This is a genomic window from Fructilactobacillus sp. X7R4C1 (genome assembly GCF_059901115.1).
This window is the reverse complement of the sequence record NZ_JBWXVD010000002.1, coordinates 115,344-173,014: the sequence shown is the minus strand read 5'-3', so window position 1 is coordinate 173,014 and position 57,671 is coordinate 115,344. Positions and strand designations below refer to the sequence as shown.

General features: G+C 36.4%; 53 protein-coding genes, 1 other RNA gene and 1 pseudogene (2 of these 55 cut by a window edge). 26 read left to right on the top strand and 29 right to left on the bottom strand.

The window, feature by feature from the left end; genetic code table 11:
• The 6 genes from dprA to AC6UC9_RS02875 all read left to right on the top strand — a co-directional run.
• Positions 1–105, top strand: the 3' portion of a protein-coding gene (gene dprA, locus AC6UC9_RS02900) for a DNA-processing protein DprA (RefSeq protein ID WP_500701085.1). 768 nt of this gene lie to the left of the window's left edge; the window shows 105 of its 873 coding nt (coding positions 769–873); the start codon falls outside the window, past its left edge; its stop codon occupies positions 103–105.
• A gap of 89 nt (positions 106–194) precedes the next feature.
• Entirely contained in the window at positions 195–2,324 is a 2,130-nt protein-coding gene (topA, locus tag AC6UC9_RS02895) for a type I DNA topoisomerase (RefSeq protein ID WP_500695636.1), read from the top strand.
• Between the two features lie 76 nt (positions 2,325–2,400).
• Complete coding sequence (gene xerC, locus AC6UC9_RS02890) at positions 2,401–3,327, top strand: tyrosine recombinase XerC (RefSeq protein ID WP_500693767.1); 927 nt, start codon at positions 2,401–2,403, stop codon at positions 3,325–3,327.
• A gap of 20 nt (positions 3,328–3,347) precedes the next feature.
• Positions 3,348–3,890, top strand: coding sequence for an HslVU peptidase proteolytic subunit (hslV, locus tag AC6UC9_RS02885; protein ID WP_500695638.1), 543 nt, complete (start codon positions 3,348–3,350; stop codon positions 3,888–3,890).
• Between the two features lie 16 nt (positions 3,891–3,906).
• Positions 3,907–5,361 (top strand): ATP-dependent protease ATPase subunit HslU, encoded by a 1,455-nt coding sequence (gene hslU, locus AC6UC9_RS02880; protein ID WP_500701084.1) that lies wholly within the window; start codon positions 3,907–3,909, stop codon positions 5,359–5,361.
• A 46-nt stretch (positions 5,362–5,407) separates the two neighbouring features.
• Entirely contained in the window at positions 5,408–6,292 is an 885-nt protein-coding gene (locus AC6UC9_RS02875; protein WP_500696681.1) for an aldose 1-epimerase family protein, read from the top strand.
• A gap of 41 nt (positions 6,293–6,333) precedes the next feature.
• Here AC6UC9_RS02875 and plsY read toward each other — a convergent pair whose 3' ends face one another.
• Entirely contained in the window at positions 6,334–6,981 is a 648-nt protein-coding gene (gene plsY, locus AC6UC9_RS02870; RefSeq protein ID WP_500693763.1) for a glycerol-3-phosphate 1-O-acyltransferase PlsY, read from the bottom strand.
• 172 nt (positions 6,982–7,153) lie between these two features.
• Here plsY and parE point away from each other — a divergent pair, with 172 nt between their 5' ends.
• The 10 genes and pseudogenes from parE to AC6UC9_RS02820 all read left to right on the top strand — a co-directional run.
• Positions 7,154–9,115, top strand: a complete 1,962-nt coding sequence (gene parE / locus AC6UC9_RS02865) for a DNA topoisomerase IV subunit B (RefSeq protein ID WP_500693762.1) — start codon at positions 7,154–7,156, stop codon at positions 9,113–9,115.
• Between the two features lie 15 nt (positions 9,116–9,130).
• Entirely contained in the window at positions 9,131–11,593 is a 2,463-nt protein-coding gene (gene parC / locus AC6UC9_RS02860) for a DNA topoisomerase IV subunit A (RefSeq protein ID WP_500701083.1), read from the top strand.
• Between the two features lie 65 nt (positions 11,594–11,658).
• The gene (locus tag AC6UC9_RS02855; protein ID WP_500701082.1) at positions 11,659–12,690 is read left to right on the top strand and encodes a LysR family transcriptional regulator; all 1,032 of its coding nucleotides are present in this window, start codon (positions 11,659–11,661) and stop codon (positions 12,688–12,690) included.
• The gene (locus tag AC6UC9_RS02850; RefSeq protein WP_500695643.1) at positions 12,683–13,621 is read left to right on the top strand and encodes a manganese-dependent inorganic pyrophosphatase; all 939 of its coding nucleotides are present in this window, start codon (positions 12,683–12,685) and stop codon (positions 13,619–13,621) included. The genes AC6UC9_RS02855 and AC6UC9_RS02850 overlap by 8 nt, the downstream gene beginning before the upstream one ends.
• A gap of 108 nt (positions 13,622–13,729) precedes the next feature.
• Positions 13,730–14,167 (top strand): peptide-methionine (R)-S-oxide reductase MsrB, encoded by a 438-nt coding sequence (msrB, locus tag AC6UC9_RS02845; RefSeq protein WP_500693758.1) that lies wholly within the window; start codon positions 13,730–13,732, stop codon positions 14,165–14,167.
• A 30-nt stretch (positions 14,168–14,197) separates the two neighbouring features.
• The gene (gene msrA / locus AC6UC9_RS02840; protein ID WP_500695645.1) at positions 14,198–14,725 is read left to right on the top strand and encodes a peptide-methionine (S)-S-oxide reductase MsrA; all 528 of its coding nucleotides are present in this window, start codon (positions 14,198–14,200) and stop codon (positions 14,723–14,725) included.
• Between the two features lie 140 nt (positions 14,726–14,865).
• Positions 14,866–15,819, top strand: a complete 954-nt coding sequence (locus AC6UC9_RS02835) for a Dyp-type peroxidase (RefSeq protein ID WP_500695646.1) — start codon at positions 14,866–14,868, stop codon at positions 15,817–15,819.
• A 403-nt stretch (positions 15,820–16,222) separates the two neighbouring features.
• Positions 16,223–16,354, top strand: a complete 132-nt coding sequence (locus AC6UC9_RS02830) for a hypothetical protein (protein WP_500701081.1) — start codon at positions 16,223–16,225, stop codon at positions 16,352–16,354.
• A complete protein-coding gene (gene solA / locus AC6UC9_RS02825; RefSeq protein ID WP_500701080.1) occupies positions 16,329–17,336 on the top strand; it encodes an N-methyl-L-tryptophan oxidase in 1,008 nt (335 codons plus the stop codon). Before AC6UC9_RS02830 ends, solA begins: the two co-directional genes overlap by 26 nt.
• 148 nt (positions 17,337–17,484) lie before the next feature.
• Positions 17,485–17,829, top strand: a pseudogene (locus tag AC6UC9_RS02820) (hypothetical protein); the annotation flags it as partial.
• A gap of 507 nt (positions 17,830–18,336) precedes the next feature.
• Here the strand turns inward: AC6UC9_RS02820 and AC6UC9_RS02815 are convergent.
• Together AC6UC9_RS02815 and AC6UC9_RS02810 are read right to left on the bottom strand one after the other, a co-directional pair.
• On the bottom strand, positions 18,337–19,200 hold the full coding sequence (locus AC6UC9_RS02815) for a DegV family protein (protein WP_500695648.1): 864 nt from the start codon (positions 19,198–19,200) through the stop codon (positions 18,337–18,339).
• A 14-nt stretch (positions 19,201–19,214) separates the two neighbouring features.
• A complete protein-coding gene (locus AC6UC9_RS02810; RefSeq protein ID WP_500693752.1) occupies positions 19,215–19,634 on the bottom strand; it encodes a MarR family winged helix-turn-helix transcriptional regulator in 420 nt (139 codons plus the stop codon).
• 125 nt (positions 19,635–19,759) lie between these two features.
• Here AC6UC9_RS02810 and AC6UC9_RS02805 point away from each other — a divergent pair, with 125 nt between their 5' ends.
• Positions 19,760–21,496 (top strand): Rqc2 family fibronectin-binding protein, encoded by a 1,737-nt coding sequence (locus tag AC6UC9_RS02805; protein ID WP_500701079.1) that lies wholly within the window; start codon positions 19,760–19,762, stop codon positions 21,494–21,496.
• An 11-nt stretch (positions 21,497–21,507) separates the two neighbouring features.
• On the opposite strand, the gene AC6UC9_RS02800 is transcribed toward AC6UC9_RS02805, so the two are convergent.
• Genes AC6UC9_RS02800 through AC6UC9_RS02770 form a run of 7 tightly spaced genes read right to left on the bottom strand, consistent with a single transcriptional unit; the run spans position 21,508 to position 29,117 of the window.
• Positions 21,508–24,027 carry a carbamoyl phosphate synthase preATP-grasp domain-containing protein gene (locus AC6UC9_RS02800; protein ID WP_500695651.1) on the bottom strand — a complete coding sequence of 840 codons (2,520 nt, stop codon included), beginning with the start codon at positions 24,025–24,027 and terminating at the stop codon, positions 21,508–21,510.
• Between the two features lie 4 nt (positions 24,028–24,031).
• The gene (locus AC6UC9_RS02795) at positions 24,032–25,105 is read right to left on the bottom strand and encodes a carbamoyl phosphate synthase small subunit (protein WP_500701078.1); all 1,074 of its coding nucleotides are present in this window, start codon (positions 25,103–25,105) and stop codon (positions 24,032–24,034) included.
• Positions 25,106–25,117: 12 nt separating this feature from the next.
• A complete protein-coding gene (pyrR, locus tag AC6UC9_RS02790; RefSeq protein ID WP_500693748.1) occupies positions 25,118–25,654 on the bottom strand; it encodes a bifunctional pyr operon transcriptional regulator/uracil phosphoribosyltransferase PyrR in 537 nt (178 codons plus the stop codon).
• 12 nt (positions 25,655–25,666) lie between these two features.
• The gene (locus AC6UC9_RS02785) at positions 25,667–26,584 is read right to left on the bottom strand and encodes an RluA family pseudouridine synthase (RefSeq protein WP_500701077.1); all 918 of its coding nucleotides are present in this window, start codon (positions 26,582–26,584) and stop codon (positions 25,667–25,669) included.
• On the bottom strand, positions 26,574–27,077 hold the full coding sequence (gene lspA, locus AC6UC9_RS02780) for a signal peptidase II (RefSeq protein ID WP_500701076.1): 504 nt from the start codon (positions 27,075–27,077) through the stop codon (positions 26,574–26,576). The genes AC6UC9_RS02785 and lspA overlap by 11 nt, the downstream gene beginning before the upstream one ends.
• Positions 27,052–28,710, bottom strand: coding sequence for a formate--tetrahydrofolate ligase (locus tag AC6UC9_RS02775; RefSeq protein WP_500701075.1), 1,659 nt, complete (start codon positions 28,708–28,710; stop codon positions 27,052–27,054). The genes lspA and AC6UC9_RS02775 overlap by 26 nt, the downstream gene beginning before the upstream one ends.
• Positions 28,711–28,721: 11 nt before the next feature.
• Entirely contained in the window at positions 28,722–29,117 is a 396-nt protein-coding gene (locus AC6UC9_RS02770; RefSeq protein ID WP_500695656.1) for an EbsA family protein, read from the bottom strand.
• A 40-nt stretch (positions 29,118–29,157) separates the two neighbouring features.
• On the opposite strand from AC6UC9_RS02770, the gene AC6UC9_RS02765 reads away from it, so the two are divergent.
• A complete protein-coding gene (locus AC6UC9_RS02765; protein ID WP_500695657.1) occupies positions 29,158–29,562 on the top strand; it encodes a reverse transcriptase-like protein in 405 nt (134 codons plus the stop codon).
• On the opposite strand, the gene AC6UC9_RS02760 is transcribed toward AC6UC9_RS02765, so the two are convergent.
• From AC6UC9_RS02760 to AC6UC9_RS02740, 5 genes are all read right to left on the bottom strand, one after another.
• On the bottom strand, positions 29,559–30,671 hold the full coding sequence (locus tag AC6UC9_RS02760) for an NAD(P)/FAD-dependent oxidoreductase (RefSeq protein ID WP_500701074.1): 1,113 nt from the start codon (positions 30,669–30,671) through the stop codon (positions 29,559–29,561). The genes AC6UC9_RS02765 and AC6UC9_RS02760 overlap by 4 nt on opposite strands.
• Positions 30,672–31,820: a THUMP domain-containing class I SAM-dependent RNA methyltransferase gene (locus tag AC6UC9_RS02755; protein ID WP_500701073.1), complete on the bottom strand. Its 1,149-nt coding sequence runs from the start codon at positions 31,818–31,820 to the stop codon at positions 30,672–30,674. It lies immediately after the preceding gene.
• A gap of 69 nt (positions 31,821–31,889) precedes the next feature.
• An RNA gene (gene rnpB, locus AC6UC9_RS02750) (RNase P RNA component class B) lies at positions 31,890–32,266 on the bottom strand.
• Positions 32,267–32,278: 12 nt separating this feature from the next.
• Positions 32,279–32,719: a cell division regulator GpsB gene (gene gpsB, locus AC6UC9_RS02745; RefSeq protein ID WP_500701072.1), complete on the bottom strand. Its 441-nt coding sequence runs from the start codon at positions 32,717–32,719 to the stop codon at positions 32,279–32,281.
• Positions 32,720–32,773: 54 nt separating this feature from the next.
• Positions 32,774–33,337 carry an SLOG family protein gene (locus AC6UC9_RS02740; RefSeq protein WP_500701071.1) on the bottom strand — a complete coding sequence of 188 codons (564 nt, stop codon included), beginning with the start codon at positions 33,335–33,337 and terminating at the stop codon, positions 32,774–32,776.
• A 107-nt stretch (positions 33,338–33,444) separates the two neighbouring features.
• On the opposite strand from AC6UC9_RS02740, the gene recU reads away from it, so the two are divergent.
• A complete protein-coding gene (gene recU / locus AC6UC9_RS02735; protein WP_500695661.1) occupies positions 33,445–34,071 on the top strand; it encodes a Holliday junction resolvase RecU in 627 nt (208 codons plus the stop codon).
• Between the two features lie 12 nt (positions 34,072–34,083).
• Complete coding sequence (locus AC6UC9_RS02730; RefSeq protein ID WP_500701070.1) at positions 34,084–36,390, top strand: PBP1A family penicillin-binding protein; 2,307 nt, start codon at positions 34,084–34,086, stop codon at positions 36,388–36,390.
• A gap of 164 nt (positions 36,391–36,554) precedes the next feature.
• On the opposite strand, the gene AC6UC9_RS02725 is transcribed toward AC6UC9_RS02730, so the two are convergent.
• The 3 genes from AC6UC9_RS02725 to AC6UC9_RS02715 form a co-directional block, all read right to left on the bottom strand.
• Positions 36,555–37,259: a DnaD domain-containing protein gene (locus AC6UC9_RS02725; RefSeq protein WP_500701069.1), complete on the bottom strand. Its 705-nt coding sequence runs from the start codon at positions 37,257–37,259 to the stop codon at positions 36,555–36,557.
• Between the two features lie 26 nt (positions 37,260–37,285).
• Positions 37,286–37,789 carry a cell wall elongation regulator TseB-like domain-containing protein gene (locus AC6UC9_RS02720; protein WP_500701068.1) on the bottom strand — a complete coding sequence of 168 codons (504 nt, stop codon included), beginning with the start codon at positions 37,787–37,789 and terminating at the stop codon, positions 37,286–37,288.
• A gap of 67 nt (positions 37,790–37,856) precedes the next feature.
• Entirely contained in the window at positions 37,857–40,670 is a 2,814-nt protein-coding gene (locus tag AC6UC9_RS02715) for a helicase C-terminal domain-containing protein (protein WP_500701067.1), read from the bottom strand.
• Positions 40,671–40,833: 163 nt separating this feature from the next.
• Here AC6UC9_RS02715 and mvk point away from each other — a divergent pair, with 163 nt between their 5' ends.
• From mvk to fni, 4 genes are read left to right on the top strand one after another with little or no spacing between them, the layout of a single operon-like run.
• Entirely contained in the window at positions 40,834–41,766 is a 933-nt protein-coding gene (gene mvk, locus AC6UC9_RS02710) for a mevalonate kinase (protein WP_500701066.1), read from the top strand.
• 11 nt (positions 41,767–41,777) lie between these two features.
• On the top strand, positions 41,778–42,773 hold the full coding sequence (gene mvaD / locus AC6UC9_RS02705; RefSeq protein WP_500699487.1) for a diphosphomevalonate decarboxylase: 996 nt from the start codon (positions 41,778–41,780) through the stop codon (positions 42,771–42,773).
• A gap of 16 nt (positions 42,774–42,789) precedes the next feature.
• Positions 42,790–43,857, top strand: a complete 1,068-nt coding sequence (locus AC6UC9_RS02700) for a phosphomevalonate kinase (RefSeq protein WP_500701065.1) — start codon at positions 42,790–42,792, stop codon at positions 43,855–43,857.
• A 9-nt stretch (positions 43,858–43,866) separates the two neighbouring features.
• Positions 43,867–44,892: a type 2 isopentenyl-diphosphate Delta-isomerase gene (gene fni / locus AC6UC9_RS02695; protein ID WP_500701064.1), complete on the top strand. Its 1,026-nt coding sequence runs from the start codon at positions 43,867–43,869 to the stop codon at positions 44,890–44,892.
• 39 nt (positions 44,893–44,931) lie between these two features.
• Here the strand turns inward: fni and AC6UC9_RS02690 are convergent, their stop codons facing one another.
• A complete protein-coding gene (locus tag AC6UC9_RS02690; RefSeq protein ID WP_500701063.1) occupies positions 44,932–46,275 on the bottom strand; it encodes an RsmF rRNA methyltransferase first C-terminal domain-containing protein in 1,344 nt (447 codons plus the stop codon).
• 15 nt (positions 46,276–46,290) lie between these two features.
• On the bottom strand, positions 46,291–47,787 hold the full coding sequence (glpK, locus tag AC6UC9_RS02685; RefSeq protein ID WP_500701062.1) for a glycerol kinase GlpK: 1,497 nt from the start codon (positions 47,785–47,787) through the stop codon (positions 46,291–46,293).
• A 137-nt stretch (positions 47,788–47,924) separates the two neighbouring features.
• Here glpK and AC6UC9_RS02680 point away from each other — a divergent pair, with 137 nt between their 5' ends.
• Entirely contained in the window at positions 47,925–49,355 is a 1,431-nt protein-coding gene (locus AC6UC9_RS02680) for a C69 family dipeptidase (protein WP_500701061.1), read from the top strand.
• Between the two features lie 58 nt (positions 49,356–49,413).
• Positions 49,414–50,937 (top strand): glutamate/gamma-aminobutyrate family transporter YjeM, encoded by a 1,524-nt coding sequence (gene yjeM, locus AC6UC9_RS02675; protein WP_500693726.1) that lies wholly within the window; start codon positions 49,414–49,416, stop codon positions 50,935–50,937.
• Between the two features lie 41 nt (positions 50,938–50,978).
• On the opposite strand, the gene rplS is transcribed toward yjeM, so the two are convergent.
• The 9 genes from rplS to smc form a co-directional block, all read right to left on the bottom strand.
• Positions 50,979–51,338, bottom strand: coding sequence for a 50S ribosomal protein L19 (gene rplS, locus AC6UC9_RS02670; RefSeq protein ID WP_500695672.1), 360 nt, complete (start codon positions 51,336–51,338; stop codon positions 50,979–50,981).
• A gap of 109 nt (positions 51,339–51,447) precedes the next feature.
• Positions 51,448–52,200 carry a tRNA (guanosine(37)-N1)-methyltransferase TrmD gene (gene trmD, locus AC6UC9_RS02665; RefSeq protein WP_500701060.1) on the bottom strand — a complete coding sequence of 251 codons (753 nt, stop codon included), beginning with the start codon at positions 52,198–52,200 and terminating at the stop codon, positions 51,448–51,450.
• Positions 52,201–52,202: 2 nt separating this feature from the next.
• The gene (rimM, locus tag AC6UC9_RS02660; RefSeq protein ID WP_500701059.1) at positions 52,203–52,718 is read right to left on the bottom strand and encodes a ribosome maturation factor RimM; all 516 of its coding nucleotides are present in this window, start codon (positions 52,716–52,718) and stop codon (positions 52,203–52,205) included.
• 55 nt (positions 52,719–52,773) lie between these two features.
• On the bottom strand, positions 52,774–53,022 hold the full coding sequence (locus AC6UC9_RS02655; RefSeq protein WP_500696715.1) for a KH domain-containing protein: 249 nt from the start codon (positions 53,020–53,022) through the stop codon (positions 52,774–52,776).
• A 10-nt stretch (positions 53,023–53,032) separates the two neighbouring features.
• A complete protein-coding gene (gene rpsP, locus AC6UC9_RS02650) occupies positions 53,033–53,311 on the bottom strand; it encodes a 30S ribosomal protein S16 (RefSeq protein ID WP_500693721.1) in 279 nt (92 codons plus the stop codon).
• Positions 53,312–53,400: 89 nt separating this feature from the next.
• Positions 53,401–54,846, bottom strand: a complete 1,446-nt coding sequence (ffh, locus tag AC6UC9_RS02645) for a signal recognition particle protein (protein WP_500701058.1) — start codon at positions 54,844–54,846, stop codon at positions 53,401–53,403.
• A 10-nt stretch (positions 54,847–54,856) separates the two neighbouring features.
• Positions 54,857–55,198 carry a putative DNA-binding protein gene (locus AC6UC9_RS02640; protein ID WP_500701057.1) on the bottom strand — a complete coding sequence of 114 codons (342 nt, stop codon included), beginning with the start codon at positions 55,196–55,198 and terminating at the stop codon, positions 54,857–54,859.
• 12 nt (positions 55,199–55,210) lie between these two features.
• Positions 55,211–56,521, bottom strand: a complete 1,311-nt coding sequence (ftsY, locus tag AC6UC9_RS02635) for a signal recognition particle-docking protein FtsY (RefSeq protein ID WP_500701056.1) — start codon at positions 56,519–56,521, stop codon at positions 55,211–55,213.
• Between the two features lie 2 nt (positions 56,522–56,523).
• A protein-coding gene (smc, locus tag AC6UC9_RS02630) for a chromosome segregation protein SMC (protein WP_500701055.1) crosses the window boundary here: on the bottom strand, positions 56,524–57,671 show its 3' portion. The gene runs 2,386 nt beyond the window's last position; only the last 1,148 of its 3,534 coding nucleotides appear in the window; its start codon lies off the right edge, out of view; the stop codon is at positions 56,524–56,526.

Genomic DNA, 57,671 nt, shown 5'->3' with positions numbered 1-57,671 from the left:
GGTAATATTACTTCTCCACTTTCTAAGGGTTGTAATCAACTAATTGCTTCTGGAGCACGTCCTTGTTTGAGTGATAATGATGTTTTGGAAGATTCTTTAGTTTGACAGGTCTTTAAAACTGCAATATGATATGGAAGAAATTTAAACGGAAATTATCATGTATTAATGAAGAAAAAATAACGAGGATAATTTTAATGGCCACAACTTCTGTAGCAAAGACAAAGAAAACAACTAAAACAAAAAAACGTAAAGCAAGTTCAAGAAAGAAAAAATTAGTGATTGTCGAATCGCCAGCTAAGGCAAAGACGATTCAAAAGTATCTAGGAAGTACCTATAAGGTCGTAGCAAGTAAAGGACACGTTCGTGATCTCCCTAAGAGTAGGATGGGCGTGGACATTGAAGACGATTTTAAACCTGATTACATTTCAATTAGGGGGAAGGGTGACGTAATTAAAATGCTAAAGTCTGAGGCTAAGAAGTCGAAGATGATTTATTTAGCATCTGACCCTGACCGTGAGGGTGAGGCAATTGCCTGGCATGTTTCTCACGTATTGAATCTTGACGTTAATGATCAAAATCGGGTGGTCTTTAACGAAATTACCAAAGATACCGTTAAGGATGCTTTCAAACATCCAAGAACGATTGATATGAATCTCGTGGATGCTCAACAAGCACGTCGGGTTTTGGATCGATTAGTGGGATATTCAATTTCTCCACTGCTTTGGAAAAAAGTAAAAAAAGGATTAAGTGCCGGACGGGTGCAGTCAGTGGCATTGTGGTTAGTGATTGATCGGGAACGTCAAATTAGAAAATTTGAGCCAGAAGAATACTGGACAATTGATTCTGAATTTAAGTCTGGGCGTTCAAAGTTTAAAGCTAGTTTCTACGGTCTTAATGGCAAGAAAGCGAAACTTGCGAATAATGATGATGTGCAAAAAGTTTTAAAACAAATTGATCCAAAAGCTGATTTTGATATTACAAAAGTCACTAAAAAAGAACGACGGAGACAACCAAACGCACCATTCACAACCAGTACTCTTCAACAAGACGCCAACCGGAAATTAAATTTTAAGACTGGACGAACAATGATGGCTGCCCAGCAACTTTATGAGGGAATTAATATTGGCAAAGAAGGAAGCCAGGGTCTCATTACTTATATGAGAACTGATTCAACAAGAATCTCATCAATTGCTAAGCATGAGGCAGCTACCTTTCTTCATGAAAAGTATGGGGCAGAATACTCTGCTAATAAACCAATTAAGGGGAAAATGCCAGAAGGCGCTCAGGATGCGCACGAAGCAGTCCGACCTACATCTGTTTATCGGACTCCTGCAAACATTAAACAATATCTTACTAAGGATCAATATAAACTTTACAATTTAATTTGGTCACGATTTGTAGCTAGTCAAATGACTCCAGCAATTATGGATACTGAAACAGTAACCATTGAACAAAATGGTGTAACGTATCGTGCTAACGGCTCAAAGATGAAATTTGAAGGTTTTTTGAAAGTCTATTCAAATGGGAAAGAGAAAGATAATATCTTGCCTGATTTAAATAGTGGTGACACCGTTAAATTATCTAAAAATAATCCAGACCAACACTTTACTCAACCACCAGCTCGATACACTGAAGCCAATCTGATTAAAACTTTAGAAGAGAATGGAGTGGGACGTCCATCTACCTATTCGCCAACATTAGGTACAATTCAAAAACGTTATTACGTTAAACTAGTTGGAAAACGGTTTGAACCAACCGAACTCGGCGAGATTGTGAATAAAATTATTGAAGAGTACTTTCCTGACATTGTCAACGTTGATTTTACGGCTGATGTCGAAGGAAAATTGGATGAGATCGAAGAAGCTAAAGAAAAATGGGTTGAAGTTGTAGATCACTTCTATCAACCATTTTCAAAAGAAGTGGACCATGCGGAACAACTTATGGAAGATGTTCAAATTAAGGATGAATTAGCCGGGTTTAACTGTGAGATATGTGGTGCACCGATGGTTGTAAAGATGGGGAAGTATGGTAAATTTTACGCTTGTTCACGCTTTCCAGATTGTCGCAATACTCAAGCAATTGTCAAAGAAATTGGGGTAACTTGTCCGAAGTGTAAGAAGGGCCAAGTTATTGAACGTAAAACAAAAAAGAATCGGTTGTTTTATGGGTGTTCACGTTATCCTGAATGTGACTTTGTTTCATGGGATAAGCCAATTGGACGAGATTGTCCAAAGTGTGGTCATTTCTTGGTTGAAAAAAAGGTTCGTGGTGGCATGCAAGTTATTTGTCCAAACGGCGATTATAAAGAAGATATTCAGAAATAATTAAAATAGCTGTTCCTCGGAACGGTTTTATTTATAAGGTAAAATGTAAAAAGTTACTTTAACTTAGGAAAAACAAATGCAAAACAAAAAACTAATCGAACTATTCGTAAAATATATTGTAAACGAACGTCAATATTCAAAAGACACGGCTAAAGCTTACGAAGACGATCTTGAGGAATTTAATGTATTTCTACAGACGTCAGGAAATGCTAAAAGCTTTAAAAATATCGACAATTTTGACGTTGAAGTTTTCTTAGGTACTTTGCACGATAGAGGAGATGAGAATAGCACCATCGCTCGTAAAATTTCTTCATTAAGATCTTTTTTTAATTTTTTGCTAAACAATGAACTAATTTCGGACAATCCGTTTGAATATGTTCACATAAAAAAGCATAATAAGCATTTACCAAGATTCTTTTATCAAAAAGAATTAGACATTCTTTTTAAAACAGCCGCAAGTAATCAAGACAAACGAATTGCTACTCGTGACAGTGCCATTCTCGAGGTTCTATACGGGACGGGAATGAGAGTCAGTGAGTGCTCCAATCTTGATATTAACGACATTGATTTTGATAATCGAATCATGCTTGTTTTAGGTAAGGGAAACAAGGAACGTTATCTGCCATTTGGAAGGTATGCTAAAAGTGCTATTTTACGATATATGGAGAAATGCCGAACGCCAATTATGCGTAAATATCATAAAGACCATCTTTACTTATTTATCAATCAGCATGGTGATAAACTGTCAAGCCGCGGTATTGAATACATTTTAGATGGAATTATGAAAAGAAGTGGTCTTAATAGTTCAATTCATCCTCACATGCTTCGTCATACATTTGCCACTCAAATGTTGAATAATGGAGCTGATCTTAGAACTGTTCAGGAATTGCTTGGTCATTCTGATTTATCTACAACCCAAATTTATACTCATGTTACTAAAGAAGGACTACTTAAGAACTACCAGAAGTTCTTTAAGCGTCCTGATGAAGATAATCCAAACTAACTTTTGAAGGGAATTTAATTATGACAGTAAAATTTGAAGCTACCACAATTTGCGCCATCAGACATAATGGTCACGTTGCACTAGCTGGTGACGGTCAAGTTACTATGGGAGAAAAAGTTATCATGAAGGGAACCGCACATAAAATCCGTCGGATCTTTGATGGGAAAGTTGGAGTCGGTTTTGCTGGAAGTGTTTCTGATGCATTTAACCTAGAAGAAAAGTTTGAAAAAAAGTTGAAAGAATATAGCGGCAACTTAAAAAGAGCTTCAGTAAAATTAGCTCAAGAATGGCGCGGCGATCAACAGTTACAAAAACTTGAGGCCATGCTAATTGTTGCCGATCATGATAATTTGCTTTTAGTATCTGGTTCAGGAGAAGTAATTGAGCCAGACGATGATATTTTAGCAATTGGATCTGGTGGTAATTTTGCATTAGCAGCAGCCACTGCAATGAAACATAAGGCGCCTGAAATGTCAGCTGAAGAAATTGCCAAAGCTGCTATTAACATTGCTGCTGACATTGATATTTTTACTAATCACAATGTAATTTCTGAAGAACTATAAACCGAGGTATTAATTAATGACAAAAGAAGAACAAATGACACCAAAAGAAATTGTTTCCCAATTAGATAATTATATTGTTGGACAGGACGATGCTAAGAAGTCTGTAGCAATCGCGTTGCGTAATCGTTACCGTCGTCTTCAATTAAGCCCACAGATGCAAGAGGACATTACTCCTAAAAACTTATTGATGATCGGTCCCACTGGAGTTGGTAAGACAGAAATTGCACGTCGTTTGGCTAAGATTGTAGACGCTCCATTTGTCAAAGTAGAAGCAACCAAATTCACTGAAGTTGGATACGTTGGTGGAGATGTTAATTCAATGGTTCGTGATTTAGTTGAGAGCTCAGTTCAAATGGAAAAGAAAATTGAGTTTAAAAACGTTAGACGTGAAGCTGAAAAGAAGGCGAATAAGGACTTGGCTGAGATCATTTCACGCGAAGAAAACCACGTAGATGATCCAGAAGCAATCGCAAATAATGATAAAAAATTAGAAGATACGGTTAAAGAACTTAATAAAGCATTTAAGAAGGGGAAACCAATAGATCTATCTTGGTTAACTCAAAAAGATCCCTTCATGGATAATGACGAAAAGAATAAAATTAAAAATGATGCCGATCAAATTTTAAATCAAATTGAAAATGGCGAGTTAGAGGACCATGAAGTTAAAATCTCCATTGATGACCCAGCGACTGCACTAAACGCGGACAACAGCAAAATGGAACAAATGGGAATTAACTTGCAGGGATTAGAGAGTATGCTGCCGAAGAAGCAAGTTGAAAGAGTCCTTCCGTTAAAAGAAGCTCGTGAAGCATTAATCAATCAAGAATCAGAAACACTAATTGACGATGCCAAAGTGAATGGCTCAGCAATTAAACGTGCCGAAAATACCGGGATTATTTTTATAGATGAAATTGATAAATTGACTGGTGGAAACAAACAAACTCGTGGAGAAGTGTCAAGAGAAGGTGTTCAACGAGACATTTTACCAATCGTTGAAGGTGTAAATGTAAATACTAAGTATGGAGTCATAAATACCAATCACATCTTGTTTATCGGTTCCGGTGCTTTTGCTGATAGTAAGCCTTCAGATTTAATTCCTGAACTGCAAGGTCGATTCCCAATTCGAGTAGAATTAAATGATCTAAGTAAGAATGACTTTGTTAAAATTTTAACTGAACCGAGTGATGCATTAATTAAGCAATATGTAGCATTAATTGGGACGGATAATATTAAAGTAACTTTTACTAAGGAAGCAATTGAAAAAATTGCTGATATTGCATATTCTGTTAACCATGATACTGATAATATCGGGGCTAGACGGCTTCACACAATTCTAGAAAAATTACTTGAAGATATTTTGTATGAAGGACCAGATATGCATATGGGTGATATTACGATTAACCAACAATACGTTGAAGACAAAGTTGGTAATCTTGCGGCTGATGAAAATATAGCACGATATATTTTATAGTTTCTACATTTTGTGAAATAATATATAAAGAAAGGGAGGGATTAAATTGCCAGTTACACTAAAAAATGATTACTTAACGGTTCGAATTAATCAAAAAGGTGCTGAGATTGTTTCGGTTAAGGATCAAAGCGGTACTGAATATATTTGGGGTGCTAATAAAAAGTACTGGAAGCGTCATGCACCGATCTTGTTTCCAATCGTTGGTCGACTTCAAGATGATGATTATATTTACGATGGAAACAGTTATCATATGTATCAGCATGGTTTTGCTAGAGATAGTGAGTTTGAGATCGAATCTCACAACCAAACCGAAGTCAATTTTATGTTGCATTCGAGTGCGGCTACTAGAAAGATTTATCCCTTTAACTTTAATTTATCCATTCACTATGAGCTAGATGAACACACCATTGCGGTTGAAATGGTAGTAGAAAATATCAATCCAGATCCAATGTATTTCTCATTAGGAGCTCATCCAGGATTCAACGTCCCATTGTTTCCTAAGAAAGAAACATTTGATGATTATTCGGTCTCGATTGCTCCAAAGCATGACTATAAAACTGTTAGAATTGATCAGAATGGATACAGTAATATTAAACATCCAATTGAAAAAACGCTGAACAATCCACTACAGTTAAATCGTGACCTATTTATTCATGATGCAAAGGTGCTTGATGTATCTGATAATGAGCAAACTACCGTTATGCTCCAATCAGATGTCACCGAGCATGGAGTCGCTTTGACTGCTTACGACTGTAAGTACATTGGTATCTGGTCAACTTATCCTAAAAATGCTCCCTTTGTGTGTTTAGAACCATGGTGGGGAATTGCTGATGAGGAAGGCAGTACTGGATTTTTAAAAGATAAGGCCGATATAAGTAAACTTGACCCGAACGAAAGCTTAAATGCTAATTTTGATATTACTTTCTTCTAAATAAGATTAAATTAAATAAGGGACACTCGTTGAGTGCCCCCTTATTTATGCTGTTTTTTTGAAGGAATGGATTTCTTTACGTATTTTAAGTACCAGTAATAAAGACCAAACGGAACGAGATTTTCATCTCCATGAATAATCTTAATGATGTTGTTACGGTGGCGATAGAAAGTAAAGATTGTTAAACAAATTGCTAGAATTGTCAGTGCTGGATCGTTTTCAAATAATGATGCAATAACAATAATGGTAAAGCCTAGCATACTAGCAAGACTTACCATACTAGTAACAAAGATACAGATAATCCAAGTTCCGGCCGCAATGCAGAAAAAGACGAAGTTATATGCCCAAAGCATCCCGGCACTAGTTGCAACTGCCTTACCACCACGAAAATGATCAAAAATTGAATAAGTATGGCCTAAGATCGCTGCCAGTCCAAAAATGAGTGGGTACCATGAATGGATTCCAAACTGCATTGGTAACCAAGTAGCAATGGCGCCCTTAGCAATATCAAGAATCATCACAATGGTTCCTGCAAACCATCCTAGTACCCGATAAGTGTTGGTAGCGCCAATATTTTTGGAGCCATGTCGTCTAATGTCGATATGAAAAAATACTTTGCCAATCCAAATTCCGTTGGGAATTGATCCCAATAAATAAGCAAAGATTAGGAGAATAATAAATTTAACCATATCTTCCTCCGTATTATTAATGTAATATATAAGTCCCAAAAGTTTATTTTATCATTAAAAAGATGATTTTAAAATTTAGTTTGGAAAAATGAGCTAACTTTAAAACGTCTTTGCAATCAAGTTTAAATAGGTTATTATTAAAAACGATGACTAAAAGAAGGAGTCTTTCCTAATGACACAGGCAAAAAAGCAAGAGTATGATGACTCTTCAATTCAAGTTTTACATGGTTTAGAAGCAGTTCGAAAACGACCTGGTATGTACATAGGTTCTACTGATTCAAAGGGATTGCACCATTTAGTTTACGAAATTGTTGACAATGCAGTCGATGAAGCGTTAGCTGGCTATGGTGATGAAATCAACGTTACCATTCACGAAGATGATAGTATCACAGTGGTTGATCATGGGCGTGGTATGCCAACTGGAATGCATTCTTCTGGAAAACCAACTCCTGAAGTAATTTTAACGGTTCTTCATGCTGGTGGGAAATTTGGCCAAGGAGGATATAAAACTTCGGGGGGATTGCACGGAGTTGGGTCAAGTGTTGTTAATGCACTTTCAACTCATTTAACGGTTCAAATTGTCCGTAATGGTACTCTTTATCAAGAAGATTTTAAAAACGGTGGGCATCCTGTTGGAACCCTAAAAAAAATTGGAAAAACCAATAAACATACCGGAACGACTGTCACATTCAAACCTGATCCGGACATCTTTACTACTACAACTTATAATTATGATATCTTGGCAGAACGGCTTCGTGAGTCTGCCTTTTTGTTGAAGGGCGTTAAAATAACGCTTAAAGATGAAAGACCCGGAAAGATTCGTGAAGATGAATTTCAGTTCAAAGATGGGATTAAGGAATTTGTTGACTATCTGAACGAAGGCAAAAGTACACTTGGAAAAGTTATGTATTTCGATGGGAAAAAAGATGGCATTGAAGTTGAAGTTGCTGCTCAATACAATGACGGCTATACCGAAAATATGCTTTCATTTGTTAATAATGTTAGAACTAAAGATGGTGGAAGTCATGAAGCCGGCTTTAGAAGTGCATGGACAAAGTCTTTTAATGAGTATGCCCGTAAAGTCGATTTATTAAAGGACAAGGACAAAAATCTGGAGGGAAACGATGTTCGTGAGGGGTTAACTGCTGTCGTAGCGTTAAAAGTACCTGAAGAACTGCTCCAATTTGAGGGTCAAACTAAAGAAAAATTGGGAACCCCGATTGCAAGGTCAGTTGTTGATAGTGTTGTTTCAGAACAATTACTCTACTACCTCATGGAAAACAGTGATTTTGCTAAAACTTTAATTAAAAAGGCCACTAATGCGCGCACAGCGCGTGAGGCAGCTAAAAAGGCTCGGGAAGAGAGTCGACATGGTAAAAAGAAAAAGAAACGCGAACGACTCCTTTCTGGGAAACTGACTCCTGCTCAGTCAAAAGATACGAGTGAAAACGAATTATTTCTAGTTGAAGGAGATTCGGCCGGAGGCTCTGCTAAGCAAGGACGAGATCGAAAACATCAAGCAATTTTACCGTTACGTGGTAAGGTTCTAAACACTGAACGTGCTAAACTTCCCGATATTATGAAAAATGAGGAAATTAGTACGATTATCTACACAGTAGGAGCGGGTGTAGGAACTGATTTTAAGATCGAGGAATCAAATTATGACAAAATTATTATCATGACAGATGCGGACGATGATGGTGCCCACATTCAGATCCTCCTTTTAACTTTCTTCTATAAATATATGCGGCCAATGATTGAAGCAGGTAAGGTATATATTGCGTTACCGCCACTTTATAAATTGCAACATGGTAAAGGGAAGAGATCCAAAGTAGAATATGCTTGGACCAATGAAGAACGTGATCAAGACATTAAAGATTTTAAATCAGGATATTCGTTACAGCGTTTCAAAGGTTTGGGCGAGATGAACGCGGATCAATTATGGGAAACTACGATGGATCCTGCCAAAAGGACTTTAATTCGAGTTCGAATCGATGATGCAGCTGATGCAGAACGACAAGTATCAACTTTAATGGGTAATAAAGTAGAACCACGTCGAAAATGGATTGAAAATAACGTTCAATTTAATCTCGAAGAAGACGGAAGTATTTTAGATAATACTGAGAAAAATTAGCTTGGAGGTGATGAAATGGCACATAGATCTAAAATTAAAGATTTAACTCTTTCAGAAGTTATGGACGAACGGTTTAGTCGTTATTCTAAATCAATTATTCAAGAGCGAGCATTACCAGACGTCCGTGATGGGCTTAAACCCGTTCAAAGACGGATTTTGTATGCCATGAATAAGGATGGCAATACTTCTTCTAAGGGATTTAGAAAAGCAGCTAAATCAGTTGGTAACGTCATGGGTAATTTTCATCCTCATGGCGATAGTTCAATCTATGAAGCTATGGTTCGTATGAGTCAAGACTGGAAACTACGGGAACCGTTGATTGAGATGCACGGAAACAATGGTTCAATGGATGGTGACCCTCCAGCAGCCATGCGTTACACAGAAGCTCGCTTAAGTAAAATATCAGATGAAATGTTGCGGGATATCGATAAGGATACCGTTGATTGGGTTTTAAACTTTGATGATACGGAGTATGAACCTGTCGTTCTTCCTTCTAGATTTCCTAACTTACTAGTAAATGGTGCTACTGGAATTTCAGCGGGATATGCCACCGAAATTCCACCACACAATCTCGGTGAAGTAATTGATGCGTTAATTTATCTACAAAAGCATCCAAATGCCACACTTGATAGTCTAATGAAGTACGTTAAAGGACCAGACTTTCCAACCGGCGGAATCATTCAGGGACTTGACGGAATTAAACAGGCCTACGAAACTGGTAAGGGACGCATCATGATCCGTTCTAAAACTTCAATCGAAGCATTACGTGGAAATAAACAGATGATCAAGATAACCGAAATTCCTTATGAAGTTAACAAAGCCCAGTTAGTTAAACAAATTGATGAGGTTAGAATTAACAAAAAAATCGATGGAATTGCCGAAGTAAGAGACGAATCAGATCGTGAAGGATTAACGATTGCAATTGAATTGAAACGGGACGTTGATAGTACTAGTATCTTAAATTACTTGTTCAAAAATACTGACCTGCAAATTTCGTATAACTTTAATGTCGTTGCTATTAGCAATATGGCACCAAAAAGGCTTTCTCTAAAAGAAATCTTAGTTGCTTACTTGGATTATCAACGCGATGTTATATCTAAAAGAACTAAATTTAATTTAGATAAAGCCAACGCACGACAACACATTGTCTTGGGTTTGATTAAGGCATTATCAATCCTAGACCAGGTGATTAAAACCATTCGTGCTAGTAAAGATAAACAAGATGCGCGAAATAATTTAATTTCTGAATACGACTTTTCCGAAAAACAAGCGGATGCGATTGTTGCCTTACAATTGTATCGTTTAACTAATACAGATGTTACTGAATTAAAAAAAGAAAACGCTGATTTGGCAGCTAAAATTGCTGAATATGAGACTATTTTAGCAAGTCCAGATGAACTTGACTCTGTTTTAAGAAGCGAACTTAGAGATATTGCAAAACGTTACCGTAATCCACGTCGTACTAAAATTGAAGACAAAATTCAAAATCTGGAAGTTAGTGAGGAAGTTACGCTTCCGGACGAAAATGTAATGGTAATGGTAAGTAATGATGGTTATCTAAAACGCAGTAGCCTTCGCTCATTTAATGCGTCTGAGATCACTGATAACGGCTTAAAAGACGATGACCATGCCGTTTACCTAAATGAATTAAACACTCGTGATTCGCTGTTTATGTTCACTGACAAGGGTAATATGATTTATCGCCGTGTTTATGAAGTCGAAGACGTCAAGTGGAAAGACACGGGAGAACATATCTCAAGAATGAATGGGCTTGATGCCAATGAGAAAATCATTGCGGTATATGACTTCTCTGATCTAAGTAAACAAGATGGTGAATTTGTAATTACAACTAGTGCTGGCCATATTAAGCGCACTGAATTTAGTAAACTACTTCCCAGTCGTACCTATAAAAGTCGCGCTGCAATGTATGAAAAATTGAAGGGACCGCTATCAAAAGTAGTCAATGTCTCATACAATCGGGTTGAAGATCCTGGTAGTGTCTTATTGATGACAGAAAAAGGAATGGCACTTAGATACGACTTACAGGAAGTTTCATTGAATGGTCCGAGGACTACAGGAGTGAAGGCAATTGGTTTGGCTGATGATGATCACGTCATTAACATGCAATTTGTAAATGATGAGTCTGAAATTGGAGTTGTTTTCCAAAATGGGAACTTTAAAAAGATGAGAGTAAGCGACATTCCAGTGACTAGCCGCGCACGAAAGGGAATTAAAGTCTTAAAGGAATTTAAAACCAAAAGTAATCTGTTAGCTGATTTTATCAAAATTGATTCTAGTGATGAAACGCTTAAAATTTATACTGATCACGCGACTTCACACGAAGTGGTCTTGGGTGACTACGGAACATCTGGTCGTTTGTCAAACGGATCGTCCGTAATGAATACGAAGATGATTGGAACTCCAATTTTGATTGCTCATGACACTTTAAAACAATCTCAAGTTGATAATTTGCTATAGTAAATATAGTGATTTCGTGATAATATACACAATATAATAATAAATGTTAGTGCGAGGTATTAGTTTTGAGAGAATCTAAGAGGGAATCATTATTTTCATCCAAGGCTTTGGTATATTTCTTACAATTATCTGAATCGCTGAACTATACAAAAGCTGCTGGTATTTTAGGAATTACACAGCCTGCACTATCCCAACAAATTAAAAAATTAGAAAATAAGCTCCATGCTAACTTATTTTATTCTGTTGGTAAACAAATTCATTTAACCGATGCGGGTTATACTTTAAAAAATGCTACCGAGGAAGTATATGGAATCCTTGATAATGCTACTGATGAAATTGAATCATATTCAAGCTCAATCCGTGGAACAATTAAGGTTGGAATTCTTTCTGCAATTGAAGATGAAATATTTGAAAATTTTGCCCTATATTTCTATGAAAAGAATCCAGATTTGCGAATTGAAATGTACATGTTGACTCAACAAACATTAATCTCTGATCTTGAAAGTGGAAGAATTGATTTAGCCATTATGTACCTACCAAACGAGAAATTGCATAATTGGAAGGGAATGGCCATTAAACCGATTACTCACGATACTTTGTGCTATGTTCATCATGATAAAGGTAAAATTGGAAGTAAAATCAATCTTAAAAAAGTTGTTGGGCCAATGGTAGGTTTCCCCAATGGTTATTACTTTAATCAATTTTTAAAGAATATTTACAGCGCCAAGCGCTATGAAATGCCAAAAATGGAAGCATGTTTTACAAGACCAGTGCAAATCATAGAATTTGCTTTATCATCTGGGTTAAATACCATTCTACCGAAGACCTTTATGATGACACGTGATCGAACTAAAATGGCTCGAAAGAATACTTATTATACTGATATTATTCCTGATTTTTCTCTTCAAGCCGTTGCCGTCTATCGTGATACTAAAGATGGTATTCCGCGGTTAAATAAATTATTTGACGAATTTAGTGGTTTTGTAGGAGAATATGAGCAGGCTAAAGATGTATACTTAAGTAGTATTAATATAGAAGTTAGAGATCGTCAGAGACTCTTGGAAATATGGAAAAAGAGGAGAGAGAATCATGAGTAAAGAACTAGTTTTTGGACATAAAGTACCGGATACGGATGCAATTGTGGCTGCAATGGCACTCGCATATTTGAAGAAACAAGACGGGTATGATGTAGAAGCAGTCGCTTTAGGTAATCCCAATGCTGAAACTAAGTATGTGCTTGATTACTTTGATACTAAAGCACCACGTGTGATTGAACGTGCAAAACCTGAAGTTGATAAAGTAATGCTAGTAGACCACAACGAACCTCAACAAAGTGTAAGCGATATTGATCAATTAACTGTAACTGATGTTGTTGATCATCACCGAATTAATGGTTTTAACACTGCTGCACCTTTGTATTATCGTGCTGCACCTTATGGATGCTGCAGTACAATTATTACTAAGATGTTTTCAGAAGAGGGTATTAAAATTCCCAAGAAATTAGCCGGTTTAATGTTGTCAGCTATTATCTCTGACACTTTATTGTTAAAATCACCGACTACTACTGATTTTGATCGCGATGCACTCAAAGCTTTAGCGGACATTGCCGGAATCGATGATTATGAAGATTATGGCGTTAAAATGCTTAAGGCCGGGACTAACGTTGACGCAAAAACTGATCAACAGCTTATTGACGGAGATGCTAAGTCATTTACATTAGGTGGTAAAAATGTCAGGATCGACCAAATTAACGTTGTTGATTTAGACGATATTACCAAACGTGCTGATGATATTAAGAAAGCTATGAAGGCCGAATCTAAGGATAAGGGCTATGATTTATTCTTAGTGCTTGTAACCAATATTCTTGATAGTAATTCAGAACTAATTGTTGTTGGGGAACCAAAGAGCGTGGTCGAACAAGCTTTTGATAACAAATTCAATGATGATGACATTATGAATTTGCCTGGAGTCGTTTCTAGAAAAAAGCAAGTTGTTCCCCCATTAACTGATGCATTAGAAAAAGAATAGTTATAAAAAATCCACTTAATTGTGGATTTTTTGGTTTAAAACAAATTGTTTGCTATTTAATTGGATAAGATATAAATTAAATATAGAAACAAATAGGAGGTTTATATTATGGCTGAAAATAATAAAGATGATTTGAGAAACCGCTTAACACCTGAGCAGTACAACGTAACTCAAAATGCTGGAACTGAACCTGCATTTACTGGCAAATATGATGATTTTTATAAAAAGGGAATCTATGTTGATGTTGTAAATGGTAAGCCATTATTTAGTTCTGCTGATAAGTATGACGCTGGTTGTGGCTGGCCATCATTTACTAAACCAATTAGTGAAGACGAATTAAAGAATGATACTGATACTTCTTTTGGTATGATTAGACAAGAAGTTCGTGGCGCAGACTCTAAGTCCCATCTAGGACATGTTTTTCCAGATGGACCGCAAGATAAGGGTGGTTTACGTTACTGTATTAATTCTGCCGCTCTTAAGTTCATCCCTTATGATAAGATGGACGAAGAAGGGTATGGCAAATACAAAAAGTTTGTTGAATAATACAAATAACTGAAATAGAGGTCTTTATTAATGAATGATAAAAAAGAAACAGCAATTTTTGCCGGTGGTTGTTTCTGGTGCATGGTCCAACCATTTGATCAGATGCCAGGAATTATTTCCGTTGTATCTGGATACACAGGTGGTCATGTCCCAAATCCAACTTATGAGCAAGTTGCTTCAGGTACTACTGGTCACACCGAAGCAGTTAAAATTACTTTTGATCCGAGCATCATTTCATATAAAAAATTAGTTGAAATCTATTGGCATCAAACTGACCCAACCGACGCAATGGGGCAATTCCAAGATCGTGGTGATTCTTATCGTCCCGTAATTTACGTGAATAGTCCCGAACAACGTAAAATTGCTGAAGAATCTAAGAAAGAGTTAGAAAATAGTGGCGAGTTTGATGAACCAATTGTAACGAAAATTGAAGACGCTCAACCGTTTTATCCGGCTGAAGACTATCATCAAGACTTCTACAAGAAGAATCCACTTCGATACGCCATCGAAGAAAGTGGCGGACGGAAAAAATTCATTGATGATCATTGGAAGAAGTAAATAAGTTAACAAAAAGAATGTCAATTTGACATTCTTTTTTAATGACTAGTTATATGTAGTAAAATAAAAGTGGTATGAGATTAGTAATAAAGTGATTCTAATCTCATACTAATACTGAGTATATTCTGGGAGGTATTATAATGACTGAAGAAAAGATAAGACCAAATAAATCGCAAGACGTTTGGAAAGATACTGGTGAAAACGTTGAATTTGCCACTTTAGAGCTAACTAGAAAAGATCAAAAGGCGGCTCAAGAAGGAATCCAAGATTTTGCTGATCGTTCACAATCTATTATTAGATCAATGAGAATTAGAGAACCTAAAGCAAACCTTAGAGTTGCCATTGGCTTTAGTAGCAAAGCTTGGGGCTACTTGTTTCCGAAGGCTAATAAACCTAAAGAATTAGAAGATTTTACTGGTGTTAAAGGTCCAAACTATTCGATGCCATCGTCTGAAGGAGACATCTTTCTTCATATTCGTGCTAATACTGAAGCCGTTGTATACGAAGTTACTACTCAATTCATGCTCTTTTTAAGAGATTTTACTAAAGTAGTGAACGAAACTCATGGTTTTAGATATTTAGAGGGAAGAGCTATCATCGGTTTCATTGATGGGACTGAAGTTCCACAAGTTGAAGATGTTGCTCCATACGCGCTTATTGGTGATGAAGATCCTGAATTTATCAATGGTTCATATGCTTTTGCACAAAAATGGCACCATAACATGGATTATTGGAATCACCTAGATACTACTACTCAAGATAAAGCCATTGGGAGAGAAAAATTTTCTGACTTAGAATTACCAGATGAAGAAAAATTTAAAAATGCCCATAATGTAACTTCAAACACATCCGTTGACGGAGTTGAACAAAAAATTGTCAGGATGAATGTTCCTTATTCTGATCCTGCTAACAATGATACAGGAACTTACTTTATTGCGTATTCACGATACTGGCACGTCATTAAGGGCATGCTTCAACAGATGGTTGATGAAGATGATTTCTTGTTAACGTTCTCAACCTTATTGACTGGTCAAACGTTTTTCATTCCTTCAAGACCAATGCTTGAAAAGATTGCTGATGGGGATTTGAATTAGTCATCAGTAAATTTTTAAAAATTATTTATTAATTATTATTGACAAAAACGTTGGTTAAGCATAATGTACTGTCTAAAGAAAATGCTAAGAAAAGATGAGTACTGAATCAACCATGATACAGAAAGCAAGCGACGCTGAGATGCTTGCATATTGGCATTTAGGAAAATGGTCTTGGAGCATATATAGACAAGTTATTTACAAGTCATATTTGGATGGCGTCCATTAGAGCGCTATACACTGCTTAATTTATTCTAGATATAATTAGCAATGTTACTGAGGATTGGCAGAAAACTGACAATCAAGGCTCGGTGGTACCGCGTTTATTCGTCCAAGCTCTTGAAACTTTTGTTTCAAGAGCTTTTTTGTATTTTCTTTTAATATAATAAAACAACGGAGGCATAATATGTCTGATAATATTTTTGATTTAGCAATCATTGGAACAGGATCAGTTGGTTCGGCGGCAGGATATTACGCCAGTCAAAATAATAGCAATATTTTAGAGCTGGATATTGCTAAACCCCCACATACACACTAGAATTATCCGGCATGCCTATGGTGAGGGAGAGAAGTATATCCCGCTACTACTAGAAGCTCAAAGATTATGGGATAAACTCCAGAAACAGACGGGCAAATGTCTTTTCCATAAAACTGGCGTTCTGACCGTTGGGCCAAAAGATTCAGCATTTTTAAATAATATCAAAGCGTCTGCCAATGACTACGATATTGATATTGTTCCTTATACTTCAACTGAAATTCACGATCAATGGCATAACTGGAATTTTAACGATCAATACGAAGGGATTTTAGAGCCAGGTGCAGGGTATTTAGAATCAGAGGAAATTATTAAAACATATATCGAAGGTGCTAAAAATAATGGCGTTACCCAAAGCTTTGATAGTTTTGTTAGAAAGATTGATCAGCAAGACAACGGAATTGTTAAGATTAAAACACAAGATTATACTTTTTATGCCAAAAATGTCATTTTATCAGTAGGAACCTGGGTCAAACAACTATTGCCAAATTTATCAATCACGCCAACAAGAAAAGTATTTGCATGGTTTAACGTCTCCGATAACGGTTTAAATGAAAATGAAGGGTTCCCAGCTTTTACGGTAGAACTTGCAGAGGCTATTCAGTATTACGGTTTCCCAGGAAGTAATGGCACCATTAAAATTGGACGTCACCAGGGTGGTCAAAAGATTAAAAATAGAAAAGAAAGGGGCAATTTTGGCGATTATTCTGAATATTTAGATGAAATCGATCCATTACTAAAGCATCATTTGACAGGGACTGATGGTATTGACCATGGTGGTACATGTTCGTATGATCTTTCTCCTGACGGTGATTTTATTATTGATCGGATTCCATCCATGAATAAGATTCAAATTGTAACTGGATTAAGTGGACACGGATTCAAATTTTCCAGTGTACTTGGTAAACTATTAAGTGATCAAGCTCTTGGAAAATCAAATTCTTATAACTTAGAACCATTTAGATTAGACCGGTTTAACCACTGAAAATAATCAAAAATTTAATCGATGAAATAACAACAAATGCTGTTGTTATTTTTTTGAAAGCAAGCCAATAATGAAGGTTATTTAAAAGCACTCATTATTAGCGTATCATTGAGTATAGAAACTATTTAAATAAGACTTTGATGTTGACCGAACGTTGAGCTTTAATGGTGTTGAAATAAATTCAGAAATTGTAAATGCAATTAAACAACTAGCAAAACGTAATGAAATTATCTTTGATTCAACCAGGCCAATCAGATATCTAATTTCAAGCGTACCAACATTTAAAAATAAGACATTAATAGGTGCAAACGGGGCGCTTGTATCAAGAAATGGTCATACTTATTCAATAAAACCCATTAGTAATTGTGATATACAATTGACTAAAAATATCATTAAAAAATACGATTTAAATTACATAATTGATAGCAATTGGAATTACAGTGATAATGTAAGCGCTTCAAATCCAATATTTAAGCAACTAGATCCAAATTAATTAGCTGAAAATGTAGCTATCTCATCAATCAAAAAAGCCGTTAAAATCACTTTATTGGACATAAATAACAACTTAATTGATAAAATATCAGTATTTATTAAACAAAATACGTCATTTTGGCGAAAAGAATATTGATCTGACAGCTCAAAATATTAACAAACTCAGTACATTAAGAATTATAACCGATAGCAACTATTAGAAACTAGATTGCGTTTGGAAACGATAGTAACGATCAAGAATTACTCGCGAAAGCTTTTAAAAGTAGATGAATCTGCAGTCAGATCAAATTATTTTGAATTCAAATGATGAAGTTGCAAAATCAATTTAAAGTTATGCAAATGATGATAATTTAAAATAAGTATGAATTGGTCTTTTCTTAATATTAAGTCTACTTCGTATAATATATATTATGTAAACTAGAAAAAGAATAAATAATTAAGTGTTTCCCTCTATAAATATATATTAAAAAGAACACCATTTTTGGTGTTCTTTAATTTCCAACTTATTTTATCTATTAATATCTTTGATCCATCCTAATGCAAGAGCTCCGCTACCTAAATGGGTTCCAATTGCTGGTCCGAATGATCCGCGGGTAACTTTCATATTTGGATATTTTTCTTGAATGGATTTCTGCCAAACATCAGCTTCTTTGGGGTTATTGGCATCAATTACAGCAACTTCAATTGGATAATTGGCTTTTGATACTGCTTGAGAAAATAAATCTTCAACACGTTTAAGTGCCTTTTTCTTAGAACGAACTTTATCAAATGCTACGATCTCATCAGTTTGGTTATCAAAAGTTAAAATGGGCTTTATGTTTAATAGTCCACCTACAAACGCTGTTGCATTTGATAAACGCCCGCCCTTCACTAGGTTATCTAAATCATCGACAACAATTAACTCATCAATGGTTGACCGAAGAAGTTTAAGTTTTTGAATAATTTCTTCTGGAGGAACATTATTTTGTGCTAAATTAGCTGCATATTTCACTAAAGCAGCCATTGGATCAACAGTAATTCCAGAATTAAAAGGATAAATTTTGATGTTATCCATCATTTTGGCTACATTACAAACTGCTTGATACATGCCAGAAATGGTTGAAGCTAAATGAATACTAATCACTGCATCATAACCATCGTCAGCTAATTTATTATATTCTTCAATTAGTGCTCCAATTGGCGGCTGTGAAGTCGTCGGTAATTTGGGTGACTCTTTAAGCTTTTGGTAGAATTCCTTATTTGTAATGTCAATTCCTTCGCGGTAACTTTTACCGTTGAAGATTACGGAGATTGGAATAATATGAACATTATATTTTTTGATATCTTCCTTAGATAAATACGATGTACTATCAGTAACAATCGCTGTCTTCATTTCTTTCACCTAACCTATTTACGGATTTTCTTCATACTTGTTTCTAATCGATTGAGGAGAATCTTTAAAAGATTCTTTTCTTCATCAGTCCACTGATTAAAAATTTGTGTGGAAAGATCTTCGTAGTCATTACTAATTTGATGACATGCCTTCTTACCCTTATCAGTAATACTGTATATTAACTGGCGTTTATCCTGCCCAATGGCTTTCTTTTGAATCATTTCTTTTACAACTAATCGTTTCAATTGTCGCGATAAAGTTGATGTATCTAATTTCATTGACTTAGAAAGCGATTCTTGGGTCGTATAGCCATCATCAATGGCAATTAACAATTGCCATTCTGAAATAGTAAGATTTGATTTTTTGGTAAGAGCTTGGAGCTGTTGTTGATGCATTTTTCCAACAACTCTAAGAGCAGTTAAACTATTTTTCATTGATATTCCTCCGTAAAATATTATACCATTAATTGCCTAATACAAGATTACGGATTTAATATTTATGTGCTACCACTCAACAATATAAGTTATACTGGACAATGAAGCAAAAAGGAGTGTTATATATGTCATTTGACGGATCATTTACACATGCAATGAGTCATGAATTAAATAACAAATTACTAAACGGACGTGTTTCAAAAATAAACGAGCCCTACCTTAATGAAATTATTTTAACTATTCGTTCTAATCATAATAATTATCAGTTATTATTATCAGCGAATCCCTCATACGCTCGAGTACAAATTACAAACGTCCCTTTTACAAATCCGAAAGTTCCAACTAACTTTGCAATGACGTTAAGAAAACATTTAAGTGGAAGTTTTATTAGCAAAATTCATCAAGTAAACAATGATCGGATTATTCACATTCATTTTAATACAAGGAATGAATTAGGTGATATTGAGGAATTAGTCCTTGTCATTGAAGTAATGGCACGTCATAGTAACATCATTTTAGTTCAAGCTAAAGATTCATCAATAATTGATTCAGTTAGAAGAATTTCATCTGCTCAAAATCGATACCGAACCATTCTTCCAGGATCTAAATATATTCAACCCCCAAAACAAGATCTGGTTGATCCATTTCAAGTTAACAAAAAAGAATTTACACAAATTGAAAAAATCAATCGTGAGTTTCCAAATGTAGATGTATTTGCTACTCAATTACGTAAATATCTTCAAGGACTTGGGACTGATACGTCCTATGCGCTCGCAAGTGCCCTTCATGTATCTGGATCAACTTTAAAACAAAAATATTGGAAATTTTTTAATCATTTCGAAAATCCAGAACCTATTATTGGAGATGATATGAAGGGAAAATTACAATTTTCAGCATTTCAGTATAACGGCATTCAGCCGGATAAAAGATTTAAAACTTTAAGCGAAATGTTAGATGAATATTACCAAACTAAGGTTCAACGTGAGCGAGTTCGAGAACAAGGGTCACAATTAATTCGAATCACCAAAAATGAATTAAAAAAGAATCGGAAAAAGCTTAAAAAATTACAAAAGACCTTAGAAGAATCTGAGCATGCAGATGACCTACGGGTTAAAGGTGAGATTTTAATGACTTATTTAAATCAAGTTAAAGTTGGATCTAAAGAGATTAAACTACCCAATTTTTACAATAATAATAAGGAGATCATTATCTCACTAGATCCTTCCCTCTCAGCTTCTGAAAATGCTCAAAAATACTTTAAAAAATACGATAAAAAGCGAAATGCAAAGGAATATGTAGTTAAGCAAATCAAGGAATGTCAGGATGAAATTGATTATTTTGAGAGTATTGAATCCCAAATTGAAATCGCGGATCCACGTGATTTAGATGACATTAAGACAGAATTAAAAAATGGTGGATACATTAGGAAGCCAAAAAAAGGTAACAGTAAACATCATAAAACTAAAGTTAGCAAACCTGAAAAGTTTGTCTCAGATGATGGTGAGATAATTTTGGTTGGTAAAAATAATTTACAAAATGATCAACTTACCCTTCGGACAGCAGATAAACGTGATACTTGGCTTCATGTCCAAAATATCCACGGATCTCATGTAATAATTAGATCTTTCAATCCAACTGAACAGACAATTCTTCAAGCTGCTGAACTGGCTGCTTATTTTTCCAAAGCACGAGCATCTGCCAACGTGCCAGTTGATTACGTTAAAGTAAAAGCTGTAAAAAAGCCCAATGGAGGGAAACCCGGTTTTGTTACCTATCGGGGGCAAAATACGATTTACGTAACGCCAACGGAAGCAATTGTTAAACATTTAAGAGAGAATAGTAAAAAACAAGATACTAATTAGTATCTTGTTTTTTACTTCAATAACTTGTTGGTTGCTTCGTTAATAGTATGACCTATTGATAATTTAGCCCCTGACTCGAGTGATCGGTCTTTTTGATAATCGTACACTCCAAGTTGCTTAAATGGGAAAGAAGCCTGCATCACCGTAAAGTGTGTTGAAGAATCAATTTTGGGAACGGTATTTACAATTTTATCAATATTTAAATGTCCGGTTGCCATCCTGACCAGCACCCCAATCCAGTTAATTCCAGTGGACATATTTAAAAGAACGGTCTCAGTAATTCGAAGTGGTCTCACACCAGTAATTTTAATCTTGTCTTGATCCCTGTAAAAAAGAACCTGAACTAGTCCATGAAGACTTTGATTTTTCACCGCTACCTTAGCTCGTTCAACTAGCCCTTCCACATTCAAAACATCTTTACCATAAGGAACATAATAATCTGTTTGAAGACTGATATCGTCATCGTTTCCATCACCGGATTTAAACCCCACGGTTGAAATTGGAACTATTTTGTTCTCCGTTACTAATAAATCAAACGCAAAATCAACATGAGATCCATACCAAACTGCATCTTTTTGATTTGGTGGTAAAACCACCAACTTGAAATCATGATACTTGCTAAGTTCACGAATTAGGAAGTGACGATTACCCGGCAGAAAGACGTATTGGGGTTTCTCAGTTTGAATGACGTCTAAAATTTCTCCCAGTTGAATTGGTTCAATGTACTGCTTGTCACTCATCATTGGCGCTAAGGAGGCAGAATTAGGATTATTATTTAAAATTACAGTGTCAAATCCAATCTTTTTAAGTTGAATTAATATTTCACTAGTATAGAAATCAGAAGCAATATTGGGGCCAATTTTATTTCTACCCTTTCCAATTACTAGTGCGGTGTTATTCCCGATTTGATTAGATTCGTTGTCAATTTCATAACTAGCATAAAAGGAATTAATTTTTTCGGGAAATTCTCCAGCCGTTGGTTCGATCATTTTATAGGTTTTATAAGAATCCTTTTGACGAAGTTGATTGATATCTGTATGCCAAATGGATGACAACATTCCATCACCAAATCCCATTTCATGAGCTAACCTGAAAGCTTTAGCGTCATTTTGGTGTTTAAAAATATACGATCGACTCTTATCAATATTTGCCATGATCACAAAGAAAAATTGATCAATTTTGGTCAATTCTTGTAAATCTTCAATACTATAATGACGTGAGAGGGCTTCAAATAGAATTGGGAGTTGGATATCGGTTGGGTGAATTAATTGTGAAATTAGTTCATCTTCGGAAAGTTCAGAATAACTTGGCAAAACATCTTTTGGACTCGATTGCGAACTTCTAATGGCCTTTAACAAAGCGGCTTCGCAACTACGACCTACCCCAATTACTGATCCAATGGATTTGGTTTTAGTTCCAAGTCGTGAATCAGCATCAGGTAATTGCTCAAACGGCCAGATGGGGATTTTTACCGTGATATGATCACTGATTGGTTGAAGCACCGTCGTAAATTTATGAAAACGTGCTGGTAACTTAATTTTAGTAATTGGATAATTTAATAATAATTGTGAGGTAACTAAGGCAATTGGATATCCCGTTGATCTTGCTGCTAAGGTAGTACTCATGTTAAAACTAGGATTTACCTTTAGAACAAAACAATCATTTGTTTCAGTATTCAGAGCAAATTGTACATGACAAACGCCCTTGATTCCCAAAACGTCCATGACCTGAAATGAAATTGATCGCATCATTTGAATCTGGGTATCACTTAAAGTTTGTGCCGGGGTATAAACGACCGAATCATTTGAGTTCACTCCGACTGGATTCATATCTTCTAAAGAAGATACCATCAATTTTGTCCCCATTGTATCACGCAGTGAAACCGTTCCAACTTCTTTGTAGCCGACAATTTCCCGTTCAATTAGGCATTTACTAGACTTTGACTCCTCAAAGATGGTATCAGCATCGTTAGTTATTTGTTCCATGTTTTGAAAAATCAACCGTTGTTGTCGAACTTTAGGATCTAACGGTCTAACGGAAATTGGAAATGAAATTTTATCAATTACATTCCTTAAATCATCAAAATTATCAACAATATAATAATCAGGGGTGGGAATCCCATATTCTTTTAATCTTTGATTCAATCGATTTTCATTGTTAAACAGATCAATATTATCATCATTTAAACCAATAATTTTTACATTATTTTCTTTTAATATTCCATTTTTATTTAAGCGTTGAATAACCTTTAGTGCATTAACTCCGCCGAAAACTGAGGTAACTGCATCAATGTTCTCTGTTTCAATAACATGTTTAGCATTTTCAGTATTAACAGGTTTAATGGAAACATTATCAGGATTCATTTCCTGTAATATTACTGAATATGGATTATTATCCAAAAGAAAAGTAGTAATCCCAAGTTTCTTCCAAACCTTTAGTGCTTGAAATGCAGCGGAATCAAGCTCACATTCTTGACCAATTCCAGACGGTCCTGCTCCGATTATTAAGATTTTTTTGATATCGTCTTTCATTAGGCTATCTCCCATGAGCTGTGATACTTTCTAGAAATTCATCAAATAAGTCAATACTGTCAGTTGGACCACTAGACCCATCCGGAGAAAATTGAACTGAGAAACTTGGATAGTCACGGTGCCTAATTCCCTGAACTGTTCCATTGATTAAGTCTATGTATGTCACAATTAGTTTTGATGTGTCGATAGAATTTGGATCTACGGCATAATCCTGAGCTTGATTAGCATAAATAATTTGATTAGTAATAATTTTTTGAATGGGATGATTGCTTCCATGGTGTCCAAGTCTCATTCGATAAACACTGGCTCCATTAGCCATAGCTAACAATTCATGCCCTAATCCCATACCAAAAACTGGAAGTGCCTGTTCTAATTTAGCAATCGTCTTTAAAACACTTTCATCAATTTCGTGCGGAGATCCAGGCCCTGTTGATAAAATAATTCCTTCTGGGTCAAGATCAATGATTTCTTGGTATGAAGTGTCAAAGGGAAGCACAATTACATTGCAATTCCTTTGAGCTAATTGACGAATAATCCCTTCTTTTAAGCCAAAATCAAGTACCGCAACGGTTTTGCCATTTCCAGGGACCAAATAAGGTTTGGGTGTGGCAACCTGTTGAATCTGCTGATTATTTAAAACGGCTGCATTTAACTGATCAAATGCATGTTCATCATTAACATCAACGAGACTCGCTTTTGAAATATCATGTGCCATAATGTATTTCAAAAGATAACGAGTATCAATTGCAGTTATCCCCGGAATATTACGTTGCTTAAGAAATGTATCTAAAGATATATTTTTTAAGTAACTAGTTGAAATATCTTCACTATGATGAACAACCACACCCTTAGCTGATGTCAAAATAGACTCATAGTTTTTTCGATTGATTCCGATATTTCCAACTGAAGGCTGTGTGAATGCCACGATTTGATTGTGATAAATTGGATCTGTGATTGATTCCTGGTAGCCATTAAGATTCGTATTCATAACAATCTCGCCCGTTACGGTTGATTCAGCCCCCATCGATTTTCCCACAAATGAAGTGCCATCATTTAGGATTAAATATCTTTTAGTCATAATGAAGGTCCCTTACTTGTTAGAAACGATTTCGACAGAATCACGATCATCAATTTCTGAAACCAAGACATTAACTTTTTCGTCCTTTGAACTAGGAATATTTTTCCCAACAAAATCAGCCCGAATTGGTAGTTCACGATGACCACGATCAACTAATACAGCTAAACCAATTCTCTTCGGTCTTCCCATTTCATTGATTGCTCCTAATGCTGCCCGGACAGTCCGGCCAGTGTATAACACATCATCAACTAGGATTACATTTTTATTATTAATGTCTACCCCATCATTATTAGTTGGATTAGGCTTTGTTTTTCGGTTCTTTAAGTCATCACGATATTTGGTTACATCTAGTTCCACAACCGGAATTTTAGCATTTTCAAGTTTTTCCAAGCGTTTAGCAATTCTTCTTGCCAAATAAACTCCACGAGTCTTAATACCAACTAAAACTAAGTCGTTGATACCTTTATTTTTCTCAATAATTTCATAAGTGATTCGTGTCAAAGCACGTTGCATGGCCATGCCATCAACTACAACTTTCTCTTTTGCCATAAATGTCACTCCTTAACTGATATCAGAATACTGTTTTCTTAATTGATCGATTGTTTTTTGAAAAATTGGTGGTGCTGGAACTTTAAAATTGAGTTCTTCATGTGTAACTGGATGTTTAAATCCCAGTTCAGCAGCATGTAAAAACTGTCCTTTCCCTTTAATGGTATTTTTAGGTCCATAAAGTGGATCGCCAACGAGTGGATGACCAATATACTTCATATGGACTCTAATTTGATGAGTTCTTCCGGTTTCTAACTGACATTCCACTAAAGTATATTTCCCACCAAAACGTTCAAGAACGTGGAAATGAGTGATGGCATTCCTTCCGCCGGGAATTACTGCCTGTTTCTTGCGGTCGTTAAAAGATCTACCAATCGGAGCATCAATGGTACCGCGTTCTTCATTAATATTACCATGAACCAACGCTAAATACTTTCTGCGATTAGTTTTTTTCCTTAGTTGTTTGGACAATGATCTATGAGCAATATCGGTCTTAGCTACCATCAACAATCCAGAAGTATCCTTATCGATGCGATGAACAATTCCTGGTCTGACTGTTCCATTAATAGAAGATAATTTTGTATGATATAACAGCGCGTTAACTAACGTATGATCAGGATGACCGGGAGCTGGATGGACTACCATACCTTGGGGTTTGTTGACCACAATTACCTGATCATCTTCATAAATAATATCCAGCTTAATGTTTTCTGGTACTAAATTCATTTGTTTAGGCTCAGGGATAGAAATTTGAATGAGGTCATTATTTTGGGATTGGTATTTCGGCTTTTTAGTATCACCATTAACTAAAATTAAATGATCCTTGATCAATTCATTTGCACGACTACGACTTAAATCTTCATAGTGATCCGAAACCAATTTATCAAGTCGCTCGTTTTCATTATCAGCTCTAAATTCTCTATTTTGCATTTTTCTCACTCTCAGGTTTTGCTAATACGATAACTAAGAACAGGACGATCACACCAATCGTTACACAGGAGTCAGCTATATTAAAAATTGGAAAATTTATAAAATCTAATTGAATCATATCGGTAACTGCTCCTAGAAACAACCGATCTAGCAAATTACCAATCGTTCCAACCAACATCAATATTAAACCAAACAAGTATCCGATATGATATCTTTCGATGTAAATAAATATCATAAAAACCAAAACAGCTCCAGTGGCGATGAATTCAAAGATGACAGATTTCCCAGCAAGAAAACTCCAAGCAGCACCTGTGTTATTAATATTAGTCAATGATATAACTCCAGGAACGAATGGAATTTCTTTTCCAAGTGGAACGTTAATCCGAATCCACCATTTCGAAATTTGATCAAAAATCAGGAGAATAAAAAACATTAGTGCAAAACATATCCATGCCAAGATTTGTTTTTTAGAATAATCCGGTGATTTTTTCATTTTTATCAATATCCATTTCTGCTGCAGCTGGATGCTTAGGCAATCCCGGCATAGTGATTACTTTTCCAGCCATCGCCACAATGTATCCTGCTCCTAGTTTCGGCAATAATTCAGTAATATGCAAAGTAAACCCACTTGGATCGCCTAATTTTTTGGGGTTATCTGATAAAGAATATTGAGTTTTAGAAATACAGATCGGTAGTTTATCCCATCCATTTTTTTCAATGCCCTTTAATTGCTTCATGGCTTTCCCAGAAAGGACAACGTCCTTTGCTCCATAAATCTTTTTAGCGACCTTATTAATTTTATCAATCAAGGAATCTTCATCATTGTAAATTCGCTTAATGGATGCATTATTCTCAACAAGTTTGATTAATTTCTGAGCAAGGTCAATTGAACCCTTACCACCCTCAAGAAATGACTTACTAATACCAAATTCAACGTCTTGTTTTCTTAAATGATCACTTAACCACTTAATTTCTTCAGGGGAATCATCAGTAAACTGATTAATGGCGACGATAATTGGTTTGTTAAAGGATTTCATTGCCTTAATATGATGATCAAGATTTTTTACTCCAGATTTTAATGCTTTAACGTTTGGTATAGCTAAGTTTTCTTTACTAATCCCACCATTGAACTTTAGAGCACGAATTGATGCAACCATAACGACTGCACTCGGATCTGCATTTAAGTGTGGTGATACCAAATCCATGAATTTCTCACCACCTAGATCAGAACCAAATCCTGCTTCAGTTAACGTATAATCAGCAACTTTAAGAGCCACATTAGTAGCTTGAACACTGTTACACCCCATAGCTAAATTAGCAAACGGCCCCCCATGAACAAACGCTGGGGTATGTTCTAATGTTTGAACTAGATTAGGATTAATCGCATCTTTTAAAATAATTGTTAAAGCACTTTCAACCCCCAGATTTGAAACAAAAACTGGTTCATTATCATAAGTGTATCCAATTAAAATATTCTTAATACGTTCTTTTAAATCATTTAAATCAGTTGATAGACACAAAATGGCCATTAATTCACTTGCAGCTGTGATTTCGAAATGCTCTTCTCTAGGAACGCCGGATTTAGATCCACCTAGTCCAATCACCATATTTCTTAGTTCACGATCGTTAACATCCATCGCACGGTGCCACTGAATTTTACGTGGATCTAAATGTAAATGATTTCCCTGTTGAATCGAATTGTCGATCAGTGCCGCTAGAGTATTATTAGCAGAAGTTAAAGCATGAATATCTCCCGTAAAATTAAGATTAATGTTCACCATTGGTTCAACTTGAGCAAATCCGCCTCCGGCTGCTCCACCTTTCATTCCCATCACAGGACCCATAGAAGGTTCCCGCAAAGCAATGGCAACTTTTTTATTTAGTTGATTTAACGCATCGCCAAGACCAATTAATACAGTGGATTTCCCTTCTCCAGCCGGAGTGGGATTAATAGCAGTTACTAAAATCAGTTTCTTTTTAGTATGTCGATCACGAGTATCACCTGATATTTTTGCCATGTACTTTCCATATGGATCAACTTCGTTTTGGGGAATCGAAAGTTTACTTGCGATATCTTGAATCGGATCCAATTGACTTTCCTGTGATATTTCAATGTCAGTTTTCATTCATACACCCTCTATTTTTTTACTTCAGTGCTAAAAGCTTCTTTTAATTCGATGATAGAATTGTTGGGAAGTATAAAATTATAGTTTTTATTCTTATAGTTGAAAGATAATTGAAATTTTTTGGAATGAATATCAATAATGTCCTTAATATTCATTTGAATCCCCTTGGGATGAAACACGCTCCGCACTGTTAATGTCTTATTTGATAAGATTAACTTTCTAAAATGAATTTGAATCCATGATAGTAGGATAAAAACAATAAAAAAACCTAATGTAATTTCTTGAAAGTGAGTTATTTCTAACCAAATGATCACCCCAATTAGCAAAACAATAAACGTCCAACTCCAGCAGATAATACTAGTAGTGATATTTGGTTGATACAAAAATTTTCTCTTTTGAGTTATCATAGTCTAAACCTCTTTATTAAACGAATGGAGTAATTTATTAATGTATAAATTATATTCTGATGCAGCTATTAAACCTAAAAGTAATCAATGTGGAATTGGAATTTTAATTCTTCATCAGAAACAACAAATTCAAATTAAAAAGCAATGTAAAGCAAAAAATAATCATATTGGTGAATTCAAAGCATGCCTCACTGCCCTAAGAGAGCTTTGTGATCATTTAAATAGTATTAACAAGCATCCAAGTGATATTACTGTCCTGTACTACACTGACAGTTCCATTTTAAGCGACAGTCTTAATAAACAATACGCCAAACATTATCAAAAATACGTTGATGAAATCGTTAAATTACAAAATCATTTCGCAATGGTGTTAACTAAATGGATTCCAGACACTCAAAATCTAGGTGCTCACGAATTAGCTTTTCAAGCTCTTCATTCTAATTAATTAACGTAGTTAGAGATTGGTTTTTCGTACATATCCCAGTCTTTAGTAGTGCCAAAAACGATATAATCCGATAATAATTTTCCAATCATTGGTCCAGTAGTTAGACCCGACGATCCAAGACCACTACCGATCAACAATTCTTTGTAATTGGGGATTGAACCAAAGAAAGGAGCAAAGTCATCTGTATAAGCCCTCGTTCCCACTCTACTACCAATAATATCAGAATAATCCAAGGTAGGAATTAATTTTTTGGCTGAATTAAGCAATTCATCATTAACCTTTGGTTCCTCTTTTAAATCAAAGCCCTTTTCATCGTCGTGAGTAGCTCCAATAATCAATTTTCCGTGTCCAAGCGGAATAAAGTCATATTCTCCTTCTGGCATCATCACCGGCATGTTCTCATGAGCTGGAATATCAGATACTTTTAATTCTACCAGTTGTCCTTTTTGAGGTCTGACTTTTACTTTAATGTTAAGAGGAGCAAGTGTTTCTTTTACCCAAGCACCGGTAGCTATGACAATTTGATCGAAACTTAATAGTTGATCTTTAAAACTAATGGTATGGTCACTAGTAAGTATCACTCTGCCCTTATAAAGAGTCAAATTTCGTTTTTTGGCGATTGCAACTAAATGCTTACAGAAGAGATTTCCATTAATCCGACTTCCTCCGGAAACAAAAATTCCTGGATAAGTAGTCGTAAGAATGGGGATCTTGTTTTGCACTTCTTCTTTATCTAGCCTTGTGATGTCACCCATCTCAGGAGTCGTCTGAACTCTTTTTTTAGCTAAAGCATAGAGCTCATCTAAATCGTTATTATCTTTTCTTGTGATGATGGTACCACTACTATTAAAAGTTGCTGAATTCATTTGGGTTTGATCAGCAATTTTAGGAATCAATTTAGCTCCAGCCTTTGCTAAGTTATACCATTGTTTATTTCTACGTTTCGACAACCATGGTGATATGATTCCTGAAGCTGCTTTGGTTGCTTGCCCATAACTATCGTCAAACATCGTTACCTCTCGCTGATCGGTATTTGGAAGTTGACTTAGGTAATATGCAAGGGTGGAACCAACTATTCCACCACCAATAATCGCGATTTTCTTTTTCAATTACTTATCCTTCTTGTTAAAAGTTTGCTCAACCCAGTATTGGAAATAATCCGTTCTGATTCGCCCATTATACAATTTACGTCGTTTAGTGGCTTTTTTGCCATATTCTTTTTCAAAATTTAAGTCACTGGTTAAGTAATACTTAGACCAAGTTTTCATAGGAATAAATACCTTCCCCATATCATGATAAAGCTGGGCTGCTTCTTTAGTATCACCCATTCTTTGACCATATGGCGGATTAGTAACTAAAACCCCGTCTTGTTTATCGGTATGAAAATCTTGAACGGCCACTTGTTTGAACTGAATATCATGAAGTAAACCAGCTTCCTCAGCGTTTACTTTGGCGTAATTAATCATTTTTTCATTAACATCAGAGGCCATGATATCAAACTCAGTGTCATAATCAGCTTTTGAATCTGCATCGGCACGCACTTTCTTTACAAGTTCTGGATCCACCCAATCCCAGTGTTCGAATACGAACTCACGATTATAACCCGGGGCAATATTTCTAGCAATTAAAGCCGCCTCAATGGGGATGGTTCCAGACCCACACATTGGATCAAGAAATGGCATTTGTTCTGGATGCCAATTTGTTAAAAGAATTAGAGCAGCTGCCATGTTTTCTTTTAGGGGTGCTTCACCCTTTGCGACCCGATATCCACGTTTAAACAAACTGGGACCGGTAGTGTCTAATGTATCCATAACTTCGTCTTTATTAACCCGAACTTCAAGTGGATAGAGTGCACCTGATTCAGGTAATCTGGTGCGACGATGATAAAATTTACTTATCTTCTCAACGATTGCTTTTTTAGTAATGGCTTGAATGTCTGGAACACTATGAAGAACTGATTTTTGTGAACGTCCCTCAACTGGAAACTTTCCGTCCATCGGGATCAGGTCTTCCCAATCCAACCTCTTAGTATTTTCAAACAACTCGTCGAAAGTTGTCGCTTTAAAACGACCCACAATAATTTTAATTCGGTCTGCAGTTCTTAACCATAAATTAGCCTTAATAATGTCAGTAATCGTTCCATTAAAAAGAACCACTCCGTTCTTAACTTCTGGATCGTATCCCAATTCCCGCAACTCATCTCCTACTAAGCCTTCTAAACCAGCAGAACAAGTTGCCATTAAATTAAATTTTTTCATTTTATTTCATTCCCTTTTATATAAAAAAAGAGTGGGAAGATCCCACTCAACCTGAAAAATGGTGCAGGCCCCTATAAGCCATGTTTTGTGCTTAACCACAACTTCAGGAAAAAGTGGTTAAGTAGTAATCATCTATCTCAAGAACAAATTGTTCTTCCCCCACACTTGGTTCAATTTCCGTGTGTGAAGCTCCCCTACCAAAGTTTGGGTTTCCCGCTCGCGGGGTTTACTGCGTTCCAATAATTTGATTTCTCAAATTAGTCGTTTCTGTGGCACTTTATGAAATACTAGAGCATAGCAATTGCCTTAGTTCTTTCTTTCGCCGTAATCAAATCGATGATCCCTCGGCTTATTTTTTCACCGAGCACGAACACTACAAGCATCTCAGCTTGTGCGAGAGTGGACTTTCCTCAGCCAACAATTGCTGACCGCGATTACTCAGGACCTGCACCAAATCTTTAAAACCTATTAGATTTATCTGAATCCTCGCCATATACACGACGCTCTAAGCTGGATAACCGTTTTAAGATATCCATGTCAGTAGGATTCTGACCTTGAGCCGGCTGACTTGAAGTAGTATTCTTTGGTGCTTCCTCAGCAGGTTTAGTTGGCTCAGCAGTTGTTTCTTCTGGTGCCCGTTGAGGAGCACTTGAACGTTCGATAGGACGTTGAGTACTTTGTGCGCTCGATCCCATTGATACCTGACGAGATAATTCGTCAACTTTTAACTTGAGATCCTGATTTTCCTGATCTAACTGATCAATCTCACGTTGAAAAGTCTCATAGTCCTTAATGATACTATCCAAGAAAGTATCAACTTCAGCAGGATCGTAACCCCGCATTTTTTGCTTAAATTCCTTTTGTAGAATTTGTTTTGGAGTAAAATTAATATTTTCCATTAATGCACACCTCACCAATCATTTCCGCATAGTTCTATTCTATCAGAAATAAAACTAAAAGTCATCATTTAACTGTCTTTGATAATCATCAGCAAGATCTTGTAACTGATCAAAATCGATCAATTGCATCGGATATGCATGATTTTTTTGAAACTGGTGAATAGCTTGATAGTCATACTTAGTTTTACCTTCATTTTCTGGATCATACACTAATAATGACTGGTCTGTATGCGTGAGCATAAATCGTTGATAATTTTTTAGTTGTTTAGGTGAATCATACGGATGATCACTTACTGAATTTGAAAAATCAGCTTTAGAAACTGCTCGATTTAATTTTGCTTGATTATCTTCATTCCAGTTTGACCCAAATTTTTTAAATGGTAACATTACTGCTAATTGAAATTCATGTGGATACTTTTTTTGAAGTTCTTTAGAAACATCGGCTGTCCATTGTTCAATCCCGAGCTGTCCGCCGGTGATAATCCAGTCACATCCATTTTCAATTAACTGTGAAAGTTGATCAAACAAAGCTTGCTTAATAATTTTTAACTTAGGATCATCATTTTGAAAGATTCCTAATTCATAACTCCGGTACCCTGATACCCAAACGCGGCTCATTTCTATCCACCTTTCAATAATTATTTCTCCAGGTTACCTACAATTGCTATAATATACTACGTATATGTTAACATGATCATTTTTAATAAATGGATTGAGGTTATACAATGAATTTCCATTATCCTAACGGTAATTCCTATCGAAGTACCAGTAAATCAAGTAAACTTATCATTAAAAAAAATAAATCTACCATTAAGTACGGTGATCGGGGGATGTCCCTTGAAGCTGAATTAAATGAAAGCAACCAATATTATTTGGAAAGGGATATTGCAGTGGTTCATAAAAAGCCTACCCCAATTCAAATTGTAAATGTTGACTACCCCAAACGTAGTGCAGCCGTTATTAGGGAGGCATATTTCCAGCATGCTTCTACAACCGACTATAACGGTATTTATCGGGGCAAATATATTGATTTTGATGCTAAAGAAACTACTAGTACCACTTCTTTTCCTCTTAGTAACTTTCATAAACATCAAATTGAACACATGAAAAAATGCACCAAATTAGGTGGGATCACCTTTGCAATGATAAAATTTGTTAAAAGTAATGAACTTTTTGTGCTTGAAGGACCGAATCTATTCTATTATTGGGACCGACAAAATCAGGGCGGAAGAAAGTCAATTTCAAAAATAGAGCTTCAGGATAATGCGTACCAAATTAAGTACCATCTTCAACCCTTGATTCCATACCTCAGAGCGGTTGATCAAATTATCGATAATAAGAACAATATGTAAAGGAGAAGTCTAATGGCTGATTCAGATGAAAATATTTCTAGGGTACAAAGGTTTAAGCACCATCAGCAACCACGAAAGAAAAAGATGAAGCTTTGGAAAAAAATCATTTTATGGATTTTGGCAGTAATCGTTGCCATACTTATTTGTGGAGCAGGTCTTTTTACTTATTATGCAGCCAGTGCTCCAAAGATATCTTATAATACCCTCTCTAGTGATAATTCAACGACGATATATGATTCAAGTGGTAAGATAATTTCACGTTTAGGTGCCCAAAATCGGGACTACGTGAAACAAGATCAGATTCCTGATAACCTAAAAAATGCGATTATTTCAATTGAAGATCGTCATTTTTATAAGGATCATGGGGTTGATCCTGCCAGAATTGTTGAAGCAGCCTTTTCAAATCTTCGTGGCCAAGGTGGTTTACAAGGTGGCAGTACCCTTACCCAACAATTAGTCAAATTATCAGTCTTTTCGACTAAGGCCTCGGACCAAACGCTAAAACGCAAGGCTCAAGAAGCCTGGTTAGCGATCAAAGTCGACCATGATTATAGTAAACAACAAATTTTAGAGTTTTACATCAACAAGGTTTACATGGGTAATAATGCTTACGGAATGCAAACTGCTTCCGATTATTATTTCAATAAACCATTAAAGAAGATTAACCTCCCACAAACGGCTTTTTTGGCTGGTTTACCTCAAGCTCCCGTTCAATATAATCCTTATACAAATCCTAAGTTAGCAACTGAACGAAGAAATCAAGTTCTAGAAGCAATGGCTAACAATAAAGTGATTTCCAAGGAGCAAGCTAGTGAAGCTGAAAAGACCAGTATTCAAGATGGTCTGGTTAAACAACACAATTCAAATTCGTCTCCATACGCAAAAAATGAGAAGTATGCCGATGCCTATATCCAACAAGTTGTTCAAGAGCTAGACCAAAAGGGATACAAATTAAATGCTGGAAATAAGGTTTATACAAATTTGAATATGGACACTCAAAAACAAATGTATAAACTGGCCAACGATCCCAACTCACCCATTCAATTTCCTAACAATAACTTCCAAATTGGTGCCACGATGGTAAATTCCAATAACGGTAAAGTGGTTTCGATGCTTGGATCAAGAAAACAAAAAATTGCCTTTGGATTAAATCGTGCAATTCAAACCGATCGTTCTAGTGGATCAACTATGAAACCATTAATGGACTATGGACCAGCAATTGAATACTTAAAATGGCCAACTTATCAAGCTGTTCAAGACACGCCTTTCACGTATCCCGGAACAAATAAAGAACTTCAAGACTTTGACAATAAGCATGAAGGTACCATCACGATGCGAAAAGCACTTGTTGAGTCACGTAATATTCCTGCGATCAGGACCCTTCAACAGGTTGGAATCCAACGATCACAAGACTTTTTAGCTGGATTAGGAATGACATTTAATAAACCACTTGAACTACAAAACGGAATTGGTGCCTATATCTCATCAGAGCAGGAAGCAGCTGCGTATGCTGCATTTGCAAATGGTGGGACGTATTACAAACCATATTTAATCAATAAAGTAGTTAATGTCAACGGAGCTGAAAAGCAATACAGTCCTAAGGGGCATCGAGCCATGTCACCAGATACTGCCTTTATGATAAATGACATGCTAAAAGGCGTCATGACTTCTCCTAATGGTTCTGGAACTGCTGCTAAGATTCCTGGACTTTATCAAGCCGGTAAAACCGGTACTACCCAATATCCGGATGATTGGATTAAGAAAGTTCCTGATCAATCATCAATGGATTCATGGTTTAGTGGGTACACGAAGAATTTCTCACTTTCTATTTGGACCGGATATGACCATCAATTTAAACCCGGAAACTATATTTCCGAGCCACAAACACGAATTGCTCAAACCTACTACAAAGAAGTAATGTCACAGGCATCTGCTAATAAACCTAATATTGATTGGCAGAAGCCGGATAATGTGATTGAAACCAAACGAGATGGCGTAAACGAATACTATATCGAAGGTCACATGGGAACCGCGGTTTCAGCTAATAATGCTAGTCAATCTGGACAAGCATCCAAGAATCGTTCAGTTGTCTCAAATTCATCAAGTTCAAAAGACTCCAACAGTTCATCATCTGACGATAATTCTAGTTCAAGTCAGACGTCATCGGGGTCTAGTTCTAAGGTTGAAGAGCCATCTGAATCAAGCAAACCTAATGATCAATCATCTTCTGAATCATCAAATAATCAAGATAACAATAATCAGAGCACTCCTGCTTCTAATAATAGTCAATCATCAAGCACTTCTACTCCAAATCAATAAATTGAATATTCTCTTTAAGACTCATCCACTTTATGATTTATGTGGCTTGGGTCTTTTTTGTTGTTGTTTTGTTTTTTTAATTAAGTTAAAGTAACTTTTAACTTTTCACCTGAATTTTAATCATTTAACCACAAAAAAATGCATAGATCTTTTACATCCATGCATCATTGATTAATTTTAAAAATCGGGATATTTTGTTTTGGTTTTCTTGGTTGATCACTGTTTAAATTTCTCTGTTGCTGTTCATTGGCTTCCTGAACTTGTGCAGCGGTTTTAATGTTGCGATGCTGCCAATTCAAAAGAATTCGATCCATATACTTCAAACTATAAACCTGACTTAGCACCGCCTCTTTGAGGGCTAATTCAATAATCTTTGGTGAGTAATGATCTTGTTCAAGCCATTGATTGATTGTTTCCAACTCGATTGAAGATAATGGCCGACCAAATTCCTCTTGAATTTTTTTAAATAATCCTTTTCGTTCCTTAATATCATTACTTTGTTTGTTACGCTCTTTTTGAGCATGATTATTAGTGTTTACTAACGATGTAGAATCAAGCAACTTGTCCATTTTATGATTTAAAAGATCAAACTTATATTCGTCCTTCCCAGACTTCGTACTAGAAATGTTGATAATCTTTTTAGTAACTAATTGATGTAATAAATTATAAATATCGTCTTCTTTTAAACCAGTCGCTTTCGACAACTCAGTAGCACTTGGAAACAAATCCCCTTTAGAACGAGCTAGTACTAACTCCAAGAAGACCACTAATTCAGTTGGGTTCATCCCCAACTCAGAGAAATGCTGCAATAAAAAACCAGAAACGCTAATTGAACCACTTTCTAAATAACGCTCTAAATTTTCACTCATTTTATTCCTCCTTCAATAATTCATCATTACAAATTCTTAATGGTTTGCACAATCTTGCCCGTCTTATAATTTACCGTGACGTAGTTCATTCGATTGTTCTGATTTAAATAGGAAACCACCCAGGCTGGCTGATCTTGATAAATCCCAAGCCCGGTGTTAATAATCTTAGAGGCTTTCCCAATTTTTTGAGCCGTCTTTTCTGCTTCCTGTTGTGTAATCCCACTCTTTTGGGTAACTACCTGCATACTCTTCCCGTTCTTAGGTAAGATGGCATACGCATACTGATTTTGTTTATTATAACCACCAACTGAATAGTATGTCTTATTTAAATTAGACGAATAGAAATGATTAATATTATGAAATCCAGCACTATTTTCTGCTACCGTAGTGACATGAGAACGAGCGCGTAATTGGGGTGCTTTAGCAACATGAAAGAAAATAATAACACCCAGAATGATTAGAACGATCACCGCAACAGTTATCCATCGAATCCGATGAGTCCTTTTTCGTTTTAATTGTTCTCTGTACATGAAAATTCCTCTTTTATTTAACTTTTACATGCATCATTATAGCAAACTTTCCTTGTTTAATAATTAATTAATCCCTCTTATTAAAGAAATCTTGACCATCTTTAACAATCTTAGCGATCGACCCCGTTTTAATTGGTAAATCAGAGGGAAGCGCATCGATGATTTTCTTACCATACCGTTTGTCAATCAAACGACTGTCCAAAAAGTTAATGATACCATAATCAGTTGAGCTTCTAATCAATCTTCCCACACCTTGTTTAGTTTTGATAATAGCTTCTGGTAAGTCAAAATTATAAAATGGATTCTTGTTTTGTTCCTTTAAAAACTTAGCCCGACTTGAAACAACCGGATTATTGGGAGATTCAAACGGTATCCGGGTAATAATGAGTTGCTTGAGTAAATTATCCGAAAAATCAACACCCTCAAAATAACCATTAGCTCCAAGTATTACCGGAACTGCATTCTTGGTTGACTCAAACCTTTTGATCATTTTTTCTTGACTCCCAGAAACACCGGCGGCTTGAATCATAAAATTATCGTTATTGTTCTGATCTAATTTTTCGTACACTTTTTTCAAAATATCCAATGAGTTAAACAGTACTAGTGTTGGTACTGCATTAGCGTTGATAAGCTTCCAAATTGAGTTAGCCAGATAAGAGATATATTCATCATTATCTACACTAGGTGGCATCGGTGTCGTTTCAGAAATCATCATTTCAGCTTGCTTGGAATAATCAAAAGAAGATTTTAGCCGTTTCATTCTCGTATCACTCCGACTTAAATCAAGCTGATCAAAAATATACTGTGACTTTTTTGATGTAAACAACGTCGAACCGGTAAAAATTGCTGGCTTAAAATAGTGATAGATATTTTCCTTTAACTTATTTTTGGAAGCAAAATCGCCAGTCATGAGGATGACATGATTAGGATCTAGATCCTCTGTATAATAGATCCAGTAAAAAGAGGCTCGCTCACTAACCCTTTGCTTAACTTGGCCCACGTTAACACTATCAATGTAATCAGTAATTGTAAGTAAATGACGTTCAAACTTTTCAATCAAAGCTTCATCAGAAATCGTCCAACGATTCTTTTCCTTCTTAACTAACTTTTTGAAAGTATTTATAAATTCTTCTAATTTTACGTTAATATGGGTCAAATGGTTTATTTGACCCTGATGGTCTTTCACAAATTGAAGTAGTTCTTTTGCACTAATCGAAGACTCAGAACGCCTAGTAGTAACGGGTTTCATGAATTTTACCCTAAAATCCTGTAAAATCAACTGATTTGTATCAAAAATAGCATCTAGCTGGGAATCTAACCCATTAAGTCGATTTAACTCATCAATATCGTCAGAAAAGATTTCATTTAAATTTAATCCGTGGGTTTGAAATAAATCATTCTTAACCCTTCCAATATTTTTCTTTAAAGTATTGAATTTAATGACTTTTTCTTGCGATGAAAACGCAACGTCAGCAAGCTTATGAGCTTCGTCAACCACTAAGTATGGCTTTGAAGTCATGTAATTACTTAATTGACGACTATTCTCAAAAAGATAATTATGGTTAACGATAACAATATCAGCACGTTCCACCCGCTTCAATTGAGCGAGTAAGAAGTCAACATCCCGAAAAGAGTTCTTCTTATCCGTCTCCACATGAGAATTTTGATAATTAATTTGATCAATAAACGGAACTTCATTGGGAAGATTTAATTCGTCAAGATCACCCGTGCTTGTCTCAGTGAGCCAGACCAAGATTCGTGCTTTCATGAATTGTGACTGTTTAGATTTATCGTGAAATTGAAGTGTTTTGCTAAACCGTTCTAGATTAATATAATGATTGACACCCTTTAACATGGCAACATCAAAACTAGTATTAAGTAACGGTTCTAGTTGACTCTTAATTGTAGAATACAACTGTTCCTGAAGTCCATTGGTAGAAGTACTGACCACTAGCTGTTCACCTTCATTAACCAAATAAGCCATTGGAACCATGTATCCCAGGGTTTTCCCACTCCCGGTTGGTGCTTCAATTAATAAATTATAGGTGGGTTTTTCTTTATCATGATAATTATTATAAATTAAGTTCATCATTTTACTTTGTGAACTTCGCCAATTTAACTTACCCATAAATTGGCGTTTTTTCTGCTTCTTAGTCCTAGGATACTTTATCAAATTGTGCTCTGAGATTGAATAGGATGGTACTTGGTTTTTTAGCGCAACCCCATTTACAACCACATATTGCGAATTCAAATTCTTTAAATGTTCCCGCTTAATCTCTTCGCGATCTTCAATAAATTGAACCGTATCTCTAGGGAGATCAGGATGAACCTTAAGAATAGACTGAATTGTCACTAAGGGTAATTTTTCAATTTTCTTCATGATTGTTAACAGTAAATGAGCAGTTGCGTCAGCATCACTTTTAGAGGAATGCGGATGGGTGTGTGAAATCCCAAAATGATGACTTAAGTCCTTTAATCGATATCCCGTTAATTCCGGAAAAAAGATTTGACTCAACGTGACCGTATCAATGGCTTTAATATCTAACTCAGGATAACCCACTCTTTCTAATTCCGCATTTAAAAACGGAAAGTCAAAATTAACGTTATGGGCAACGAAGACAGTACCACTCAGTATCTTATAAATATGGGGAGCAACCTGATCAAACGTTGGTGCTCCTTTAATTGTCTGGGCGTTAATGCCAGTTAAGTGGGTGATATCTTTAGGAATCGCTTCACCATTATTAACATATGTTGAGTAGGAATCGACCACTTGACCACCCTGAACAAAAGTACAACTAAATTGAATAATTTGGTCACCATTAGAGACATCCGTTCCAGTTGTCTCCATGTCAACGACTGCATATTTTGTATTCTTGGGCACCTGTCTCACCTACCTTTAAAACTAACTCCACTATAATATTACTACATTTATCTTAATATTTATATAAACCAACATTTAATCATTAGTAAAGTATTCTAAAATATATTGGTCATGTTCTAAATTATGATAAAATAGGTATGTTTGGAAAGTGAGCGATTGAAATATGAACACGACTGCAACCGGGTTGAGTCATGCAAAAATAATTTTTTTAGGTGAGCACAGTGCCGTCTACCAAAAGCCTGCGATTGTTTTTCCTGTGCCACAAATTAAAGTGAAAACCACCATTACTTCTGATGGTAACAATCAACTATTCAGTAAATACTACCATGGTCCAATTAGTGCTCTTCCTTCTTCAATGAATGGATTACAGACACTTATTAATCGTCTTAACCAATCATTAAATCCTAATAGCATCCCAATTAATATCAAAATTGATAGTGCAATTCCGTTGGGGAGAGGGATGGGTTCATCCGCTGCAACCGCTAGTGCAGTTACCAGAGCCTTTTTTCATTTCTTTAATCATCAACTAAACGCTAACCAGCTTAAGAAATTTACCGATGTAGAGGAAAAGATAACTCATGGTAATCCAAGTGGAATTGACGCTAAAACCGTCAGCGCACTTAATCCCATCTTATTTGAAAAGGGTCAGTTTTATGATTTCCCCGTTTCAAGCACAGGAACTCTCATCATTGCTGATACCGGCATTTCAAGTAATACTTCCACGGCGGTTTCAATGGTAAGAGATGAAATGGACCATAACTTTCAAAATACGAATGATTTAATTAACGACCTCGGGGATTTAGCTGAAGCAGCTAAACATTCTCTGACATACAATAAACTCAAACAAACCGGCAAATTAATGAATCTGGCCCAAAATGATCTTTCAAAATTGGGAGTTAGTTCAACAGAAATTAATACCCTGGTAAATGCTGCTAATCAGGCGGGTGCCCTCGGTGCTAAACTAACGGGAAGCGGACTCGGTGGATGCATTATTGCTCTGTCAGATTCTAAAACCACCACGCAAAAAATCAAGACAACCCTTAAACAAAGTGGAGCACAAGGAGTTTGGGTCCAATCATTAAATGAAATGAAGTAAGGAGATTTATTATGTCCGACAATACTAATATCTATAGAACCCAGAAGGCTCGTGCTCATACTAATATTGCACTAATAAAATATTGGGGGAAGGCCAATAGTCAACTCATTATTCCAGAAGACAGTAGCCTGTCTTTAACTTTAAATGACTTCTATACCGATACTGAAGTTCGCTTTGACCCATCTCTAAGTTCTGATCAAATCACTTTTAACAATCATCTAATTAATGATTCGGAAGGAAAAAAGATTGTCAGTTTTCTTGACATCGTTCGAAAAAAAGCCAATGTTGATATTCACGCCCACGTTAAGACAAATAACAATATTCCTACTGCTGCTGGGCTTGCTTCATCTGCTTCAGGTTTTGCTGCTCTCGCTGCCGCTTCTAGTAAAGCCATTGGAATGAATCTTTCTAAAAAAGATCTTTCTAGGCTCGCTAGACGAGGATCAGGTTCAGCAACGCGCTCTATTTTTGGCGGTTTCGTCAAATGGGAAAAGGGTCATAGTGACGAAACTTCCTTTGCCATTCCAATTGAAGAAGACATTGATTGGGACATTAACCTAGTAGCTGTTATTATTAATCGAAACGAAAAAAAGATTTCTAGTAGAGAGGGTATGAAAATTTCTAAGTCCACCTCCCCTTACTATCAAGCATGGAAAAAAGTTACTAGTCATGACATGACCACGATGAGAAAAGCAATTCGTACTCATAACTTCGACTTAATGGGCCACACTGCTGAGGAAAATGCCATGAAAATGCACGCCCTCACGTTCAGTTCCGATCCAGCTTTTACATATTTTAATGGAGATACACTTAAAGCAATTCAAATTGTTCACGAATTAAGAGACAATGGCATCAGTTGCTATTTTACAATTGACGCTGGTCCAAATGTAAAAGTGTTAGTCCAACATGATAATTTAAACCAAGTTGTAAATCGATTTAAAAGCACTTTTGGATCATCAAACGTGGTTGCTACCACTCCAGGTCCTGGAATCGAATATTTAAATTAAGGGAGTAATTAATTACATGATTTCCGCAAAAGCACCGGGCAAATTGTACGTAGCTGGTGAATATGCAGTAGTTGAGACCGGCTACCCTGCTATCATCGCTGCATGTGATCGCTTTGTTAGGGTTGGCATTAAAGCAAGTTCAGATTTTGGAAGCATCTATTCAAAACAGTACGATGAAAATATGCTCCATTGGAAGAGATTAGGCCATCGCATGGTCTTCGATAATCGTGATAATCCTTTTCAGTACATCATTTCAGCGATTAAAGTAACTGAAGAATACGTTGAAACTCTCAATAAAAGTTTAAAAACATACGATATCATCGTAAATAGTGAACTCGATAGTGCCGACGGACGTAAGTACGGATTAGGTTCTTCAGCTGCCGTCACGGTTGCAACCGTTAAAGCCTTATGCGAATTCTACGACATTAACCTTTCAACGATGCAGCTCTTCAAGCTAGCCGCAATTGCTCATTTTGAAGTTCAAGGAAATGGTTCATTAGGCGATGTAGCTGCTAGTGTATTCGGCGGTTGGATTGCTTACCATTCATTTGACCGACAGTGGTTAGCCAATGCCCGTAAAGATGTTGATTTAGTGGAACTGTTAGATTTAAAATGGCCTAGTTTAAAAATTATGCCACTAACAGCACCAAAGAATTTACAATTATTAATTGGATGGTCAGGTTCACCCGCTTCAACTTCAAATCTAGTTGATCGAGTGGAGCTAAAAAAAGCCAGAAATTCTGAACTTTATCAAGACTTTCTTCACTTCAGTCAGGAGTGTGTCTTAAATATTGTTAATGGCTTTAAAAGTTCTAATCTAGAAATGATCCAAAAGAACATTGAAAACAACCGCAAGCTCCTTTTAAAACTCGGTGAATTTGCCAACGTTGAAATTGAAACCCCCAAGCTAAAAGAATTAATTGACATTGCCGATCATTTTGGTGGTGCAGCCAAAACTTCTGGAGCTGGTGGCGGTGATTGTGGGATCGTCATTATTAATAAGGATGATAATATCGATGATCTTGTTAGCGATTGGAACCGCCATGGAATTAAGCTACTAGACCTTAAGATTCATAATAATTAGGAGAAACAAATGACTAACCAACAGTCACATCGAAAAGATGAACACGTCTCGCTTGCTAAAAAATTTCACCATACGGAATCTGAAGCTGGATTCGATCAGGTTCATTTTATGCCAGTAACATTCCCTGAAATGACATATCAGGATGTAGATATCTCGACTCAATTAGGCTCGCTGCCTTTAAGGGTCCCCTTTTACATTGAAGCGATGACTGGTGGCAGTGAGTATACCAAAAAATTAAATTTTCACCTAGCCGCTATCTCCAAAAGATGCGGAATCGCAATGGCTTCGGGATCAGAGAGTGTAGCAATCAAACATCCGGAACTAATCGATACCTTTTCGATCATTAGAAAGCAAAACCCAGATGGACTGATCTTTGCTAACATTGGTGCTGGGACAACCCCAAAAGCGGCTGAGCAAGCAATTGATATTCTTCAAGCTAATGCATTAGAGATCCACGTTAATTCAGTTCAAGAACTCATCATGCCCGAGGGATCAAATTCATTTAACTGGCTATCCAATATTTCAAACATTGTCCAAAATATTAAAGTACCAGTAATCGTCAAGGAAGTTGGATTCGGGATGAGTTCTAAATCAATTCAAACCCTTTTGGACCTTGGAGTTGAATATGTAAACATTGGTGGTCGTGGCGGAACTAACTTTGCTCAAATTGAGAACTTCCGTCGTCATCAAAAAGAAATGGACTATTTTAAAGACTGGGGAATTACCACGGTGGAATCTCTCTTTGAATCCCAAAAAGTTCCTAGCATGAACATCGTAGCAACTGGTGGCATCACTAATCCCATGGAAATCGTCAAATCCTTGTATTTGGGTGCCGATGCCGTTGGCATTGCGAGTCAGATTTTGGTGAAACTAATTGATAACGGTGAAGACGAGACCGTGAAAATGATTAACGATTGGATTATTGGCATTAAATCCATTTTCACCGCACTAGGCGCACACAACATTAATGAACTGCGTCAATGTGAATCAGTAACCAGTCCAGAATTACAAAATTACTTAAATCAACGCAAATAAAAAGACCTTCGTTTAAAAAACGAAGGTCTTTTTATTTTCTCATGCTTTAAACCTTAATCCCTTAGGGAAAAAGTTTTTTAACGTCCCATTCACAACTTTACCAAATCCAACACTCATTCCGCGACATTGAATTAAGTACCACCCCTTCTTTAAGTTGGGATCCACGGCAACGGTGTCACCATGGACATAACTCTGCCACTGATGATCAGTAATTTTAACGATGTTTTTTACGTCATTAGGATTAATTGCCAATGCCAATGCATACGAAGGCTCAATCCGATTCTTTTTAATCGTTCCAAGTGGCGTTCCGGGTCGCATTACTTTTAAACCATCTAAATCGGGGATTGCCGGATTAAATGAATACAGGGTACTCCCAAATTCTAGAAAATCTTTTGTCAAAAAATCGCGCTTAAAGTTAACGTTACAGAACTCTTTCCACTCTTTTTTTATACTACTTGAGACGTTACTTCTTTGATGCTTAATCTTTTTGGATTTTCCAACATCTGTACTCTGCAACTTGGCAATAAAATGCCCATCACCCTTAAATAAGTTAGGAAACAGACGAGCCGTTTTAGTTAACTCTTCGCTTCCATCCGCCCATTCCGGTTTTCCGTCGATCATCCCATCATACTTCTTAATCGGGAGAGCCTTAAAATCATAATTAGCTAAGATCCAAGCAATTATCTGTTCGTCTTCTTCTGGTGAAAAAGTACAAGTTGAATAAATCAATTGTCCACCTGGTTTTAACATCTTAACGGCTTCTCTTACAATGTCTTTTTGCCGCACAGCACACTCTTTCGGATAATCAATTGACCAGTATTTTGTTGCGTCATGATTTTTTCTAAACATTCCCTCACCCGAACATGGTGCGTCAATCAAGATCTTATCAAAATACCTTGGAAAATGCTTTGACAGGTTATGTGGATCTTCATTCAAGATTAAAGGATCCCACACCCCAAACCGTTCCAGATTTTCAACTAGAACCTTAGCTCGGCTCCGGTCAATTTCATTTGACACAAGCAAGCCTTTGTTTTTCATCATGCCAGCCAAATGGGTCGACTTTCCTCCTGGGGCAGCACACAAATCTAATACCTGGTCTCCCACACTAGGATCAACCACCTCTGCTACGTACATGGCAGATGGTTCCTGACTGTAAACGTAACCACTCTGATGCTCGACGGTTTTCCCGCTCACTTTCCCATAATAACCATTTTGGGTATAGGAAATCGGGCTTGTCATATCCAAACGAACATCAGCTTTAGTTTTGAGCGGATTAGTTCGAAAGGCATTGTAAGAATCTTCATCAAAAGAATCAATAAAACTTTGATAATCATCTTTTAACAGATTATGATATTTACTTTTAAAATCTTCAGGTAATTTCATACTGATAAGTCCTTATTATTCAAATTGCTTGGCAACTCTCACGGCCATCTTCCATCCCTTGTATAGTTTTTTTCTTTTATCGCCACTCATATGTGATTCAAAAAAAGTACCAACACGCTTACTTCTTTTAATTTCATCAATATCCTTCCAAAATCCAACAGCCAAACCAGCCAGATAAGCTGCTCCCTGTGCCGTAGTCTCTGAAATTAATGACCGTTCAATTTGATCATTTAAAATATCGGCTTGAAACTGCATTAAGTAATCATTTTTAGCAGCTCCACCATCTACTACTAGTGATTTAACCGGAATCTTAGTCTCTTCTACCATCGTATCAAGAACATCCTTGGTTTGAAATCCTAACGATTCAATGGTCGCACGAACTAATTGATTACGCGTCGTTGATGATGTCAAGCCAAAAATCGATCCACGAATTTCCTGATCCCAATATGGTGCCCCTAGTCCAGTAAACGCTGGCACTACGTAAACTCCGTCACTCGTTTTGGCATCATAAGCCATTTGCTCAGAGGCCTTAGCCGATGAAATTAAACCCATCTCATCCTTTAACCATTGAATTGCCGATCCAGCCACAAAAATGCTACCTTCTAAAGCATATTTAACTTCTCCATTCAATCCGTAGGCAATTGTGGTTAACAATCCATTACTAGAAAACCTTGGCGTTTTTCCTGTATTCATCATAATAAAGGCACCCGTTCCATAAGTATTCTTCGTCATTCCGGGTTGTAATGCTAATTGTCCAAATAATGATGCTTGTTGGTCACCAGCAATTCCGGCAATTGGAATCTGTACCCCTAAAAATGAGTATCCCTTCGTATATCCAAAGAAGTGTGACGATGGTTTCACTTTAGGTAACATTTTCTTAGGAATATCGAAGAGCTCTAACAGATCATCATCCCATTTTAAATCGTTGATGTTATATAACATTGTCCTACTAGCATTAGTATAATCAGTGGCATGAACGGTTCCGCCGGTCAGATTCCATAGCAACCATGAATCAATGGTTCCAAATAATAAATCTCCATTCTCCGCCCGTCTCTGGGATCCCTTTACATGATCTAAAATCCATCTAATTTTCGTACCAGCAAAATAAGAATCAACAATCAGTCCCGTCTTTTGGTGAATTAAATCAGCGTAACCATCAGTTATTAACCGATCAGCAATTTCACTGGTCTGTTTTGATTGCCACACCACAGCATTATAGATGGGCTTTCCACTTCGTCTATCCCAAATTACAGTCGTTTCACGTTGATTAGTAATGCCGATACTTCGCACTTTATAGGGAGGAACTTCAGAGTTAATCAATACCTCAGAAATCACAGATTCAACGGCATTCCAAATTTCAATTGGATCTTGTTCCACCCACCCTGGATGAGGAAAAGATTGTTTAAACTCACGTTGTACTTTTCCCACAATCTGGCCATCATGATCAAATAACATTGCTCGAGCAGAGGTCGTTCCTTCATCAATTGCCATTATGTATTGCTTGCTACTCATATTTTCCCTCGTTTTTTCAAATAAATGTTGTATGTTAATTATACCCTAAGTAATTTAGCATACCAAACGTGAAGTTATACCATAACAAAGGCAATATGGTAGAATACTTACATGTGATTTAATAGGAGGCAATCTAAATGACAAGTTTTAATGAATATTCCGCATGTACTAGCATTTTAGTTGGAAAAGATGCCACGGTTGATGGCAGCACTTTAATTGGTCGCAATGAAGATGCTAAAGCATCATGGCCAAAACGATTTGTTGTCCATGAACATAAGGAGCATCAGGATGATCAAGAATTCAAATCAACTGATAACGGCTTCAAAATGCCGCTACCAAAAACACGGGGAAAATACACTGCTACTCCCGAATGGACCGACCAAGACGGTTTATTCGAAGAGGATGGTATTAACGAATATGGGGTTGCTATGAGTGCAACTGAAAGTACGTACGCTAACGCACGTGTCCTAGGTTATGATCCCCTTGTAAAAGATGGAATTGGCGAAGAAGCCATGATAACCGTAGTCTTGCCTTATGTCCATTCCGCAAAGGAAGCCGTCAAACGTCTTGGTAACATTGTTGAAAAATATGGGGCCAGTGAAAACAACGGAGTCCTTATGTCCGATAAAGAAGAAGTTTGGTACTTAGAGATCGGTTCCGGACACCAATGGATCGCTGAAAGAATTCCTGACGATGAATACGCCATCGTTGCTAATCAAATGGCCATTGAAGAAGTTAACTTTAAAGATAATGATCACTTCATGTGGTCACCAGGGATTAGGGACTTTGTATCAAAAAACAATTTAAATCCGGATCGTTCTGGTTTTAACTTTAGACACATTTTTGGAACCCATGACTTATCAGACACCTACTACAACACCCCTCGAGTTTGGTACGGACAAAAAATGTTTAACCCAGAAATCAAGCAGGATCCTACTTCCCAAAACATCCCCTTTACAAGGAAAAGTGAAGAATTAATATCGGCGCTCGATGCCCAAAAGTTGCTCAGTTCACACTATCAGGGAACTCAGTTCGATCCAATTGGTGCAGGCGAAGAAGCTGATCGAACTCGATTTCGTCCCGTGAGTTTAGCCAAAACCCAAGAATCACACGTGCTCCAAATCAAACCTAATCTACCAATTGAAATTGGTGGAATTCACTGGCTTGCTATGGGTGTAGCGGCTCAGAGTACTTACGTCCCATTTCTTGAGGGAATTTCTGATACTCCCAAAGCATATAAGTACCACGTCAAGATGGATTTTGATCCTAAATCGGCTTACTGGATCTTCAAGCTAGTTGGAATCTTAGTTGACCCCCACTACCTTGAATTTGGTGACAAACTTAAAAACGTGCAACAAAATTTAATCGAACAATACGAACAAATATTACAGCAGGTAGAACAAGAGTCCGACGGCTTGGATTCAACGGAACTAACTCAGCTTGCTAATGAGGCCAGTTCTAAGGCAAGTAAACTCGCTTTGCGTAGCTTTAAGAACCTTGGTCAATACTTGATTACAAACTCAACGGACTTCTCTCCTCTCAACTATCACCAAGATTTAAATCTATAAAAAAAGAGAGTATACTTTATTAGTATTTCCATTAAATTTAATCAAGGAGAGTGACTTTATGTCTAAAGGGAAAAAGCAAAGTAAATTAGGCTTAATGTCTTTAGTTTTAATGATACTCACTGCGATATTTGGCTTTGGTAATACGACCGTCGCCTATGATCAAATGGGCTACGCCAGTATTATCTGGTACATATTTGGAGCACTAGTATTTTTCTTACCGGTTTCATTAATGTTTGCCGAATATGGTTCCACTTTCAGTAGTGCTAAAGGTGGAATTTATTCCTGGCTTAAAGAGTCAATTGGTGAACGCTTAGCCTTCATCGGAACCTTTATCTGGCTATCATCATGGATCATTTGGATGATCTCGACTTCTTCTAAGGTTTGGATTCCATTTTCTAACATTATTTTTGGAACGGATAAAACCCAAACATGGCATTTGTTCGGAATTTTTACCCCAATGCAAACAATTGGAATCCTCGGGATTGCCTGGATTTTAATTATTACTTTGTGTGCGAGTCATGGTTTTGATTCAATTGCTAAGATTGCAAACATCGGGGGAGTATTATCAATTGCTTTGCCACTGATCTTTGCTATCTTATCAGTAATTGTTTGGGTCTTAAATAAGGGCCAACTTGCTGAGCCAGTCAATGGCGCTAAAAGTTTCATTCAATCCCCTAATCCATTATTCGTAACCCCAATCGCCATCATGTCATTTGTTGTTTATGCGATTTTTGCGTATGGAGGAATGGAATCAATTGGTGGAGTCGTTGATAAGGTCAAAAATCCTACGAAGACTTTTCCCCGTGGGGTCATCATTGCCGCAATCATCATGGCAGTCATCTATTCTGGATCCATTTTTTTGGTTGGTATTACAGCTAACTGGCATGAAGTTGTCGGAAAGGGTTCGGTCAACTTGGGTAACATCACTTACGTTTTAATGAATAACCTTGGTTATGTTTTCGCTAAAACCCTTGGCTTTTCAGCTGGATCAGCAATGGAATTTGGTCGCTTCATGGCCCGAGTAGCCGGTTTAGGGATGTTTATTCCATACTTAGGTTCTTTCTTTGTTCTGATATATTCCCCAATCAAATCATTTATTGAGGGATCTAATCCAGATTTATGGCCTAAAAAAGTGGTTAAATTAAACAAACATGGCATGCCAGGGTTTGCAATGTGGATTCAAGCATTCGTCGTTGTTGCCGTTATCTTTGTCATTTCTTTCAGTGGCAATAATGCTCAACAATTTTACTTAATTTTAACTGATATGGCTAATATTTCGACAACTTTCCCCTACTTATTCTTAGTTGGAGCTTTTCCATTCTTCAAGAAACTAAAAAATGTTCCTCGTCCCTTTGTCTTTTACAAGAACCGAATTGTCACTAACATCATGGTAACCATTATCTTGGTTGTACTAGTGTTAGGAATTGGTTTTACTGCTATTCAACCAATCTTGACTCATGATTACACCACCGCCTTCTGGACCATTGTGGGACCACTAGCTTTTGCATTGGTTGGTTGGTTAATGTATGAATACAACAGTCGAAGAGGTACTAAAACTGCTAAAGAAGTTGATGACCAATAAAAAAAAGAGTTCGCAATGCGAACTCTTTTTTTTACATAAAATTAATGCTTACGACTTGCTTCTTTAATACGAGCAGCCTTACCAGAACGATCACGTAAGTAATACAACTTAGCACGACGAACTGAACCACGTCTAACAACATCAATCTTAGCAATTCGTGGTGAATGTAATGGGAAGATTCTTTCAACCCCAACTCCACTGGCAATTCTTCTTACTGTGTAAGTAGCTTGAATGCCTGAACCATGACGTTTAATTACAACACCAGTAAACTTCTGGATACGTTCGTTACTACCTTCAACAACCTTTACGGAAACTGTAACGGTATCACCAACACGAAATTCAGGAATATCTGAACGAAGTTGATCACTATTGATCTTATCAATCAATTTATTTTGACGCATAATCATTTCTCCTAACTAGCATTCTTATCTTCTCGACAGCGGAATACCGTTTTATTTAGCCATAAAAGACCACTTAAAATTATAACATACAAACCAAAAAACTCAATACTTACCGATCTTCTTCTTCAATTTTAACGTCCGCCAATAATTCCTTTTGCCTTTTTGACAGTTTATTGTAATTAATCAGATCTGGTCGTCTTAAATATGTCTTTCTTAAAGATTCCTTCTGTCGCCAATCATCAATTTTTTGATGATTACCACTAGTTAAAATCGGTGGAACTTTTAACCCCCTAAAGTCTGCTGGTCGCGTGTATTGAGGATATTCAAGCAATCCACTTGAAAAAGAATCTCCTGGGGCTGACTCTTGATTACCAAGGACACCCTTAATGAGTCGAACGGTCGCATCAATCATTACTAGCGCAGGCAATTCACCACCCGTCAGGACAAAATCACCAATTGAGTACTCGTCAGTTACTACAGATTTAATTCGTTCGTCAAACCCCTCATAGTGACCACATAAAAAGGTCAAATGGTCCTCCCCGGAGAGTTTTGCAGCATCGTTTTCATCAAATCTTTTCCCTGCCGGATCAGTTAAAATGACTCTACCAGATGAATAACCCTGTTTTTCTGAAACTTCTTGAGAATGCGTAAAAGCATCAAGCATTGGTTGAGGCTTAAGTAACATTCCAGCTCCCCCACCAAAGGGGGTATCATCCACGTTATGATGTTTATTAGTCGAAAAATCACGAAAATTAGTAATATCAATATTTATGATTTCTTTTTCAATGGCCTTACCGATAATGGATTCACTCAAAGGGCCCTTTAAAATATTAGGGAAAAGGCTCAATATATCGATCTTCATCGTTACTGCATTCCCTCCATTAACTCAACGACTACTTTATGATTAGGAATATCAACTTTTTTTACGACCGAATCAATCTTTGGAAGTAACAAATCCTCTTTATTTTTACGCTCCACTACCCAGACATCATTGGCAGGCATATCCATAATATCTTTTATTACACCAATTTTATTATCATCTTTATCGATAACATCCATGCCGATAATTTGTTGATAGAAATATTCGCCTGGTTGTAAGTCAGTATTTTTTCTTTGCTCCGACGTAATTTTTAGGATAGCGGGTTTAAGGTATTCAACATCATTTATGGAATTGCGACCAGAAAAATGCAACAGAATAAATCCCTTATGGCTTCTAACCCCGTCAATCTTCAATTCTTCCATTTTTCCGTCTTTGGGGAATACATAAACAAGATTACCAACTTTAAAGCGTTGATCAATAAAATCAGTAGTAGGTTTTATTCGTACTTCACCTTTAATTCCCTGAGTATTTACTAATTTCCCAATTTCTAAGTAATCCATAGTTCACCTATTTCTATAAAAAAACTCTTAAATAAAAACGAGTTTTATCTAAGAGCTAATCTTTGCCATCATCAATAACGAGTTTAATTCGCTTTCCATCATTAACGTGAACACTATAAATTATGGTTCGAATCGTCTGAGCAACTCGACCCTTTTTTCCAATAATACGTCCAACGTCATTAGGATTGGTAGACAATATATATTCGCTAAATTGATCAGTATCCTGATGATTAATACTAATATCATCAGGATACTTAACTAATGGCTTAACGATTGTTTTAATTAAATTATCAAAATTAACCATAATCAATCACTTATTTCTTAGCTGCTAATTTAGCATCATGTAATTGTTTCATAATACCTGCATCTGACAAAATATTACGAACAGTATCAGAAGGTTTAGCACCTTTTTCCAACCAGTCCATGATTGATTCTTCTTTTAAAGTTACTTGATCAGGTTCAGTTAATGGATTGTAAGTACCAACATTTTCGATAAAACGACCGTCACGAGGGCTACGTGAGTCAGCAACCACGATACGGTAAAATGGACGCTTCTTTGAACCCATTCTTCTTAATCTAATTTTTAATGACATAAACACACCTCCTAATAGTTTTCTTAACAGTTACTAATATTACCAATAAATATTAATGATGTAAAGGTTTTTTTCTTTACAGTCTGAAATTAATGTCTTTTTTTATTTTTTCGTCGCTTCTTTTTATTTTTTTTGATCTTGCGACTCATCCGCTTCATGGCAAGGTTCGATAATTTACCAGTCATTCCTCCACCCATTCCAGCAGAATCCATCATATTTGATAAACCCGACATATTTCCGTTAGACACTTTGTTCATCATTTTCTTCATTTGATCAAATTGTTTAATGAGTCGATTGACTTGTTGAATCGGTTGAGCCGATCCGCGAGCAATTCGACGTCTCCTTGAAGGATTTAACACATCCGGATTGGATCGTTCTTCATCAGTCATTGAATAGATAATCGCTTTAATGTGGTCTAAATCTTTGGGATTAACGTTTAAATTCTTCAATGCCGGATTATTGGCCATTCCTGGAATCATTTTAACCAAATCTTGAATTGGACCCATCTTTTGAATTTGTTCTAATTGATCAACAAAATCATCAAAATCAAAAGAATTTTCCTTGATTTTTTCGGTTAATTCCTTAGCTTGATTTTCATCATACTCTTTCTGAGTCTTTTCGATGAACGAGAGCATGTCTCCCATTCCCAAAATTCGAGAAGCCATTCGATCTGGGTGAAATACATCCAAATCATCTAATTTTTCACCTTGACCCACAAACATAATTGGTTTGTCAGTCACAGCCCTGATTGACAAAGCAGCTCCACCACGAGTATCTCCGTCTAACTTTGTTAGAATAACCCCGGTAATATCTAAAGCATCGTTAAATCCGACCGCCGTATCAACGGCATTTTGACCTGTCATAGCATCAACAACTAAAAGAATATCATTTGGATTGGCCACCTTTTTAATATTCTTTAATTCATCCATCAAGTTTTCGTCAATTTGAAGCCGACCGGCCGTATCAATTAACACATAATCGTTATTATTTTTGCTAGCTTCCTTTAAACCATCTTGAACAATTTGTACTGGGTCAACATCCGTTCCCTCTTGAAATACTGGAACATCAACTTGTTCGCCCACCTTTTCTAACTGTTCAATTGCTGCGGGACGATAAACATCGGCAGCGATCATTAATGGACGCGCATTATCTTCAGATTTAAGCCTTTTAGCTAATTTACCTGCTGAAGTAGTTTTACCTGCTCCTTGAAGTCCTACCATCATAATGACTGTAGGAATCTTGTCTGATTTAACTAGTGGAGTGGCAGATTCACCCATCATGTTAGTCAGTTCATCGTTAACGATCTTAACAATTTGTTGGGCCGGATTTAATCCTTCAAGAACATCAGCGCCCTTAGCTTTTTCTTGAACCTTCTTTACAAACTGACGAACCACCTTAAAGTTAACGTCCGCTTCTAGTAATGCTAATCTAATTTCCCGCATCGTTTCACGCAAATCAGATTCGCTAACCTTGCCTTTTCCTCTTAAGTTTTTAAAAGCTTTTTGTAATCGATCGGTTAAACCTTCGAAAGCCATCTTTTCACCCCTAATTTTCTTCCGTAATTTCTAAGTGATCCACTAACTCATTTAAGTGTTCATCATTTGGATAATGCTTCTTAACGTAATCTCTAATTTCATCGGTTTGCTGATTGCGTAATACAAATAATTGATATAGGTGCATTTTACTTTCATAGTCTTCAAGAATTTGCTCAGTTCTTTTAATGTTATCATAAACCGCTTGGCGACTAATATTGAAATTTTCTGAAATCTCACCTAACGAAAAATCATCTGCATAGTATTCTTGAATGTACTCTGCCTGTTTCTTAGTGAGTAATTCACCATAAAAATCATACAAAGCATTAATCCGATTATTCTTTTTAATGTCCATCTAAAGTCACCACTAATTGTCTTGAATTAATCCCTTAAATAAACCGTCAATAAAGCTCTTAGAATCAAATTTACGCAAATCATTAACCGTTTCTCCAAGTCCAACGAACTTTACCGGAATATTAAGCTTATTTTTGATTGCAATTACAATTCCACCCTTGGCAGTTCCATCAAGCTTTGTTAAAACAATTCCCGTAATGTTAGTGATTTCATTGAACATCTTGGCTTGATTCAAAGCATTTTGACCAGTAGTTGCATCAATCACCAGCAACACTTCTTGAGGGGCGTCTGGAATTTCACGCTTAATGACCTTATCAATTTTAGCAAGTTCATTCATCAAATTAACTTTATTTTGTAATCTTCCGGCAGTATCAACAAATAAAATATCATAATTTTCTTTTTTGGCTTTATCTACTGCTTCAAAAACAACCGAAGCTGGATCACTTCCAGCTGACTTTTTAACAATATCAACACCATCATGTTTGGCCCATTCATCTAATTGTTCAATGGCACCTGCTCTAAATGTATCAGCAGCAGCTAAAAGCACCTTTTTATTTTGCTTTTTAAAATTATTGGCCATCTTACCAATGGTTGTCGTTTTTCCAACTCCATTGACACCAACAAATAAAATCACGGTTGGGCCCGTTTGGGATAATTTGATTGAACTATCTTTATCACTTGGTGCATCATACAAATCGATCATCTTTTGGACGATTAGATTTTGAACTTCTTTTGGTTTCTTGGCATTTTTTAATTTAACCTCTTCTTTTAGTTCATCAGTTAGTTGGATTGCAGTTTCAAATCCAACATCGGATTCGACCAGCGTATCTTCTAAATCATCAAAGAAGTCATCATCAACTGAGCGAAAATTAGCAAATAGCGCATTTAATTTTTGTCCAAACGAAGACCGTGATTTTGCCAGACCATGTTCGTATGCTTTTTCAGCTGATTCAGGCTGCTTAGTTATATCATCAGTAGACTCTTTGACATCTTCATTTTTATTAGAAGAATGATCTGTATCAACCACAGACTGGCCTTTTTCATCTGACTTGTTATCGTCAGTGCTTCGAACACTATTTTTTGATGTTTGCGTTTGTTCTTCTGGTTCTTCAGAAACATCAGTTCCATCGTTCTCACTCTCGCTTGATCCATCATTTTTCTGACTAACTTCATTTTCTTCAGTTTGTTGAAAGTGGTCACCTTGATCAGAGGTGTCGTCACCAGTAGCCTTTGCTTTCTCATCTTCTCTTTTAGACTGCTTGGTTTCGTTCTCTTTGTCGTCAGATTCCTTCTTCTTACCTTTAAAAATATCAAATAAACCCATAATTATTCTCCTAGCTTTTTAGATTCATCCAAGTTGACCGAAACAACCTTAGATACACCCGAATCTTGCATTGTAACTCCATAAAGATGATCCGCATAGACCATCGTTTCCTTTCTGTGAGTAATTACAATAAATTGTGTATTATTCTTTAAACTCTGCATATACCGCGCAAAACGATCCACATTAGCAGGGTCAAGAGCAGATTCAGCTTCATCCAATATTACAAACGGAACTGGTTTTACCTCAAGAACCGAAAAAAGCAGTGCCAAAGCCGTTAGAGCTTTTTCACCACCAGAAAGTAAATTGAGATTACGGTATTTCTTTCCGGGTGGTTTTACCAAGATATCAATCCCGGTTGTAAGTAAATGATGTGGGTCATCCATTTTTAGTTTGGCTTCCCCACCACCAAAAATATTGCGAAAAATATGACTAAACGCAGTTGCAATTTTATCATAAGTTTCGCTAAATTTAACTTTTACCGTTTGATCCATTTCATTCATTATCCCAATCAGTTGGCTCTTAGATTCAATTAAATCATCAAGTTGATGATTCATAAATTCGTAACGGTCTTTCACTTCTGCATAGGCATCAATTGAATTAACATTAATCGGACCCAACTCGTCAATTTCAGATTGGATGGATTTAATCAATGAATCGATTTCGGGTAATTCAAGTTCCACCTTCTTCATTGAGCTAGTTCCTTTAATCATGTTATCGCGTTGATAACGCTCAGAATCAAGGTTATCTACAGCTGTTTTTAAATTTGATTCTAGCTTTTGAACTATTCCTGTTTGAGAAATTAAACGATCCTGAAGATCGGAAACTTGCTGATCATATTTTTGATCATCTTGGTTAAATTTATCAATTTTTGAATTAAGATCGTTAACACCCCGCTTAATACTTTGGATTTGTTGTTCTAGTTCGGGAATATTAGTTTTTACTGCCACCACTTCTTGATTAATTGATTGCTTAAGTCCGTTTATACTATTGGCTAAGCTTTTTAATTGAGTTTCAAAATTCAACCTTTGTTTTAAAAGACTTTTCCTACTGGACTTGAGTTGACTATTTTGTTCCTTTAAGCGAATCAACTTTTCTTTGATTTCAGATGATTTGATATTATTTTCGTTAACATTCCGAGTAAGTTTTTCAA

Excerpts from the sequence above, each read along its gene's own strand:
- topA (WP_500695636.1), top strand. The coding sequence starts at position 195 with ATGGCCACAACTTCTGTAGCAAAGACAAAGAAAACAACTAAAACAAAA.
- AC6UC9_RS02730 (WP_500701070.1), top strand. The coding sequence starts at position 34,084 with ATGGCTGATTCAGATGAAAATATTTCTAGGGTACAAAGGTTTAAGCAC.
- fni (WP_500701064.1), top strand. The coding sequence starts at position 43,867 with ATGACTAACCAACAGTCACATCGAAAAGATGAACACGTCTCGCTTGCT.
- AC6UC9_RS02700 (WP_500701065.1), top strand. The coding sequence starts at position 42,790 with ATGATTTCCGCAAAAGCACCGGGCAAATTGTACGTAGCTGGTGAATAT.
- mvk (WP_500701066.1), top strand. The coding sequence starts at position 40,834 with ATGAACACGACTGCAACCGGGTTGAGTCATGCAAAAATAATTTTTTTA.
- AC6UC9_RS02795 (WP_500701078.1), bottom strand. The coding sequence starts at position 25,105 with ATGACTAAAAGATATTTAATCCTAAATGATGGCACTTCATTTGTGGGA.
- AC6UC9_RS02765 (WP_500695657.1), top strand. The coding sequence starts at position 29,158 with ATGTATAAATTATATTCTGATGCAGCTATTAAACCTAAAAGTAATCAA.
- AC6UC9_RS02640 (WP_500701057.1), bottom strand. The coding sequence starts at position 55,198 with ATGGACATTAAAAAGAATAATCGGATTAATGCTTTGTATGATTTTTAT.
- AC6UC9_RS02805 (WP_500701079.1), top strand. The coding sequence starts at position 19,760 with ATGTCATTTGACGGATCATTTACACATGCAATGAGTCATGAATTAAAT.
- AC6UC9_RS02850 (WP_500695643.1), top strand. The coding sequence starts at position 12,683 with ATGAGTAAAGAACTAGTTTTTGGACATAAAGTACCGGATACGGATGCA.
- AC6UC9_RS02725 (WP_500701069.1), bottom strand. The coding sequence starts at position 37,259 with ATGAGTGAAAATTTAGAGCGTTATTTAGAAAGTGGTTCAATTAGCGTT.
- AC6UC9_RS02810 (WP_500693752.1), bottom strand. The coding sequence starts at position 19,634 with ATGAAAAATAGTTTAACTGCTCTTAGAGTTGTTGGAAAAATGCATCAA.
- parC (WP_500701083.1), top strand. The coding sequence starts at position 9,131 with ATGGCACATAGATCTAAAATTAAAGATTTAACTCTTTCAGAAGTTATG.
- gpsB (WP_500701072.1), bottom strand. The coding sequence starts at position 32,719 with ATGGAAAATATTAATTTTACTCCAAAACAAATTCTACAAAAGGAATTT.
- AC6UC9_RS02770 (WP_500695656.1), bottom strand. The coding sequence starts at position 29,117 with ATGATAACTCAAAAGAGAAAATTTTTGTATCAACCAAATATCACTACT.
- AC6UC9_RS02830 (WP_500701081.1), top strand. The coding sequence starts at position 16,223 with ATGTCTGATAATATTTTTGATTTAGCAATCATTGGAACAGGATCAGTT.
- AC6UC9_RS02775 (WP_500701075.1), bottom strand. The coding sequence starts at position 28,710 with ATGAAAACTGACATTGAAATATCACAGGAAAGTCAATTGGATCCGATT.
- AC6UC9_RS02785 (WP_500701077.1), bottom strand. The coding sequence starts at position 26,584 with ATGCAAAATAGAGAATTTAGAGCTGATAATGAAAACGAGCGACTTGAT.
- AC6UC9_RS02740 (WP_500701071.1), bottom strand. The coding sequence starts at position 33,337 with ATGAGCCGCGTTTGGGTATCAGGGTACCGGAGTTATGAATTAGGAATC.
- ffh (WP_500701058.1), bottom strand. The coding sequence starts at position 54,846 with ATGGCTTTCGAAGGTTTAACCGATCGATTACAAAAAGCTTTTAAAAAC.
- AC6UC9_RS02720 (WP_500701068.1), bottom strand. The coding sequence starts at position 37,789 with ATGTACAGAGAACAATTAAAACGAAAAAGGACTCATCGGATTCGATGG.
- AC6UC9_RS02800 (WP_500695651.1), bottom strand. The coding sequence starts at position 24,027 with ATGAAAGACGATATCAAAAAAATCTTAATAATCGGAGCAGGACCGTCT.
- AC6UC9_RS02690 (WP_500701063.1), bottom strand. The coding sequence starts at position 46,275 with ATGAAATTACCTGAAGATTTTAAAAGTAAATATCATAATCTGTTAAAA.
- pyrR (WP_500693748.1), bottom strand. The coding sequence starts at position 25,654 with ATGGCAAAAGAGAAAGTTGTAGTTGATGGCATGGCCATGCAACGTGCT.
- ftsY (WP_500701056.1), bottom strand. The coding sequence starts at position 56,521 with ATGGGTTTATTTGATATTTTTAAAGGTAAGAAGAAGGAATCTGACGAC.
- hslV (WP_500695638.1), top strand. The coding sequence starts at position 3,348 with ATGACAGTAAAATTTGAAGCTACCACAATTTGCGCCATCAGACATAAT.
- rplS (WP_500695672.1), bottom strand. The coding sequence starts at position 51,338 with ATGCGTCAAAATAAATTGATTGATAAGATCAATAGTGATCAACTTCGT.
- AC6UC9_RS02815 (WP_500695648.1), bottom strand. The coding sequence starts at position 19,200 with ATGAAGACAGCGATTGTTACTGATAGTACATCGTATTTATCTAAGGAA.
- msrA (WP_500695645.1), top strand. The coding sequence starts at position 14,198 with ATGAATGATAAAAAAGAAACAGCAATTTTTGCCGGTGGTTGTTTCTGG.
- glpK (WP_500701062.1), bottom strand. The coding sequence starts at position 47,787 with ATGAGTAGCAAGCAATACATAATGGCAATTGATGAAGGAACGACCTCT.
- recU (WP_500695661.1), top strand. The coding sequence starts at position 33,445 with ATGAATTTCCATTATCCTAACGGTAATTCCTATCGAAGTACCAGTAAA.
- xerC (WP_500693767.1), top strand. The coding sequence starts at position 2,401 with ATGCAAAACAAAAAACTAATCGAACTATTCGTAAAATATATTGTAAAC.
- AC6UC9_RS02655 (WP_500696715.1), bottom strand. The coding sequence starts at position 53,022 with ATGGTTAATTTTGATAATTTAATTAAAACAATCGTTAAGCCATTAGTT.
- lspA (WP_500701076.1), bottom strand. The coding sequence starts at position 27,077 with ATGAAAAAATCACCGGATTATTCTAAAAAACAAATCTTGGCATGGATA.
- AC6UC9_RS02835 (WP_500695646.1), top strand. The coding sequence starts at position 14,866 with ATGACTGAAGAAAAGATAAGACCAAATAAATCGCAAGACGTTTGGAAA.
- plsY (WP_500693763.1), bottom strand. The coding sequence starts at position 6,981 with ATGGTTAAATTTATTATTCTCCTAATCTTTGCTTATTTATTGGGATCA.
- mvaD (WP_500699487.1), top strand. The coding sequence starts at position 41,778 with ATGTCCGACAATACTAATATCTATAGAACCCAGAAGGCTCGTGCTCAT.
- AC6UC9_RS02680 (WP_500701061.1), top strand. The coding sequence starts at position 47,925 with ATGACAAGTTTTAATGAATATTCCGCATGTACTAGCATTTTAGTTGGA.
- trmD (WP_500701060.1), bottom strand. The coding sequence starts at position 52,200 with ATGAAGATCGATATATTGAGCCTTTTCCCTAATATTTTAAAGGGCCCT.
- hslU (WP_500701084.1), top strand. The coding sequence starts at position 3,907 with ATGACAAAAGAAGAACAAATGACACCAAAAGAAATTGTTTCCCAATTA.
- rpsP (WP_500693721.1), bottom strand. The coding sequence starts at position 53,311 with ATGTCATTAAAAATTAGATTAAGAAGAATGGGTTCAAAGAAGCGTCCA.
- AC6UC9_RS02755 (WP_500701073.1), bottom strand. The coding sequence starts at position 31,820 with ATGAAAAAATTTAATTTAATGGCAACTTGTTCTGCTGGTTTAGAAGGC.
- msrB (WP_500693758.1), top strand. The coding sequence starts at position 13,730 with ATGGCTGAAAATAATAAAGATGATTTGAGAAACCGCTTAACACCTGAG.
- yjeM (WP_500693726.1), top strand. The coding sequence starts at position 49,414 with ATGTCTAAAGGGAAAAAGCAAAGTAAATTAGGCTTAATGTCTTTAGTT.
- parE (WP_500693762.1), top strand. The coding sequence starts at position 7,154 with ATGACACAGGCAAAAAAGCAAGAGTATGATGACTCTTCAATTCAAGTT.
- rimM (WP_500701059.1), bottom strand. The coding sequence starts at position 52,718 with ATGGATTACTTAGAAATTGGGAAATTAGTAAATACTCAGGGAATTAAA.